This is a genomic window from Pseudanabaena sp. UWO311 (assembly GCF_006937785.1).
In the GTDB taxonomy this organism is placed as follows: Bacteria; Cyanobacteriota; Cyanobacteriia; order Pseudanabaenales; family Pseudanabaenaceae; genus Pseudanabaena.
The window spans coordinates 57,672-103,642 of record NZ_SJEE01000018.1; the positions used below are offsets into that span (position 1 = coordinate 57,672).

Annotated in this window: 38 protein-coding genes, 1 tRNA gene and 2 pseudogenes (1 of these 41 only partly in view); 13 read left to right on the forward strand and 28 right to left on the reverse strand. The window is 43.5% G+C overall.

The window, feature by feature from the left end; genetic code table 11:
• From PseudUWO311_RS14675 to crtH, 9 genes and pseudogenes are all read right to left on the reverse strand, one after another.
• Nucleotides 1–2,185, reverse strand: the 5' portion of a protein-coding gene (locus tag PseudUWO311_RS14675; RefSeq protein WP_142656001.1) for a DNA-directed RNA polymerase subunit beta'. Its footprint begins 1,793 nt before the window's first position; the window shows 2,185 of its 3,978 coding nt (coding positions 1–2,185); it begins with the start codon at nt 2,183–2,185; the stop codon falls past the left edge of the window.
• Nucleotides 2,186–2,273: 88 nt separating this feature from the next.
• Nucleotides 2,274–4,310: a DNA-directed RNA polymerase subunit gamma gene (rpoC1, locus tag PseudUWO311_RS14680; RefSeq protein WP_142656002.1), complete on the reverse strand. Its 2,037-nt coding sequence runs from the start codon at nt 4,308–4,310 to the stop codon at nt 2,274–2,276.
• Between the two features lie 122 nt (nt 4,311–4,432).
• A complete protein-coding gene (rpoB, locus tag PseudUWO311_RS14685) occupies nt 4,433–7,735 on the reverse strand; it encodes a DNA-directed RNA polymerase subunit beta (protein WP_142656003.1) in 3,303 nt (1,100 codons plus the stop codon).
• Between the two features lie 168 nt (nt 7,736–7,903).
• On the reverse strand, nt 7,904–8,992 hold the full coding sequence (gene gcvT / locus PseudUWO311_RS14690) for a glycine cleavage system aminomethyltransferase GcvT (RefSeq protein ID WP_142656004.1): 1,089 nt from the start codon (nt 8,990–8,992) through the stop codon (nt 7,904–7,906).
• Nucleotides 8,993–9,105: 113 nt separating this feature from the next.
• A pseudogene (locus tag PseudUWO311_RS24910) lies at nt 9,106–9,348 on the reverse strand (hypothetical protein); the annotation flags it as partial.
• Nucleotides 9,349–9,515: 167 nt separating this feature from the next.
• Nucleotides 9,516–9,875, reverse strand: coding sequence for a hypothetical protein (locus PseudUWO311_RS14700; protein ID WP_142656005.1), 360 nt, complete (start codon nt 9,873–9,875; stop codon nt 9,516–9,518).
• Nucleotides 9,876–10,044: 169 nt separating this feature from the next.
• On the reverse strand, nt 10,045–10,401 hold the full coding sequence (locus tag PseudUWO311_RS14705) for a DUF5615 family PIN-like protein (RefSeq protein ID WP_142656006.1): 357 nt from the start codon (nt 10,399–10,401) through the stop codon (nt 10,045–10,047).
• Nucleotides 10,402–10,404: 3 nt separating this feature from the next.
• Nucleotides 10,405–10,635, reverse strand: coding sequence for a DUF433 domain-containing protein (locus tag PseudUWO311_RS14710; protein WP_142656007.1), 231 nt, complete (start codon nt 10,633–10,635; stop codon nt 10,405–10,407).
• Between the two features lie 146 nt (nt 10,636–10,781).
• Nucleotides 10,782–12,296, reverse strand: a complete 1,515-nt coding sequence (gene crtH / locus PseudUWO311_RS14715; RefSeq protein ID WP_142656008.1) for a carotenoid isomerase — start codon at nt 12,294–12,296, stop codon at nt 10,782–10,784.
• Nucleotides 12,297–12,415: 119 nt separating this feature from the next.
• On the opposite strand from crtH, the gene PseudUWO311_RS14720 reads away from it, so the two are divergent.
• Nucleotides 12,416–13,381 carry an acetyl-CoA carboxylase carboxyltransferase subunit alpha gene (locus PseudUWO311_RS14720; RefSeq protein ID WP_142656009.1) on the forward strand — a complete coding sequence of 322 codons (966 nt, stop codon included), beginning with the start codon at nt 12,416–12,418 and terminating at the stop codon, nt 13,379–13,381.
• A gap of 237 nt (nt 13,382–13,618) precedes the next feature.
• Here the strand turns inward: PseudUWO311_RS14720 and PseudUWO311_RS14725 are convergent, their stop codons facing one another.
• The 3 genes from PseudUWO311_RS14725 to PseudUWO311_RS14735 form a co-directional block, all read right to left on the reverse strand.
• On the reverse strand, nt 13,619–16,561 hold the full coding sequence (locus tag PseudUWO311_RS14725; protein ID WP_190303507.1) for a CHAT domain-containing protein: 2,943 nt from the start codon (nt 16,559–16,561) through the stop codon (nt 13,619–13,621).
• 264 nt (nt 16,562–16,825) lie between these two features.
• Entirely contained in the window at nt 16,826–17,758 is a 933-nt protein-coding gene (locus PseudUWO311_RS14730; protein WP_142656011.1) for a trypsin-like serine peptidase, read from the reverse strand.
• 156 nt (nt 17,759–17,914) lie between these two features.
• Complete coding sequence (locus PseudUWO311_RS14735) at nt 17,915–20,443, reverse strand: CHAT domain-containing protein (RefSeq protein WP_142656012.1); 2,529 nt, start codon at nt 20,441–20,443, stop codon at nt 17,915–17,917.
• A 156-nt stretch (nt 20,444–20,599) separates the two neighbouring features.
• On the opposite strand from PseudUWO311_RS14735, the gene PseudUWO311_RS14740 reads away from it, so the two are divergent.
• Both PseudUWO311_RS14740 and PseudUWO311_RS14745 read left to right on the forward strand, forming a co-directional pair.
• On the forward strand, nt 20,600–21,490 hold the full coding sequence (locus PseudUWO311_RS14740; protein ID WP_142656013.1) for an Rpn family recombination-promoting nuclease/putative transposase: 891 nt from the start codon (nt 20,600–20,602) through the stop codon (nt 21,488–21,490).
• Between the two features lie 722 nt (nt 21,491–22,212).
• Complete coding sequence (locus tag PseudUWO311_RS14745) at nt 22,213–23,187, forward strand: alpha-ketoacid dehydrogenase subunit beta (protein WP_142656014.1); 975 nt, start codon at nt 22,213–22,215, stop codon at nt 23,185–23,187.
• A gap of 33 nt (nt 23,188–23,220) precedes the next feature.
• On the opposite strand, the gene PseudUWO311_RS14750 is transcribed toward PseudUWO311_RS14745, so the two are convergent.
• The 3 genes from PseudUWO311_RS14750 to PseudUWO311_RS14760 all read right to left on the reverse strand — a co-directional run bounded on the left by PseudUWO311_RS14750 (nt 23,221) and on the right by PseudUWO311_RS14760 (nt 25,531).
• Nucleotides 23,221–24,513, reverse strand: coding sequence for a Y-family DNA polymerase (locus PseudUWO311_RS14750; RefSeq protein ID WP_142656015.1), 1,293 nt, complete (start codon nt 24,511–24,513; stop codon nt 23,221–23,223).
• The gene (locus tag PseudUWO311_RS14755; RefSeq protein ID WP_223807587.1) at nt 24,452–25,150 is read right to left on the reverse strand and encodes a LexA family protein; all 699 of its coding nucleotides are present in this window, start codon (nt 25,148–25,150) and stop codon (nt 24,452–24,454) included. The genes PseudUWO311_RS14750 and PseudUWO311_RS14755 overlap by 62 nt, the downstream gene beginning before the upstream one ends.
• 135 nt (nt 25,151–25,285) lie before the next feature.
• A complete protein-coding gene (locus PseudUWO311_RS14760; protein ID WP_142656016.1) occupies nt 25,286–25,531 on the reverse strand; it encodes a hypothetical protein in 246 nt (81 codons plus the stop codon).
• A gap of 143 nt (nt 25,532–25,674) precedes the next feature.
• Between PseudUWO311_RS14760 and PseudUWO311_RS14765 the strand changes: the two genes are divergently transcribed.
• Complete coding sequence (locus tag PseudUWO311_RS14765; RefSeq protein ID WP_142656017.1) at nt 25,675–26,115, forward strand: NUDIX hydrolase; 441 nt, start codon at nt 25,675–25,677, stop codon at nt 26,113–26,115.
• Between the two features lie 50 nt (nt 26,116–26,165).
• Here the strand turns inward: PseudUWO311_RS14765 and PseudUWO311_RS14770 are convergent.
• The 6 genes from PseudUWO311_RS14770 to PseudUWO311_RS14795 all read right to left on the reverse strand — a co-directional run bounded on the left by PseudUWO311_RS14770 (nt 26,166) and on the right by PseudUWO311_RS14795 (nt 31,133).
• Nucleotides 26,166–26,239 (reverse strand) — tRNA-Pro (locus PseudUWO311_RS14770).
• 114 nt (nt 26,240–26,353) lie between these two features.
• Nucleotides 26,354–26,926, reverse strand: coding sequence for a TIGR04376 family protein (locus PseudUWO311_RS14775; RefSeq protein WP_142656018.1), 573 nt, complete (start codon nt 26,924–26,926; stop codon nt 26,354–26,356).
• Between the two features lie 128 nt (nt 26,927–27,054).
• The gene (locus tag PseudUWO311_RS14780) at nt 27,055–28,194 is read right to left on the reverse strand and encodes a hypothetical protein (RefSeq protein WP_142656019.1); all 1,140 of its coding nucleotides are present in this window, start codon (nt 28,192–28,194) and stop codon (nt 27,055–27,057) included.
• 282 nt (nt 28,195–28,476) lie between these two features.
• Nucleotides 28,477–29,439: a DUF1517 domain-containing protein gene (locus PseudUWO311_RS14785; protein ID WP_142656041.1), complete on the reverse strand. Its 963-nt coding sequence runs from the start codon at nt 29,437–29,439 to the stop codon at nt 28,477–28,479.
• A 107-nt stretch (nt 29,440–29,546) separates the two neighbouring features.
• Nucleotides 29,547–30,509, reverse strand: a complete 963-nt coding sequence (gene gshB, locus PseudUWO311_RS14790) for a glutathione synthase (RefSeq protein WP_142656020.1) — start codon at nt 30,507–30,509, stop codon at nt 29,547–29,549.
• 318 nt (nt 30,510–30,827) lie between these two features.
• Nucleotides 30,828–31,133 carry a hypothetical protein gene (locus PseudUWO311_RS14795; RefSeq protein WP_142656021.1) on the reverse strand — a complete coding sequence of 102 codons (306 nt, stop codon included), beginning with the start codon at nt 31,131–31,133 and terminating at the stop codon, nt 30,828–30,830.
• A 137-nt stretch (nt 31,134–31,270) separates the two neighbouring features.
• Between PseudUWO311_RS14795 and PseudUWO311_RS14800 the strand changes: the two genes are divergently transcribed.
• From PseudUWO311_RS14800 to PseudUWO311_RS14820, 4 genes are all read left to right on the forward strand, one after another.
• A complete protein-coding gene (locus PseudUWO311_RS14800) occupies nt 31,271–31,831 on the forward strand; it encodes an AAA family ATPase (RefSeq protein WP_142656022.1) in 561 nt (186 codons plus the stop codon).
• A gap of 281 nt (nt 31,832–32,112) precedes the next feature.
• A complete protein-coding gene (locus PseudUWO311_RS14805) occupies nt 32,113–32,712 on the forward strand; it encodes a Uma2 family endonuclease (RefSeq protein ID WP_142656023.1) in 600 nt (199 codons plus the stop codon).
• A 572-nt stretch (nt 32,713–33,284) separates the two neighbouring features.
• Nucleotides 33,285–34,184, forward strand: a complete 900-nt coding sequence (locus PseudUWO311_RS14815) for a hypothetical protein (protein ID WP_142656024.1) — start codon at nt 33,285–33,287, stop codon at nt 34,182–34,184.
• Nucleotides 34,184–35,062, forward strand: a complete 879-nt coding sequence (locus PseudUWO311_RS14820; protein ID WP_142656025.1) for a nucleotidyl transferase AbiEii/AbiGii toxin family protein — start codon at nt 34,184–34,186, stop codon at nt 35,060–35,062. The genes PseudUWO311_RS14815 and PseudUWO311_RS14820 overlap by 1 nt, the downstream gene beginning before the upstream one ends.
• A gap of 17 nt (nt 35,063–35,079) precedes the next feature.
• Here the strand turns inward: PseudUWO311_RS14820 and lepB (PseudUWO311_RS14825) are convergent, their stop codons facing one another.
• From lepB (PseudUWO311_RS14825) to PseudUWO311_RS14835, 3 genes are all read right to left on the reverse strand, one after another.
• A complete protein-coding gene (gene lepB / locus PseudUWO311_RS14825) occupies nt 35,080–35,658 on the reverse strand; it encodes a signal peptidase I (RefSeq protein ID WP_142656026.1) in 579 nt (192 codons plus the stop codon).
• A gap of 72 nt (nt 35,659–35,730) precedes the next feature.
• A complete protein-coding gene (gene lepB, locus PseudUWO311_RS14830; protein ID WP_142656027.1) occupies nt 35,731–36,435 on the reverse strand; it encodes a signal peptidase I in 705 nt (234 codons plus the stop codon).
• A gap of 70 nt (nt 36,436–36,505) precedes the next feature.
• Nucleotides 36,506–38,335 carry an aspartate kinase gene (locus PseudUWO311_RS14835; protein ID WP_142656028.1) on the reverse strand — a complete coding sequence of 610 codons (1,830 nt, stop codon included), beginning with the start codon at nt 38,333–38,335 and terminating at the stop codon, nt 36,506–36,508.
• A 336-nt stretch (nt 38,336–38,671) separates the two neighbouring features.
• Here PseudUWO311_RS14835 and gpmI point away from each other — a divergent pair, with 336 nt between their 5' ends.
• From gpmI to PseudUWO311_RS14850, 3 genes are all read left to right on the forward strand, one after another.
• Nucleotides 38,672–40,276, forward strand: a complete 1,605-nt coding sequence (gpmI, locus tag PseudUWO311_RS14840) for a 2,3-bisphosphoglycerate-independent phosphoglycerate mutase (RefSeq protein ID WP_142656029.1) — start codon at nt 38,672–38,674, stop codon at nt 40,274–40,276.
• Between the two features lie 159 nt (nt 40,277–40,435).
• Nucleotides 40,436–41,269 carry a dienelactone hydrolase family protein gene (locus PseudUWO311_RS14845; RefSeq protein WP_142656030.1) on the forward strand — a complete coding sequence of 278 codons (834 nt, stop codon included), beginning with the start codon at nt 40,436–40,438 and terminating at the stop codon, nt 41,267–41,269.
• A gap of 114 nt (nt 41,270–41,383) precedes the next feature.
• Complete coding sequence (locus PseudUWO311_RS14850; protein ID WP_142656031.1) at nt 41,384–42,100, forward strand: SDR family oxidoreductase; 717 nt, start codon at nt 41,384–41,386, stop codon at nt 42,098–42,100.
• Between the two features lie 51 nt (nt 42,101–42,151).
• Here the strand turns inward: PseudUWO311_RS14850 and PseudUWO311_RS14855 are convergent, their stop codons facing one another.
• The 3 genes from PseudUWO311_RS14855 to PseudUWO311_RS14865 all read right to left on the reverse strand — a co-directional run bounded on the left by PseudUWO311_RS14855 (nt 42,152) and on the right by PseudUWO311_RS14865 (nt 44,199).
• A complete protein-coding gene (locus PseudUWO311_RS14855; RefSeq protein ID WP_142656032.1) occupies nt 42,152–42,862 on the reverse strand; it encodes a phosphatase PAP2 family protein in 711 nt (236 codons plus the stop codon).
• Nucleotides 42,863–42,982: 120 nt separating this feature from the next.
• Nucleotides 42,983–43,174 carry a hypothetical protein gene (locus PseudUWO311_RS14860; protein ID WP_142656033.1) on the reverse strand — a complete coding sequence of 64 codons (192 nt, stop codon included), beginning with the start codon at nt 43,172–43,174 and terminating at the stop codon, nt 42,983–42,985.
• 143 nt (nt 43,175–43,317) lie between these two features.
• Nucleotides 43,318–44,199, reverse strand: a complete 882-nt coding sequence (locus PseudUWO311_RS14865; protein WP_142656034.1) for an undecaprenyl-diphosphate phosphatase — start codon at nt 44,197–44,199, stop codon at nt 43,318–43,320.
• A gap of 187 nt (nt 44,200–44,386) precedes the next feature.
• On the opposite strand from PseudUWO311_RS14865, the gene PseudUWO311_RS14870 reads away from it, so the two are divergent.
• On the forward strand, nt 44,387–44,764 hold the full coding sequence (locus PseudUWO311_RS14870; RefSeq protein WP_223807588.1) for a PepSY domain-containing protein: 378 nt from the start codon (nt 44,387–44,389) through the stop codon (nt 44,762–44,764).
• 278 nt (nt 44,765–45,042) lie between these two features.
• Nucleotides 45,043–45,255 (forward strand): annotated as a pseudogene (locus tag PseudUWO311_RS14875) (hypothetical protein); the annotation flags it as partial.
• Nucleotides 45,256–45,275: 20 nt separating this feature from the next.
• Here the strand turns inward: PseudUWO311_RS14875 and PseudUWO311_RS14880 are convergent.
• Nucleotides 45,276–45,971, reverse strand: a 696-nt coding sequence (locus PseudUWO311_RS14880) for a transposase (RefSeq protein ID WP_142656035.1), incomplete at its 5' end; no start/stop codon positions are given.

The following is a 45,971-nucleotide window of genomic DNA, read 5'->3' on the forward strand; positions in this document are numbered from 1 at the left end:
ATCCTGGCATAATTTCCGTTCCAGGATAAGCCAAAGACCCATTCTTTTGCATTGCCGTTTGCGGATCATCGACCAAGTGCAAGTCACCTGGCTTGATCACGATTTCGCGCAAAATATCGTTCTTTTGGAATACTTCGACCACACCAGCAGTTTGACTGAAGATATCCTTCACGACTTCAGTACCAGCTTCGATAAACTGATTTTCTTCGACCATCAACAGGGAAGCATCTTTATTAACCTCATGGGTTTCTTCAGGAACCCAAAGCAGCGTACCGCCTTTAACGACTTCATAACCCTGCTTGCCCTTACTGCGTTTAGCGACTTCTACACCAGCAAACTTGATAATACCGCCACTCTTAGTTTGGTAAGTATCATCAATCAGTTCAGCAACGACTTGATTATTAATCAGTTTTGAGCCTGGCGAAGCTTTCAGGGAGAAGCTTTGACCACCTTGAGTCTCAAGCACATAATGCTCACGACCTTGATAGCTTTCTTCTTTGACGATCGCCTGATCCAAGATTACCGAAGCTGTAATGATTTCCACTTCACGGTTATGGCGACTATCTTCTTCACTAAGACGCACAACGCCACCATGCTCTGTGATCAAGCGGGTCTCCGCAAGCACGTCACCCTCTTGGACTTGAGCTTCATTTTTGACAGTTGGTTCCGCAGTTGGCGGTAAATCATAAACTTCACCAGCCAATACCCAGACACGACCTTTTTCACCACGAGCGACGTAGCTAGTATTACCTTGACGATCTTTCTTCTCTTCGATCGCTAGATCTGAGAATAATACTTCGCCAGCTAAACCAGTATTGAGTGCTTTAGTCGCTTTTTCGGTGGTCTTACGTGAGGTTTTACCAGTTATTGACACCTCAGCCATCAACTGGTTTTGAGTTACCTTTTGCCCATCACGCACCAACAATGTTGAACCTTGGGTGATCGCATAGACTTTTTTGCCTTCAGCACTCTCCAAGGAGAAGTCACCATTTGATTCAACAATAAAAGCATCTTCACCATGACGAGTACGCATGGGGCGAACTTTCAGCTTTTTGTTGTATTTGATCGTGCCATCATGGGGAGCGCGTTGCTGATCCGCAACTTCCCCAGTAAACACACCACCCGTGTGGAATGTCCGCATGGTCAGCTGTGTACCAGGTTCACCAATGGACTGTGCCGCGATAATTCCCACGGCTTCGCCGATGTTTACTAGCTCTAAATGAGCTAGACTCCAGCCATAGCACATCTGACAAACTGCGCGAGTAGATTCGCAGGTAAATGCCGAACGTACACAAACTTCTTCGACACCAGCTTTGGCTACGGCTAAAGACAAGTCTTCAGAAATTTCTTGGTTGTGGAAAACAATCACTTCGCCTGTTTTCGGATCGACAATATCCTCGGCAGCGACTCGACCAAATAGGCGATCGGAAAGTTTGATCAGGGTCTTTTCCCCATCTTTCATTGCTTTCAGGCGAATGCCGCGAGTTGTGCCACAATCATTTTCACGCACGATGACATCTTGAGATACATCGACCAGACGGCGAGTAAGATATCCAGAGTCGGCAGTCCGTAACGCTGTATCTACTAGTCCTTTACGTGCACCGTACGACGAAATAATGTATTCAGTAACTGTGAGCCCTTCGCGGAAGTTCGTTTTAATCGGTAAATCGATGATTTCCCCTTGAGGATCAGCCATCAAACCGCGCATACCTACTAGCTGCCGCACCTGCGAAATGTTGCCCCGAGCACCAGAGAACGCCATCATATAGACAGAGTTAAGCGGATTATTGCTCTTGAAGTTTTTCACCACCTCATCTTTGAGGTTCTCGTTAGCCACGTTCCATGTATCAATTACTTTTTGGAAACGTTCTACCTCAGTGATTTCGCCCCTTGTATAACGGCTTTCTGTTTCTTCAATCTCCAGTTCGGCTGCCGCTAGCAAAGCTTTCTTACTAGCAGGAACCTGCAAATCCTCAATACTAATTGAGACACCAGCCTGAGTCGCATAGCGAAAGCCTAACGCTTTAAGTTGATCAGCAACGTTAGCAGCGCTAGTAGTCCCATAATTAGTAAAAGCCCAAGCAATTAACTTTTTCAGTTGTCCTTTGTCAATAGTGCGATTGATAAAGCGCTGAGGCTTCTTTTCTTCAGGCGAGTCCGTGTTGCTAGTCGTGAAATCTGCCATGGTATTAAGCTATTAAATAATCTTTAGAGTAATTAATCGAAATTCTATGGTTTATAGTCACGTCGCCAAGCGATGTGACTATAAACAGTTAGCTCGCTAGGGATGCATAGATTGCTTGATTGAAAATCACACGCCCAGGAGTGGTTTTAATGTATTGAGAAATCAAACCGCCTTCAGCATCTTCACGAATACGACGGAACTCAAATTCCTTTACTTTCGTACCATCTTCTAGAACTGTGACCTTGGGTTCTTCATCGTCTTTTTCTTCACCTTGTCCTTCAAGAATTCCTTCAAAACGCACCCAAACATTGGCGTGAATATCGATTTCGCCCTGTTCGTACGCCATCACAACATCATTGAAGTTGGAGAAGTAACGTCCTACACCCTTCTGTTTGTAAGGATTATCCGTTGTGAGATAGTAACAACCCAAAACCATATCTTGGCTAGGTGTAACGATCGGACGACCAGTTGCAGGTGAGAGAATGTTATTAGATGCAAGCATCAATAGACGTGCTTCCGCCTGTGCCTCAATCGACAAAGGAACGTGAACTGCCATTTGGTCACCATCGAAGTCAGCGTTAAAGGCTGGACATACAAGCGGATGCAATTGAATTGCTCGACCACTTACCAGCAAAGGTTCAAAAGCTTGAATACCTAATCTGTGCAGCGTCGGTGCGCGGTTCAACATGACTGGGTGTTCACGGATCACATCTTCAAGGACATCCCAAACGGCTGGATCATTGCGTTGAATCAATTTCTTCGCCGCTTTAATGTTGTTGACCAGTCCTGTTTTAATCAGGCGATGAATCACGAAGGGCTGGAATAGCTCGATCGCCATTTCCTTGGGCAGACCGCATTGATGAATCTTGAGGTTAGGACCTACCACAATAACGGAACGACCTGAATAGTCAACCCGTTTGCCGAGCAAGTTTTGACGGAAACGACCCTGCTTACCTTCGATGATGTCCGAGAGAGACTTGAGTGGGCGATTATTTGCACCAACCACCGTGCGTCCACGACGACCGTTATCGATCAACGCATCAACAGCCTCCTGCAACATCCGCTTTTCGTTACGGACGATAATTTCAGGCGCAAGAATTTCCTGTAATCTCGCTAGGCGATTATTACGGTTAATTACTCGACGATAGAGATCATTTAAGTCGCTTGTAGCAAAGCGTCCACCATCAAGTTGTACCATCGGACGCAAGTCTGGAGGAATGACTGGAATGACATCCAATACCATCCAGTCTGGTCTAGAACCAGTTGCCACAAAGTTATCAACCACGCGCAGACGCTTAATTAATTTGGCGCGTTTTTGACCTTTAGAGTTTTCGATGTCGGTGCGGAGCCGCTCTGCTTCTTTCTCAAGATTGATATTTTGTAATAACTGCTTAATTGCTTCAGCACCAATACCTACTTCAATTCCGTCTAGTACAGGATCTTCGGCATAAATCTGATCTTCAAGATCAATCCATTGATCCTCTGACAGTAACTGCTTATAAGAGAGATTGTAGGCAGTAGCAATCACTTCTCCCACCTCAACAATTTTTCCTTCTGTCGTAGTTGGAGTGTGCTTGGGGTGTAGTGGATAAGCCACCTCAACACCGTCTACTCCTCGCACCCGAATTTCGCGGCTATTAACGACAGTAACTTCGCCATCAACCTCGGACTGAATTCCAGGATTAAGGACAACGTAGGCATTGAAGTAAACAATTTGCTCAACATCACGTAGAGGGATATCCAGCAAAGTAGCCATATAACTAGGGATACCCTTGAGATACCACACATGGGTAACTGAGGCAGCTAGCTTAATAAAGCCCATGCGATGACGACGTACCCGTGATTCTGTCACTTCTACACCGCAGCGTTCGCAGACAATACCGCGATGGCGCACGCGTTTATACTTACCGCAATGACATTCCCAATCCTTTGCAGGACCAAAAATCCGTTCACAGAATAAGCCATCCATTTCTGGCTTTAATGTGCGGTAGTTAATAGTTTCAGGTTTTGTGACTTCGCCAACCAAACTGCCATTTGGTAGAACTCGTTCGCCCCATTTACGAATGCGATCAGGTGATGCCAAGCCAATCTTGACATAGTCAAATCGCTGTTCCACTTTCGCCATACGTTACAACGTCCTTAGTAAATTGACTATTTATAAATTCTTCAACTGATTATCAATAAATTCGTAATTCGTAATTCGTAATTATCAATTACGAATTACGAATTACGAGTTATCTGATTTAGCTAGTCATCATCTTCATCAAAGTTGATATCGCCTCGATAGACTGACTCATAAGTAGGACGATTTGGTGTACGGCGTGAGCCAGTGTCTACCATCAAATCCACTTCAGTATCTTGGTTACTGCCGTCCTCGGACAGCTTGTGGACTGAGACATCCAAACATAGAGACTGAAGCTCTCGCACTAATACCTTGAATGATTCTGGCGTACCAGGTCGAGGAATTGCGTGACCTTTAACGATCGCATTGAGTGCTTCGTTACGTCCCGTCATATCGTCAGACTTGACCGTGAGCAGTTCTTGGAGAATATAGGCTGCACCAAAGGCTTCCAACGCCCATACTTCCATTTCTCCAAAACGCTGACCACCCTGTTGAGCTTTACCGCCGAGGGGCTGCTGTGTAACCAGAGAGTAAGGACCAGTCGAACGTGCGTGAATCTTGTCATCAACAAGGTGAACTAGTTTCAGCATGTAAGCCTTACCAACAGTCACAGGCTGATCAAATGGCTCACCAGTACGTCCGTCATAAACGACCAATTTCCCTGGAAATTCATCATTAAAGATCCAGTCTTTGCCAGTGTGCTTGCGGGCATGTTCTAGCTGACCATTCACCAGCTCTCTTGAAGCTTCTTCGCCGTACATTTCATCAAATGGCACGATTTTGAAACGGGCATTCAAGTTTTCCGCAGCCCAACCGAGCAAGCATTCAAACACCTGTCCGACGTTCATACGTGAAGGTACGCCCAGAGGGTTCAACACGATGTCGAGGGGAGTGCCATCGGGCAAGAAAGGCATATCTTCCTTCGGCAAAATGCGCGAAATAATGCCCTTGTTACCGTGACGACCTGCCATCTTGTCACCAACTTGAATCTTGCGTTTTTGAGCGACATAGACGCGGACGACCATGTTTGCCCCTGGGGGTAACTCATCGCCTTGTTCGCGAGTAAATACGCGCACATCTACAACACGACCCTTCTCACCGTTAGGTACGCGCAAAGAGTTATCTCTAACATCACGAGCTTTTTCGCCAAAGATCGCTCTGAGAAGTTTTTCTTCAGGTGGCTGATCGGATTCACCCTTAGGTGTGACCTTACCGACAAGGATTTCTCCAGAACTTACCCAAGCACCGATGCGGATAATGCCCTGCTCATCAAGGTTGCGAAGCGAATCTTCACCGACGTTAGGAATTTCGCGAGTAATTTCTTCGGGGCCAAGCTTGGTTTGTCTTGCTTCAATTTCATATTTTTCAACGTGAATCGAAGTGTAAACGTCATCAATTACCAAACGCTCATTGATTAGAATTGCGTCTTCGTAGTTGTAGCCTTCCCAAGGCATATAAGCAACGAGAATGTTCTGTCCAAGAGCGATTTCGCCGCCTTCGGTTGCTGAACCATCGGCAAGAACTTGTCCTGAAACCACAGTATCGCCAACCCAGACCAGAGGACGCTGATTTAAGCAGGTGTCTTGGTTCGATCGCTGATACTTTTGCAGACGGTAGCTGCTTTCTAGTCCAGTATCATCAGCCTTGACGCGAATCTCATCGGCAGATACATAGGAGACTTCACCTGTGACTCGCGAGACAATCACCATCCCTGAGTCACGAGCGGCTTGAGCTTCTAGCCCAGTACCAACAAGAGGACGCTCAGGACGCAATAGTGGGACGGCTTGACGCTGCATGTTCGAGCCCATCAGGGCTCGGTTAGCGTCATCATGCTCAAGGAATGGAATCAGCGATGTTGCCACCGAGATAATCTGTACGGGCGAGACCGCGACATAATCGATTTCTTCGGGACTTGCCGTACCCCATTCTTGGCGATAGCGAATTGGCACGATTTCAAGGAAGATATAGCCTTCGTCGTTGGTAGCTACGTCACCAGGGGCGACACGGAATTCATCTTCTTCATCAGCCGTCATATAGACAGGCTCTTGATTTTTTAGAACTTTGCCGTTTTCGACCGCGTAGTAAGGAGTCTCAATGAATCCATACTGGTTAACTCGAGCGTGGGTTGCCAAAGAACCGATCAACCCTGCGTTAGGACCTTCAGGAGTTTCAATGGGGCAGATGCGACCGTAATGGCTTGGGTGAATATCCCGCACCGCAAAGCCTGCACGTTCACGAGTTAGACCACCAGGGCCAAGAGCGCTAAGACGGCGTTTGTGAGTTAACTCAGCAAGAGGATTGGTTTGGTCCATGAACTGAGACAGTTGGCTGGAACCAAAGAATTCTTTGATTGCGGCTACTAGCGGCTTGGGATTAACCAACGAGGCTGGCGTGAGAGCGTCAACATCAGACACAGTCATCCGTTCGCGAATGATCCGCTCTAGACGATTTAAGCCAACACGAACTTGGTTTTGTAGCAATTCACCAACTGACCTAACGCGACGGTTGCCCAAGTGGTCAATGTCATCGATTTCACCGATGTCAAACTTGAGGTTGATCAGATAGTTGATTGCTGTGAGAATATCTTTCTCAGTCAATACCCGCATGGTGTCTGGGGTATTTAAGCGCAATTTTTTGTTGAGCTTGTAACGTCCAACCTTTCCGAGGTCATAACGTTTGGGGTCGAAGAATCGCGATCGCAATAGTTCACGACCACCAGACTCTGTAGGTGGTTCACCTGGGCGCAGCTTACGATAAAGTTCTTTGAGTGCTTCGTCTTCGTCAAACTGACCTTCTTTGTCAATTGTTTTCTGGAAGTACTCACGGTGAGTAAGAGCATCAAGAATTTCGGCATCACTCAAGCCAATCGCTTTGAGTAGTACCTGCGCAGAAAGTTTACGAGTTTTGTCAATACGAACCCATACAAGATCATTCTTGTCGGTTTCAAACTTCAGCCATGCTCCTCGGTTAGGAATAAGGCTGGCGTTGTAGGTGCGACGACCATTCTTGTCAATTTCTTGCTTGTAATAAACCCCAGGGCTACGCACAATCTGATTGACGATGACTCGCTCAGCACCATTGATAATAAATGTTCCACGATCTGTCATTAGAGGCAGATCGCCGATAAAAACTTCTTGCTCCTTTATTTCTCCTGTTTCTTTGTTAATAAGCCTCGTGGGAACGTACATCTGTACGGCATAGGTGGCATCCCGACGTTTGGACTCATCAACACTGTATTTGGGTCGCTTGAGTTTATAATCTTTGGCAATGAAATGGAGTTCCATTTTGCCCGTATAATCTGTAATCGGTGAGAAACTCTCAAGCTCTTCAATAAGTCCTTCTTCTAGGAACCATCGAAAACTCTCCCGCTGGATTTCTACAAGATCTGGTAGAACGAAGGCAGGAGTAACAAGAGTAGGCTTATTCATGCACTAAGTGACTGCAGTTTTAGTGGGCGGAGTATATGTCTAGGTTTAACTCAAGACATAAGCACATTATCCTAACGCAGCTACGATCTAATTGTCAAGCTCTTTTTCCCGACAACCCAATTTCAAGATTTATCACGCCAGCGATAAATCTTGAAATTGACAGAAAAATCACAAAAAGTTGCGTTTAACGACTTTAGCAGGAAATTCTTTGTCGCGGATTTGGACTTGGAGAATTTGCTCCATTTTTGCTAGTTCAGGTGGGACATAGCCAAAGGCGATCGCCTTGCCCAAAGTTGGGGACATTGTGCCACTGGTGACAAGCCCGACAGTTTCGCCTTCATAACGAATTGGGTAATCATGGCGGGCAATATTGCGTCCTTCTAATTCTAAGCCGATTAATTTGCGGGTGACTCCATTTTTTTTCTGCTCTTCTAAAACCTCACGCCCAATAAAATCACCTTTCTCTTTGAGATGCACGATCCACTGAAGATCGGCTTCCAGAGGTGTGATCGTGTCATTCATATCCTGTCCATAGAGATGCATTCCTGCTTCCAGACGCAAGGTGTCACGGCAACCTAAGCCACAAGGTACAACACCAAGATCGAGTAATTTTTGCCAAAGCGCTTTACCCGTTTCGATATCAGTCATGATTTCGCAGCCATCTTCCCCTGTATAGCCCGTCCGCGCAATAAAACTGGGTGTTCCCAAAATATCGGTGTGAGTATGCCCAAATCGCAAACGCGGTAATTTCAATAAATCCGCTGTCACGAGATCTTGAATAGTGGTGATCGCAGTTTTACCTTGTACAGCAATCAAGATTTGCGATGCTGAGTTATCAATCAAGCGATCGCCTAAATGTTCTTGTAACCATGCTTTGTCTTTATCGGTAGTCGAGGCATTGACGATTACTGACCAATTTTCGAGATCGCCATCGAACTCATGACGATAAAAAATCACATCGTCAATAATTCCTGCTTGCTCGTTGAGTAAAACTGTATATAGCGCTTGCCCCACCTTTAATCGCCCTAAGTTCGATGGCACAAGTTTGTTCAAAGCTTCGAGAACGCCTTCACCTGCGATCGCAAATTTGCCCATATGCGACACATCAAACATCCCTACCTGCGATCGCACTGCCTTATGTTCAGCGACCAGCCCTTTATATTGCACGGGCATCTCCCAACCGCCAAATTCCACTAGCCGCGCACCAGCAGCAACATGGAGGTCATAAAGAGGAGTGCGTTTGAGAGTGGTCGTCATGATTGTCATTAAAAAATTATTACTACTACAATTATGCAATCTTAGTTGTATTGTCCAGATGACAAAAAAGTGAGGATTTTGGTTAGGCTCATGAGACTTTAGTCGAGGAAATATTAGACTTGTTTCTTATGGCATACCTCAAAGGAAAGTTGCGATCGATAAAAGCAAACATCAAATTGCATAAAAAAGTTGACCTGTCCTAAAATTAGAGGCACATTAGGCGCTTTTGTCCATGCAAATACTAACCTTGCTGGTTCAAAATCAGAGACTTTCGCATTCAAAACAATTACACGCGCTTCAAATTGAGCAAGATTGCCTGTCAGTTGTAATGGTGTTGTTTGTTCTTCCCAAAAGTACTTTATTCGGCTGCTATCAATTTCTTAACTTTACGATCACTATTACTTTGAATCGTGATTTCTAGGCGATCGCACCAACAATCTATCTTTTAAAGGCGATCGCTATTTCTGTGAGCCGTGATTTCTATGCGATCGTATTAACAAATTATCTTCTAAAGGCGATCGCTCTACCATTCTCTCCACTCCTCAGTGACATCGCCATCCTGCTTCAAGCCTGACCGCTTCGCTGCAAACAAAATATACTCGCACAAGTCCTCACGCTGATCTGTCTCGATAAGGCAGCCATCCACACTACTGTTTAGGGCGTTCAAATCTAACACTGCTTGCTTCACACAATCAAGTATCGCTATCTCTGCCACGGACATGCCAAGTTTACCCAAACGCATCATGAATTGCTGCAAAATCTTGTCGCACTTCTTGATTTCTTCCTCGGTGTAGCTTTCATCCCCATCGGCGATATAACCTCTCATGCCTTCGATGAGTCTCGCCTTGATCGCCTCCAATTTCTGAGTGTCCGATTTATTCATCCAATTAATTTATTCATGAGGTGTGCGATGCCGCCTAACGGCTTAGTTGTGCCGATGTAGATAAACTTTAGTTTTATAGATTGCTTCTGAATAGTCGGCTCCAACGCAGTGTTAGGCGGAATAGTACCTCACCGACCCTCGTCATAATCGCATCTGTAACACTATCACCTTAATTCTTAAGAACTCTCATTCTAATTTTATCATCTTCAATAACGCTAAAATGCCCATACCAGTCATCGCGCATGGCGATCACTCTTGCAACTTTTTCAGCTACCACGGTTCCAGATGGTGCTTTAATCCGAAATAAGATAATGCCAGTTGTAGCGGGCAATTTTGACCGAAAAGCTAATTCTCCAAAATCTTTATCAAAGGTTAAGAGAATACGTTTTTCTGCTTGGGCACGACTCAAAACTTCTGGATCAGAGATTCCAGGAGAGTCAACCCTAATCCAAGCAACGTCATGTCCATCTTTTCGCAACGCTTCAACAGCATCAAAGGGGAAATTTTCATTGGCAAGGAAATTCATGAGCTAAGCTGCAATAGCATAAACTTTTTCTACTTTGAGAGAAGCACTGGCGTAATAGAGACAGGCTTGAATATCCACAACGGTAATGCCTGAATAATTACGCAAAATCTCGTCAGTACTCCAGCCTTGAGCAAGAAGATCAATTATAAATTCAACTGCAAGTCTTGTTCCTTTAATGACAGGCTTACCAACTAGAATATTTGGGTTTAGGGTAATCCGAGATTGCCAATCCATAGTTAAATTAAGGGTGAAATTTACGAGCTATTGGTTGAATATAGTTATCGTTACTAGTTAGTATACCCTCTCTTCCGTATAGTTACAATCTTGCAATCAGATATTGGAATTTCAAAAACAAGAGATAAAATTTATTCCTCATAATTTTATACAAGCCCTAATGATGATGCAACCAAATGACCGCAAGCAAAACCCGAAAAGGCGACAGCATTTAAACCTTGCCCTGGGAAGGTGCTATCGCCAACACAATATAAATCGGGAATAGAAGTACGATTAAAAGGCATTCCCAAAAGACCTAGAGGCTTACCCGCAGGAATTGGTCCATAGGTTCCATCCGCACGACCGAGGAAGCGGCGATGGCTGCGGGGTGTACCAACTTCTTGATAGTCGAGACAATCTTCTAGTTTCGGGAAAATTGCTAACAGGCGATCGCATAGCTTTCTCGCCGCTTCGTTTTTCTTCGCTTCATATTCCGAAGCAGATAAACCTTCCCATTCACTCATCCAGCTAGGCGTAAAGGTATGCACAATATGATAGCCTTCAGGCGCAAGGGAGCGATCGAGGAGCGTGGGAATCGACACAAAAATCGTACCTTGCTCTTTTTGCATATCGTTCCAATCTTCCAACAAAATATGATGACAAGCTGCATCATCAGGAATTGCGGAAGCTTCGACACCGAGATGTAAACTCAGAAAGCTAGGGGATTTTTGATAACGCGATTGCCAACCTTTTTCACCACTGGGCAGAGGTTCATCCTTGAGTAAGTTCCCAAAAGTATCCCAGCGTGTGGCATTGGAAACGACTTTCTTAGCATAGAGAACTTCCCCATTCGCCAGTTTGACACCGATCGCACCTTTACCAGATTTTGCTTTAGGAATAATCTGGGTCACTCTTGCCCCATAACGAATTTCACCACCTGCCTTGTCTAAACCTTCCGCCAGCTTTTCAGCAATCTTACCCACGCCACCAACGGGGTAGTTAATGCCCCCGTAATGGCGATCGCTAAAGACCATTCCTGCATTAATTGCTGGCGTGCGATCGGCGGGAACCACTGACCAGCAATAACATTCCATATCGATGAATTGTAGCAACTCTGGATCGCGAATATATTTCTTGGCGATATCCCCTGCATTTTGGGGCAGATAAGCCGCTAATCCTAAACAAGCCAAGGGATTCTGAAAAAACACCCGCATCAAGTAGCGCCATTCTTCGAGGGACAGCAACTCGATCGCATTTAAGCAATTAAAAATCTTCCAACATTCATCATAAAACTTGCGAATCCCCTCACGCTCATGGGGAAAGCGATCGCCTAATTCTTGTAGAAATTTTTCATAGTCGCGATGCACCTCAATTTCCAGATTATTCGGCAAATGGTAATGGATCTGCACTGGATCGGGAATCGTCTCCATCTTCATATTCACCGCCGCCAGCGCACGGGTGAGGAGATTTGTCGTACCGCGATCGCCAAAACCAAAAATCATCGACGCGCCCACATCAAAACGATAGCCATTGCGCTCAAAATAGCCCCCACTCCCCCCCGCAATCAAGTAGCTCTCAAGGACAATTACACTTGCCCCCTTCGCCGCCAATTGCGTCGCCGTGACCAATCCGCCCAGCCCTGAGCCAATTACAATTACATCCGCATCGAGTGTTTGCGCCATTACATTTCTTAGTCAAAACCTATTCCTACTATAACGCCATCGTGACGAACCCAAGTCACCATAACTAGCCCTTTGTCTGCTAATCTGAGAATTGGTATCTACTATACAAAAATTGCATCATGGCCGATCGCCAAATCCTGCTTGACTTTGAAAAGCCCATTGTTGAACTAGAAAACCGTATCGCCCAAATCCGCGAACTCGCGAATGACAACGATGTGGATATGTTTGAGCAGATCCAACTTTTAGAGCAACGAGCCGAGCTTTTGCGGCGTGAGATTTTTTCTGGACTAGGCGCAATGCAGCGAATGCAGATCGCAAGGCATCCCCGTCGTCCTAGCACACTTGACTATGTGCAAGCGATTACTGATGAGTGGATGGAGCTACATGGCGATCGCAGAGGCAATGATGACCCTGCATTAGTGGGTGGTATCGCTAGAATAAATGACCGCCCTGTAGTAATTTTGGGGCATCAAAAGGGGCGCGACACCAAGGACAACATGACCCGCAACTTTGGTATGGCTTCTCCTGGGGGATATCGCAAGGCGGCGCGACTGATGGATCATGCTGATCGGTTTAAATTGCCGATTATTACTCTGATTGATACGCCTGGGGCATATCCTGGGGTGTCGGCAGAAGAGCAAGGACAAGGCGAAGCGATCGCGGCAAATTTACGGCAAATGTTTGGATTAAGCGTGCCAATTATTTGCACGGTCATTGGTGAAGGCGGATCGGGCGGAGCCTTAGGGATCGGCATTGGCGATCACATCATGATGTTTGAAAACTCGGTTTATACAGTAGCGACTCCTGAGGCTTGTGCGGCGATCCTCTGGCGCGATGCAGCAAAGGCGGGCAAAGCTGCTGAAGCTTTAAAAATCACTGCTCCTGACTTGAAGCGTTTGGGAATCGTTGATTATGTAATTGATGAGCCTCTGGGTGGGGCACATCGTTTACCATTACAAGCTGCGGAAAATCTGAAAGCCGCGATCGTGGAGAATCTCGATCGCTTAAGTAAATTACCAGTGGAAGATTTACAAGAAATGCGTTATCAAAAATTCCGCAAGATCGGCGTTTTTCTGGAATCGTAAAGCTTGAGGCAATTGCTTAAATAATCTCGACAAAAAGCGACTGCTTGCTATTTCCCAAAATCCACTACTAGCGATCTCATTTCCCAATCTTTTAAATAATCTTTATTCCGAACTCACATATAGCGGTTTTCAAATGAGCCTAGACTCAATTGAAAACCAAAACCCCAAATTCAATAATGTTTTTGAGTTTTCAGTTTGCCTACGGCAAACTGAAAGTGGCTATATTTCCTTTTTCCTTTACAATCCATTACCGATCACAAAAAATGCTGACCAGTATTTGGGATGATTGAACTTAGATGATTTAATTAGAGAAATTTGTGCTCTATTTAGAGACTCAGTGGGTGAGACATCAGCTTTTTTGAGCTCTTTATAAAAAGCTTCCATTAGAGCTTGCGTACCTGCATCATCCACCGACCAAAGCGAAGCGATCGCATTTTTTGCGCCCACTTTCTGAACTTGATAACCAAAGCCCAAAATCTCCACGCCAGTACCCAGCTTACCCACACCAGTCTGGCAGGCGCTAAGTACGATCAATTCCACATTGGGGATCTGCCAATCGGTCAGTTCACTCAAGCGGATTTTGTCGCCATTGCCAAAAATGATGAAGGAGTTATCAGGTGTACCAGTATTAAACTCGGCATGAGTCGCAAAGTGCAGAATATTATGATTTTTGAATTTATCTTCGGCGGCTTGGCGACTGAAAGCATCCTCTAGCAACGTTACGGAATTGGGAAAATAACTTGCGATCGCTTCCACTTCTTTGAGGGTTGCAGGTAAACTCTGCTGTCCAAACCTTTTCTCACCTGTTTTGCCGCCAAAGGCTCCAGCGAGAATATTGGGCTGAATATTGGGCTTGAGTGAGAAGTCAGATAGAGTATAGGCAATCAGGTTACTAACCCGATATTTTTCGCTGAGCCATTGTTTGCCATCATAGAGCGCAGCGAGGGGAATATAGCGCAGGATGCCATCGGGAGCATAGAGAATGGTTTTTGCTTGAGATTGTACTAAGTCTGCTTCGATGGGTTTAATCAACAAGTTATACAGAGAAGTGGCAGGCTCGCGATAGTCTTCAGAGCCTTCATCAATGAGAGCCGCCCTAAATTCTGTCACCAATTTTTCCAGATTATCTTTGGAGATGTTAACAGTACGACTAATCGGAAGGCTGTTGGGTGAGAAGAGAATCATTTCGAGGCGATCGCTTAAAATTAATGGATAGAGTAATACGGTTCCCCGTGGAATTTTTTGGAGATAGTCGGGTACTTTGTTGATTTCTGATTTGGGAAGTTGTTGAATCTGATTGGCAAGTTGACTATTGATTTCCTTGCTATTGTTAAAGCTAGCCGCTAACAGCTTATCGCTAATCGCTTTCTCTGGCTCTAAAAGCCGGACACCTTGCGCCGATCTGTCGCTTCCTTTAATGTTTTTGAAATAGTCTTCGAGTTCTTGGACTTTGAGAAGATCGAGAATTTGCAGTGCTTCCATGATTCGACCTTGATTGAGGAGTAAACTAGCCAATCTCTTATAGCTGCTAGAGACAGTTTCCAAATAAGATCTTTGCTCCTCCTTGTTGAGTTTGCGAATATCTTTGCGGATCGCTTCGCGTACATTGATCGATTTTTTATAAAAGAGAATTGCGAGTTCGGGTTGACTGATTTGAGCAAACGTAGCACCCAGATTGTTGAGCGATATCCCTTCGCCATCGCGATTTTTGATTTCCTGCGAGATCGCTAAGAATTGCATATGGTAATCGATCGCTTTTTCATATTTGCCGAGAAAATAGTAAGCGATTCCCAGATTCCCTATCGACTGTCCCTCACCGAGGCGGTCTCTGATTTCTTGCGCGATCGTTAATCTTTGCAGTTGGAACTCGATTGCTTTGTCATATTTGCCAAGGTTTTTGTATATGTTTCCAAGATTCCCTAGCGACTGTCCCTCACCAAGACGGTCTTTGATCTCCCGCGCTATCGCTAATCTTTGTAGTTGAAGCTCAACCGCTTTGTCATATTTGCCGAGAGAATCGTAAGCGATTCCCAGATTTCCCAGCGAAAGTCCCTCTCCGAGACGATCTTTGATTTCCCGCGCGATTGCTAAGGATTGCAGATGGAACTCGATCGCTTTTTCATATTTGCCGAGGGAATTGTAAGCGTTTCCCAGATTTCCCAACGACTGCCCCTCACCGAGACGGTCTTTGATTTCCCGCGCGATTACTAAGGATTGCACTTGGAACTCGATCGCTTTTTCATATTTGCCGAGAGCATAGTAAGCATTTCCTAGATTTCCTAGTGACTGTCCCTCACCAAGACGAGCTTTGATTTCCCGCGCTATTGCCAAGCTTTGTAGATGGAACTCGATCGCTTTTTCATATTTGCCGAGGCGATGGTATGCGTTTCCTAGATTTCCCAGCGCTTGCTCCTCGCTGAGACGGTCTTTGATTTCCCGCGCGATTGCCAAGGATTGCACTTGGAACTCGATCGCTTTTTCATATTTGCCGAGGGAAGAGTAAGCGTTTCCCAGATTTCCCAACGACTGCCCCTCACCGAGACGGTCTTTGATTTCCAGCGCGATTACTAAGGATTGCACTTGGAACTCGATCGCTTTTTCATACTTGCCGAGGGCTTCGTAAGCACTTCCTAGATTTCCCAGCGCCTGTTCCTCGCTGAGACGGTTTTTGATTTCCCGCGCGATTGCTAAGCTTTGCTGATGATACTCAATCGCTTTGTCATATTTGCCGAGGGAGTAGTATGCGTTTCCCAGATTTCCCAGCGAAATTCCCTCACCGATACGGCTTTTGGTTTCCCGTGCGATCGCTAAGCTTTGCAGTTGGAAGTCGATCGCTTTGTCATATTTGCCCAGAGAATAGTAGGCTACACCCAGATTCCCCAACACTTTCCCCTCACTGAGTCTGTCTTTGCGTTCGCGTGCGATCGCTAATCTTTGCACATGGTAATCAATTGCTCTATCATATTCTCCTAAATAATAGTGTCCAAGAGCCAATCCGTTATACGCACGACCTTCACATTCACGATCTTTAAGTTCTCGACAAACGCCAAGAGCCTTGAGATCGAACTGAATTGCATTTAGGTATTGACTGGCGCGTATCGCTTTAATTCCTAAATTCAACAATCGATCCGCTTCTGTTTTGAAGTCTTGTGTTGTTTGAGATTGGATGCTTTCACTCATAACCATTTGCGCTTGACCACAAGATAAAAAGATCAACATCGCAACCCCAAAAAACTTATTCATCACCAAAATCCTCGCATTTACGTTGAAATCCGCGATCTCATACCAGACAGGATAAATCTATATTCCGAGAAATAGGCATTCATTACAAAAAATACAACCAAATATTCACCAATCCCTCGTATGGGAGAAGCATTACCACCACTATTCAGGCATATCAGCCCAATCAACAAACGATATCGAATTACTGCGGTAACTCGATGCTTACCTAAGCTTGCTTAACGCGGATTCAATCCGACCAATCCGCACTGCATAGTTTTCCACCCCACGACCATTGCGATCCTTGCGTCCTATGGCATGAAGCCCAATGATTTGATAAACTCCATCGATCTTACTAATCAACGCTGAGCCAGAAGCCCCTGGATTAGTATCACAGTCATGCACGAGCATTCCACCATTCTCACCCAACACACTGCACTTTAAATGCACCCCTGCCGTGAAGCCCTTACCCGCAGAAAGCTCATTATAGACTTTAGGATCAGGGTAATCTCCTGCGTAGCCAGTTACGGATATACGATTCTTGTATTTCTGTAACAAAGCTACTGGAACCGTGCGCCATTTGATAAAACCATACTTCTCACCCAAAGGCTTATTCAATTCTAAAATCGCCCAATCATCTGCTGATTGCCAATTAGGTTTACTCGTCCCTGTCAAGACATTTCGTACTGAAGCCACATCATTTTTTGACCGCAATCGTCCATTAATTAAATTCGGTAAAAAGAAGATATTGGGGAATAGCTTTCCACTTTCATCGTATACGCAGTGAGCATTAGTGATCGCTAGGGACTTGCCTATTAAAGTTCCTGTACAAGAATATTCCTTCTTATCTTTGCTAACCATCACGATCTTGCCAACCGTTGACCAAGGATATTCGCGACTCATCATTGGCAGGCGTTGATCTTCGCCAATAATCGCTCGATTGCTTCCCATCGGTGATTCTGACTCTTGCAACTTTTTGGGGATAAAGCCATCAAGACTTGTTCCTAAGTCCTTGATGCTATCGATTAGCTGTGGAGTAACTTCTGTTTTGGGTTGAAAATCTAAAAGTGACTGGGCTTTAGCAGGTGCAATTGTGCTAGACATGCAAGCGATCGCTAAGCTCAACCCACCTAAAATGCTCCAAGTTCTATATTTCATTGCTTTACAAATCCTTTTAGCTAAATTTTACTATTACCCAGTCTAAGACTACTTACAAGAAAATAAATCAACGTTACAAATTTTGAAACAACAAGTTAAGTACCTTGAATTCCAAGGAACAAGGCATCCGCGTGGCGGTGCTTTGTTCCTTGGAATTTATAGTCCATTCCCGATCGCAAAAAATGCCGACCAATAATTAGGATGGTTGTATTTCTGTGATTTGATCAGAGCAACTTGCGCTCTATGCAAAGCCTCAGTGGAAGTGACATCGCCTTTTTTGAGTTCATTATAAAAAGCTTCCATTAAGGCTTGAGTACCTTCATCATTGACAGACCAAAGCGAGGCGATCGCATTTTTTGCACCTGCTTTCTGGATTTGATAACCAAAACCCAATATTTCTACCCCATCACCAAGCTTGCCAACTCCAGTCTGACAGGCACTCAGAACAATCAAATCTATATTCGGAATTTGCCAATCAGTGATCTCATTTAATCGGATTTTGTCACCGTTGCCGAAAATGATGAAGGAGTTGTCAGGTGTACCCGTATTAAACTCAGCATGGGTAGCAAGATGGAGAATATTGTGATTTTTGAATTTTGATTCGATCGCTTGACGACTAAAACCATCTTCGGTGAGAGTTACTGAGTTTTGGAATGAATTTGCGATCGCTTGCACTTCTCTTAGTGTGGCTGGCAATCCAATTTGTCCAAACTTCTTTTCGTTAGCCTTACCTCCAAATGCTCCTGCAAGAATATTGGGTTGTATCTTCAGATTTGGTGAAAAGTCGAAGAGGCTGTAGGCGATCAGATTATTAATGCGATATTTTTCTGCTAGCCATTGTTTGCCGTCATAGAGTGCGGCAAGGGGAATATAGCGGAGTTGTCCATCTGGAGCATAGAGGATTGTGGTGGTTTTTGCTTGGGTGAGTTCGGCTTCGACGGGTTTAATCAGTATGTTGTAGAGTTTTGCCGCAGGCTCTTTGACATCTTCAGAGCCAGTATCAATGAGTGCAGATCTAAAATCAGTCACAAGGGTTTCTAGTTCTTTTTGCGAGATTTTGACGGTGCGGTTGATGGGGACAGTGTTGGGTGAGAAGAGGATGATTTCGAGGCGATCGCTTAAAATCAAGGGATAAAGTAAAGCTGTACCTTGAGGGATTTTTTGGAGATAGTCGGGAACTTTGTTTATTTCTGATTTGGGAAGTTGTTGGATTTTGTTAGCAAGTTGGCTATTGATTTCAGGACTATTCTCAAAGCTAGCCGCTAACAGCTTATCGCTAATCGCTTTCTCTTGATCTAAAAGTCTGACACCTTGCGCCGATCTGTCACTGCCTTTGATATTTTTGAGATAGTCTTCGAGTTCTTGGACTTTGAGGAGATCGAGGACTTGAAGGGCTTCCACGATCCTATCTTTCTGAATCAGGAGGTTGGCGAGGCGTTTATAGCTGTTAGAGACAGTTTCTAAATAAGATTTTTGGATATCTTTATCGAGTTTGCGAATGTCTTTGCGAATCGCTTCGCGGACGTTGATCGATTGTTTGTAAAAGAGAATCGCTAGTTCGGGGCGTTTGGCTTTGGATAATACATTTCCTAGATTTGCGAGAGTTAAACCTTCGCTTCCGCGATTGCCTATTTCTCTGGCAATGCTCAATGCTTGCTGATAGGAAATCATCGCTTCGCGATCTCGATTTAGGTTCCCGTAGGCAACGGCTAAATTATTAAGCGCCTTTCCCTCACCGCGACGGTATTTGACTTCCCGCGCGATCGCTAAGCTTTGCAGATGGAACTCAATCGCTTTGTCATATTTGCCGAGGGCATCGTAAGCGATTCCCAGCTTTCCCAGTGAATTTCCCTCACCGAGACGGTCTTTGATTTCCCGCGCGATCGCTAAGCTTTGCAGAAAGAACTCGATCGCTTTGTCATATTTGCCGAGAGCTTGGTATGCGTTCCCCAGATTTCCCAGCGCCTTTCCCTCACCGAGACGGTCTTTGATTTCCCGCGCGATTTCTAAGCTTTTCAGATAAAACTCGATCACTTTGTCATATTTGCCGAGGGAATTGTAAGCGTTTCCCAGATTTCCCAGCGAATTTTCCTCGCCGAGACGGTCTTTGATTTCCCGCGCGATCGCTAAGCTTTGCAGTTGGAACTCGATCGCTTTGTCATATTTGCCGAGAGAATTGTAAGCGGTTCCAAGATTTCCCAGCACTGCGCCCTCAACGAGACGGTCTTTGATTTCCCGCGCGATTTCTAAGCTTTTCAGATAAAACTCGATCGCTTTGTCATATTTTCCGAGGTCTTGGTAAGCGTTTCCCAGATTGCTTAATGATTTTCCTTCGCCTTCGCGATCTTGAATTTTGCGTCTGAGTTCTAAACTTTGTAATTGATAAGCGATCGCCTTGTCCTGTTGACCGAGATAACCGTATACAAGACCTATAGCTCCAACTGCGCTTGCCTCTCCTTTGCGCTCTTTGATAGCACGATAGATAGTTAATGCTCGTTCAAATGACTGCAATGCTGATTCAAATTGACTAGTCTCAGCTTGCTGAATCCCTTGCTGTAATATCCGATCTGCCTCTATTTTGCGGTCTTGAGTTGTTTGCGCTTGGATACTTTCACTAATCACTATCTGCACTTGTCCACAAGCCAAAAAAGTCAACATCGCAATACCGATCTCCTTATTCATCATCCACATCCTCGCATTTACATCAAAACCCGCAGGTTCCTTCCAGCCAGCATAAAGCGATATTCCCCAAAACAGCTACTCGTTACAAAAAACATAACAAACCCCAACTCGCAACCAACTACGAAGTGATATATTCTTTGGAAATGATCAAACCCCGCAATGATCGATAACGTCTGTAAATTCCTTGCCGAAAGCTACTCCACCGACTTTGCCAGTTGGCTACTAGGAGAAGCCATAATCCTCACTAAACTCGAACCATCAGAACTATCGGTCGAACCAATCCGTGCTGATTCAGTGATATTTCTGGAATCCTCACAAATTATCCTGCACATCGAATTTCAGACCGAGCCAAATAAAAACATTCCCTTTCGCATGGCTGACTATCGACTGAGACTATATCGCAAATTTCCTGAAAAGCAAGTTCGGCAGGTAGTTATCTATCTCAATCCCAGCCAATCGCCATTAGTCCGTGAAACCACATTTAATATTGGTTCACTAAACCATCAATTTGAAATAATCAGACTTTGGGAACAGCCCACCGCCATATTTCAACAATATCAAGGATTATTACCCTTCGCAACGTTATCGAAAACTAGTGCCCCCGAAGACACGCTAAGACAGATAGCAAAGCAAATTGAAAATATCCAAGATAAACAAGTACAAAGCAACGTCGCCGCATCGACCGCTATAATATCGGGTATAGCCCTAAGCAAAGAAATCATCAAAAGATTACTCAGGAGCGACATCATGAAAGAATCAGTAATTTATCAGGAAATACTGCTTGAAGGTTTAGCTGAAGGTAAGGCTAAAGGTTTAGCTGAAGGTAAGGCTAAAGGTTTAGCTGAAGGTAAGGCTAAAGGTTTAGCTGAAGGTAAGGCTAAAGGTTTAGCTGAAGGTGAAGCTAAAGGCTTAGCTAAAGCAACTAATCAAATTGCGATCAATATGCTGCGCTCTAACATTTCTGTAGATGTGGTTGCTCAAGTGACTGGACTAACTGCTAAACAGGTACAAAAACTTTCTGCGAAAAAGTCCCAGAAGCCGAAAAAGTAATAGCGATCGCCTTATTCATCACCCACATCCTCACATCTACATCAAAACCCGCAGTCGCCTACCAGCCAGCATAAAGCGATATTCCAAGAAACAGGTATTCGTTACAAAAACGCATAACCAAATATTCACCAATCCCTCCGTAGGGGCGCAGCATTACCGCCCCTATTTAGGCACACCACAACTTCCAAACGGTAATGCTGCGCCCAAACCTCACAACGTAGCCACAATTTATCGGCAAGAGCTAAGAGGGTTAAGCATTTGCGGATCGAGATTTTTTGTGATGAGTTTGAATATTGTGGCGCAAATGCTTAACCCCTAAAGATCGGCGGTATTTTTGGCGATTGCTTATAAGCGATCGCACTCATCAGGTTCCCCATTAGTCACTTTCGCCAACACCTTCTCAAACCCATCCCAACTCACCTGCATTGACTTCTCCGCTAGATACCTAGTTAACCAAAACGCAAGCTAAGACGACAACGCGATCGCCACTAATCCATCTATAAGGATAGGCGGCGCATCGCGCCGCCTATCCTTACCTATTTAGCACTACCCAATCTTGTCCAACGTTAAATCTTAATCTAACTTGTTATTGTGGGTAATGTTGCTAGGCATTTTTGAGAATGAATCTAGAGACAACAAGCAAGATTGTGTCGAGACGCACCCCAAAAGATATAATCGCCTAAGACTTGTTTACATAATCATAGACACAATCACAGATTTATATGGCAGAGGTTACTTTTTTTAACGCCCTCAGAGCAGCGATCGATGAGGAAATGGAGCGCGATCCAGCCGTTTATGTTTTAGGCGAAGACGTGGGGCATTATGGCGGCTCCTACAAAGTAACCAAAGACCTTTACAAGAAATACGGGGACTTACGCCTACTCGACACCCCGATCGCAGAAAACAGCTTTACAGGTATGGCGATCGGCTCAGCAATGACAGGCTTACGCCCGATCATCGAAGGCATGAACATGGGCTTCTTGCTACTCGCCTTTAACCAAATCTCCAATAATGCAGGGATGTTGCGCTACACCTCAGGCGGTAATTTCAAAATCCCCATCGTCATTCGTGGACCTGGTGGCGTTGGTCGCAACCTCGGAGCCGAACATTCGCAACGCCTCGAAACCTATTTTCAAGCTGTGCCTGGGATTAAGATGGTGGCTTGCTCCACGCCTTACAACGCCAAAGGCTTGCTGAAGTCAGCAATTCGTAACGATAACCCGATCCTTTTCTTTGAGCATGTGTTGCTGTACAACCTCAAGGAAGATATCCCTGACGAAGAATATTTGTTGCCTCTCGACAAGGCAGAAATCGTGCGCGAAGGTAATGATGTGACGATCCTCACCTATTCACGGATGCGCTATCACGTACTCAAAGCAGTCGAGACTTTAGTTGATAGAGGATACGATCCTGAAGTGATTGACTTGATTTCACTCAAGCCTTTGGACATGGAAACCATTGTCACCTCGTTACGCAAAACCCATCGCATTGTGATTGTTGAGGAAGGAATGCGCTGCGCCAGCATTGGTTCAGAGATCATTGCTTCGATTAATGACAGCTATTTTGATGAGCTTGACGCGCCGATTGTGCGTCTTGCCGCGCTTGATGTACCAACTCCCTACAATGGCGGATTAGAAAATCTGACAATTCCTCAACCTGAGGATGTAATTGCCGCAGTTGAGAAATTGTTAGCATAAAAAAAAGAGGCGGTGCTAAGCACCGCCTCTTTTTTATGAAACTTCGAGTAGATCTTGCCAACAGGTTGTGTATTTTGGCGATCGCTGTTCAGATTTGGTTTTCCAAACTTGCATCACGCCAGTTGAGGCAAATCGTAAGGTATCCCGACCATATATTTCATTAATCGCATCCATTACGCTCATCAGATTGCGCGATCGCTGCTTCTCCTCATCATTACTAACATCAAAAAGATTGCCTTGGACTTGCTTTTCAGACACAAGCCCTGTCATGATCACACCAGCTTTTTTAAAATTTTGTCCTTTGCGATAGATACTTTCAGTTAGCTGAGCCGCAACACGGGATAGTTCAATCGTGTAGTTAGTTGATAAATCCAATTCTGCTGTGGCGCTATTTGAGTAGAAATTATCTCGAAAAGGACTAGTTCTTGCAAAAACGGTGATCACACTGGCGGCTTGTTTTTGCCGTCGCAGTTTCTCGGCGGCTCGATGCGTAAAAGAAGCGATCGCTTCTTTTAGTTCAGGCAGCGTATCTATGGACTGTGGAAAAGACCGAGAGACGCAGGTTCCTTTTTTGGGATTGTCAAGTAACTCCATCGCTAAACAAGATTCACCTCTTAGCTCTAATTGCAATTTAACACCAACGATACCCATCTTTTTCCGAATCAAGCTTTCATCAGCATTTTTTAATTGTAATGCTGTATTAATCCCTCTTTCTCTTAGCCAGCTAGCATATTTGAGTCCAATACCCCAAATATCATCAACATCCACTTGAGATAGAATTTCATCAATAGATGGATAAACACTGAGATCGAAAACACCTGAGCTAGATTTTTTAGCAATCAGATTGGCTAACTTTGCTAAGGTTTTGGTCGGGGCAATTCCTACTGAAACTGGAATTCCCACCCATTGCAGCACTCTTTGACGGATTTCATTGCCATATTCCGTCAAGTCACGATAGCGAAATCCTGATAAATCGATAAAGGCTTCATCAATTGAGTAGATTTCTACATCGGGGGCAAAATAAGCCAATGTAGACATGACTCTACCTGACAAATCGCCATAAAGACTGTAGTTAGAAGAGTAGACCTGAACATCGTAGCGCTTGATGAGTTCGTAGATTCGGAAGACAGGTATGCCCATCTTGATACCGAGATCTTTGACTTCCTGCGATCGCGCCACTACACAACCATCATTATTTGATAGCACTACCACAGGTTTTCCCTTGAGTGCGGGATTAAATAAACGTTCACAGGAAACGTAAAAGTTATTGCAATCGACCAGAGCGAATCTTTTTTCGGCTTTTCGGTCTAACACTGTGGATAACATTAGTGACAACTCCCCAAATATGCAGGTCAGAATGCTCGTTAATAAAAATCGTCTTATAGCCACTATTCTCAGGAACTAGTGCCACTTCTCCTTTCTGATAATGCAAGCGTTTGACAGTTATTTCTCCCTGTACTACAGCGATTACGATATCGCCGTGGGTGGCTTCAAGAGAGCGATCGACAATCAGTAGGTCACCATCATGAATATGTGCTCCAGTCATCGAATTCCCTGAAGTTCGCACAAAGAATGTCGCCGCAGGATGAGTCACTAAGTAACTATTAAGATCGAGCTTATGTTCCACATAGTCTTCCGCAGGAGAAGGGAAACCCGCAGGGACAGAACAATTTTGCAACGGCAATTCTAATTTAGTGCTCATATCGGGAAGATGAATATCTCTAACACTTTCGGCAAGATTACTAACCTGTTCTTTTGTCCATGTGCCAATATTCACTACGACCTGATTGGTCGGCAGTTGCATATTTGGCGAGAATTGATGGCGCTTACTATCTCTGAATTGCCTAAATCTACTTTGATGCGGATCGTCACTTTCCATAAGCTTATTTTTGATTAAAGTACGATATTCAAATAATCTAACACGATCGCCTCTACATAGCAAGAACAAAAAAGTAGCGACCATTTTTCATATTGCCTCTGCTTTTTCTCTTGCTATAGCCAATTAAAAAGACAAAAGAGAGTTGCGCTGCAACTCTCTTTTGTCTTTTTAATTTTGTCCTAACAAAAAGGGTTATAGCCCTTTTTTGATGTTGCCTGACTAAGCAGCTTGAAGAATCATTTGATCTGGTACTAATATCCAAACTCGAAATTGATCTTCATCAGGTGTGATGACTACAGCAACACCTAGATCTATATCTTTTTTAGTAGCCGCGATCGCATCGTCTAAAATGTCATAGGCTTTATCAGCAACAAAAGTTTTTCCTAAAAAGATAATCCCTTTCTTTTTGCCAGCGATGGTCATAACTTCAATGGAGCGAGTTTCATTCAGGGAATTGAGAATCATAATTGGTGGAATGTCAAAAGGGTTTTCTATAGCATTGAGTATCGCTTTTTATAAATATTAGGACTGCGATCGCAAGTTCTTGTTCCTGTGATCTTAATTGTGATAATTTGCGATCGGCATCACAAATACTAAAATTTAGACCCATGGATAAGCCTCAATGCATCAGACCGATTTCCATTTGCTTATTCCGCAAAGACAACAAAATTTTAGTATCGGAATGCTTTGACTCGATCAAGCAGGACTATTTTTGCCGTCCATTAGGTGGAGGAATCGAGTTTGGAGAAAGTAGCCAAGAAGCGATGTTGCGTGAAATTAATGAGGAGATATCTATCGAAGTAGAGAAGCTGCGCCTGATTAAGGTAATCGAGAATATATTTGTCTACGAAGGTAAACAAGGACATGAAGTTGTGTTTGTCTATGACGCTGAATTTGTAGATAAATCTTGGTATGAAAAAGAAGAGCTAACTTGTTACGAAGATTCTATAAAAACAAAATTTACGGCAAGATGGCTGTCATTGGCAGAAATAAAAACCCAGCATATAAGACTAGTTCCAGATGGTTTAGCAGGTGTAGTAGATATATAAAAAAAGCAGAGATATTGCAAGACAATATCTCTGCTTTTTTTATTACGAAATCGGAATGTTGGGATTTGAACCCAAGACCCCCACTACCCCAAAGTGGTGCGCTACCAAGCTGCGCTACATCCCGTTGCATTTTTGACGCTTTCCTATTATAGCATGATGGTTTGCAAATTTTACTAGCGCGTAAAAAATATAGCGATCGCAACAAGTGCGCCGTAAAGAACCTCGCTTATTGTGGATTTTATTTGCCCATATTGCGTTTAAGGCGTTCGAGTTCTTCATCCATTTCCCAACGCCGAAAAGTTTCTTCTAACTTATCGTTAGGATCTCGAAAGGGCGGAGTATAAAGATTGTCCCAATTTAATGGAGTACTAGTTGGTGATTTAGCTTTGGCAGTTTTAGCAGCTTCAGCGACTTTAGCTTGTACTTCTTTGCGCCGCTCTTGGATCTGCACCTGTAGCGTTTGGCTATCAGTGGCGCGTTTTTTGACAAGCTCCATCTGCGCCCAGATTTGGTTGCCTTGACGCAAGAGCGCAGCTTCCCGTTCTTTAGCGGCACTAGCTAAGTCAGGACGATCAAAGGATTCTGCTTTAACGGTGCGATCGTGCCAAACGCGAATTTCTTCAGCGATTTCCAGAATCCGATCTTGGAGTTGTTTCTCCTCCAGTTTCGAGCTAACGATTAGTTTCGCTATTTCTTCTTCTTGTTGCCGCAATTTATCTTCGAGGATTTGCAACTCAATCTGTGGGTTATTACGAATAAACTCCTCTAAGCGGGTCTCTAAAAAGCGAGATATATCCTCTATTAACCCCATATACTTTCCTCAGATGTGTTAGGCGCTTTCCAGAGAAATTGTAACCCAATATCAACATTGGCATAGCCAAAACCAAACGAGAATTGCGGCGCTTCGCGCCGCAATTCTCGTTTGGTTTTAGGACTATATTAGAATTTTTGCCCAACAAATATAGTTTTCGTTTCCTTACCGCGCTTGAGAATGATCTCTTGCTGGCTAACACGGGATAAAACCCATCCAGTATTGTTGATCGCTTTGCCTAGCCCAATCGACTGTACAGAGCCATTGATATCAATCATTGCCGTAGAGCGATCGCCTAAGTCAAGTACACCGATCAATGTATAGGATGGCGCAGGTGCAGCAGTGACTTGAGGAGATACTGCATTTGGTCTTGCCGTTGTCGCAGAGTTAGACACATCAATCGAGTTATTGGATGTGACGGGGGGTAATGCAAGAGGAGATGGGGAGTTACCACTATTGCTTAAAGCAGGTGGTTGATACACAGGCACATACATTGGCTGCTGCAACCCATTCACAAAAGGATTATTTGTCCCCACAGGTAATTGCATATTGCCAACTAGGGGTGCTGCCATGAGGGGCATATTGCCGCCAATGGTGTTATTGGCATTAGCTGCGATCGCGCGATTTTTGTCTACTACTTCCGACAACATCCGCTTTACTTCTTCGCCAAAAGCCTTATTAGTGCCATTGTCTTTAGATGAGACCTGAGCAACATTAACTGATTGCCTACCCAACCAAATTCCATGATTAATTGTCCACATTACTGCTGCGATTAGTGCGGAGCTACAAGCAAAGACCAGCAAGAGGCGATCAAGCAGATTATATTTCGGGACTAATGGCTCAGGTGGTGTCGGTGGTAGGTTACTGGTCGGCTCTGGATTCCGCATGATGTAGGGTTGAATCCAGAGCACATCTTGCTTAGATATGGGGGGTAAAGCAATATCAGCAACATTAAGTTTGGTAATACTGACAGTATCTTTTGATGTTGACAGCTCTTTTTCGGAGGTGTCAAGTTTAGGAATTGCCACTATGTCTGAGCTTGAGGCTTGTACAGAAGCATAGGGAGATGATGTTTTGCTTTGCTTGGTTTGTGAATTTTTTTGTCTAAGCGATCGCTGCTTAGCATAATCAACATGGAGTGTGGATTCGACATCTCCAAACAGATCGTCCATTAAGTTATCAACGTTGTCTGTATAAGCATCAACGTCTTGAGTTACATAAGGCTGCTCTGAGCTATTTGTATATTTATTATCTGTACTCTGCATCATATGTCGATCCTATTCACTCTATTAACCATGCGCACTTAGCCATACCCGAATTTATAATCAAATTGTGAATTTTTTAGCGCTATCTTAGCCAAATCACAATACTTTAAACTTGTCTCAGAATAAATAAGAAAAAATAATACTGGTAAGTGATACCACAAATTGTCTCTTAGCGCCATAACTTTGCACCAGATTTTGTAAATCTTTAAAACCCAAAAAAAGAAAAGGGGCGCTTTGCGCCCCTTTTCTTTTTTACTAGAGATGGACGCTTTGCGTCCAATCGGTCTAAATTCTGACAAGATCAGGATATATCGTCAGCACCTCATCAGTTGTGAGCGTATAGTCATCGGACTGTGGCTCCCACAGCACCTCTACTGCCAACAGGTTATCCGCAGGCACAGAACCGATCGCAGATAAAGCAGACTGCAAATCTGCGGTAGAACGTAAAGGAGGCAATTTGCTCAGGCTATCACCCGCAACTGCAAGTAAAAGCGTAACCACAATATATTCGCTTGGAGCTTCGAGGTCGAGGCTAACTGTACTAGGTAATGTTGCCGCAGTTTTACCTTGCAGTACCCGACCGCCGACGTTACTCAATACTTCCTCATTGAGTTTGCTACGCTCGGACATTACCAAGCTATTAAACTTTTGTTCAGCAAGGGCAAACTTAGTATTTTCATTAGCACTGCTGACATAGACCCAATATTCTGGATGACGCATCAAGGAGATGGCAGTTTCGCGAGTAACAGTAGCTAAACCTTCGACGGAGGAGGTGTCCGACTCCAGAGCTAGACGAGTTAACTCTTGTTGCAGCGATCGCGCTGAGGAGAGTAGACCAACTTGGATTTTGGCAACAGTAACTTTGCTAGCCATGCCAGTAATGCCTTCGCCATCTCCCCGACCACGAAATGCTTGCATGATCGCGCCTGCAACAATCACCAACAACAGGATCGTAAACAGTCCGCCGCCACCGCCGCCAAAAAACATCGGCAGAAAGAAAAATCCACCGCCGCCACTATTGTTGTAGTAGCCATTGCTGCTGCCGCTATATGCCGAATTGGATGGAGCCGAACGGGTTGGTGCTGAGAAAGAGCTTCCACCGATTCTGCCGCCTGAGCGTTTGGCAAAAGCTTCGTGAGCACCACCAAATACGATCATCGCGACCAAGGAAACTGCGGCAAGCGATCGCGTCCAGACTTTGACGTGAGCTTTAACTTTTTGCATAAATTCTGAGCTAAAAAACTTCATAGATAAAAGGGACATTTCTCAAAGAATTGCTATAGATGTTCTACATCAATTCTAACCTAATCCAAAAAGACAAATCGCCCGCTACGCGGGCGATTTGTCTTTTTGGATTATTTGAGGTTTGCTAGCCAATCCATCACCCGATCGCCTAAACATACACCATCAAGACGATCAATTTCGCGGACACCTGTGGGGCTAGTGACGTTGACTTCGGTGAGGTAGCCGCCGATGACATCAATACCAACAAACATTAAGCCATCACGCCTTAGAATTGGTGCGAGGTGGTTGCATATTTCCCGCTCGCGATCGGTAATATTGACCTGAACTGCACTGCCACCCGCTGCCATATTGCCGCGAAACTCTCCTGACTGGGGAACACGATTGACTGCACCAATTGGTTCGCCATCCAGCAAAATAATCCGCTTATCGCCCTTTTGTGCGTCGGGCAGATATTCCTGCACCATCACAGGAGTTTTGCCAATATTCGTACTGATTTCGATCATCGAATTCATATTGCGATCGCCTACTTCCAAAAACAAAATCCCCTCGCCACCTTTTCCGCCCAAAGGCTTCATGACTGCCTTGCCCTCAGTCGCCACAAATTCGCGAATTGTCCCTTTATCAGCAGTCACAATTGTTTTGGGAATTGCCTTGGTAAATTGCAGAGCATACATCTTCTCATTAGCAGCACGGATACCTTGAGGTGAGTTGAGAACTTTAGTTTTGCCAGTATCAACGTAATCAAGAATATAAGTTGCATAGAGATATTCCGTTGTTACAGGTGGATCGGGACGCATCCACACAAAATGCATATCTTCTAAAGGTTGAAATTTCCCTTCTGCGACCTCATACCAAGGACTTGGAACTTGCCATTTACCATCTACCAGTGGCACAGGATAGATCTTGGTGGATTGCAAAAAAGCCCATGCTTTGCCATCTTTGACACTGAGCGTATTCATATTTGTAATAAATACCTCATGCCCCTTGCGACAAGCTGCTTCCATCAGCGCTACGCTAGTGTCATGGGCAGGATCGAGTTTAGCGATCGGATCGATAATAAAGGCAAGTTTCATAGATTCAGTTGATTTTTAGAGCTTTTAACACTCAATCTATCAGTTTTCAAAATTTTTCTACTATTAGGACTTACGTAAATAACCCAAGAACTCAAGTTCTTGGCTAAAAGCTCAAGTCCACTGAAGTGGACTACAAAATAATATTAAGTAACCCGTTTCAACGGGTTTGAGCTTTTAGCCCGCACTTGAGTGCAGGGCTACTGTGTAAGACCTGTAATACCAAAGCCAGCAATTCTCAAGATTAAGACCTAAGGATCCTTAATTTATGTGTAGAGGCAATTCATGAATTGCCTCTACACATAAATTAAGGATTTCCCGTTATTCATCAATGGCAATTGTGGAAACTAATCGCAATAATTTGGGGATTTCATCTGTCTCAGGGGCAAATTCTAACTGAGTTTCGCGGGTGGGCAAATATCCTGACTCCGCAAAAGAGATTAACATTCTCTGCAATGCAATCCATACTTCCGATTCAAATTCCCAGTCATAGCGCGAGTTAGCTCGACCTGCGATCGATCGCAAAGCCCAAAAGTAGCTATTACGGACGATTGAGCCCTGTTTGTTATACTTTGGCACATCCTCTCGATGAATAAATAGAACTTCGTTATCGATCTTGACTCGCATTTTGACTCTTGCTAAATTTTGGTAATGATTTGGTCAGTTTTCACGCCAATAACTTATCAATGCTTTGCGCATAAAGTTTAAATTGTGATTTACACAATATATCAATCCCTAATCCTGTTGATACAATATTAAACTTTATGCAGAAAAACTTTCCGCACTGCGGCCAGAGGATCGCGATCGTAGGGACAACTGGTTCAGGAAAAACTACTCTAGCCCGACAGCTTTCTCAGAAGCTCAATATTCCTCATATCGAGTTAGATGCGTTACATTGGGAGCCAAATTGGACAGAAGCATCGGATCAGGTGTTTCATGCTCGTATATCAGAAGCGTTAATAGGCAATTGCTGGGTTGTCGATGGAAATTACAGCAAAGTGCGAGATGTTATTTGGAACCGAGCAGACACAGTTGTATTTCTGGATTATTCTTTCTGGCTAGTGATGGGCAGATTATTACGACGAACATTTGGGAGAGCTATAAACCAGACAGAATTATGGAATGGCAATCGCGAAAACATCCATAAATCATTTTTTAATCATGACTCTATTTTGATATGGATGCTCAAAACCTATCAAAAAAATCGGATAAAATATCCTGCTCTATTTCAGAAATCAGAGTATAAGCATTTATCAGTCATACATTTACAATCTACCAAAGCAACAGAAGCATGGTTATTAAGCTTATTGAATCAAACCCAATAATCACTAGTAAAAGGATTGATTTGCAATCTTTTTACTAACTCGCATTTGAGAAACAATGTAACGAGTTCTGTTGAAGCAAAGAAGGTCGTGTTTTAAACTTTTTGGATTGGGAAAATCCATGAAAATCGCAAAAATAAGCGGGCTATTTTTCCTAGCTTTCGAGTTTTAGTTATTTTCCAACAGGTGCAAAAAGTTACCACGCATTTCACGAGATTGGCGATCGCGCTACCTTAACTATTATTTGCTAAAATCAACATAACCAAGCTGTTAGCAGAAATATCATGCAAGCAACTGTAACTGAAGCAGAACAAGAACTTGAACCTCAAATTCATCTTTGGTCGATCGCAGATTATCACCAAATGATCGAGGCAGGAGTTTTAGACGAGGACGATCGCGTAGAGCTGTTGGAAGGGAAAATTATTTGCATGAGTCCGCAACGACCATTTCATGCTGCAAGTGTGCAACGTAGTAGTAGATTACTGTTCAAATTGCTAGGTGATCGCGCTGAAGTTCGCACACAGTTACCCGTGACGTTAGGAAATGATTCTGAGCCAGAGCCAGATATTGCTGTTGTCAGATTTGAGAATCATGAATATTCCTTTAGGCATCCTGAAGCACCTGATATTTATCTATTGATAGAAGTTGCTGATTGGACTATCTCCAAAGATCGTAAGCAAAAAGCGCGTATTTATGGCAAAAATCAAGTTTTAGAATATTGGATTCTCGATATACAAAAGCGACAAGTTTACGTTTTCCGCCAGCCAGAGGATGGAACCTATCGTGAAGAATTGACTTTGAGTAGCAATGATAGTCTTGCTATGCAAGCTTTTCCTGATGTTGCGATCGCTTTAGATGCATTGTTTCCTATTCAACAAAGCTAATTGCTATTTGTTTAAGCGATCGCTTTCGTTCAAATAAATTAGGATATGTTACATTTTGTGAGAGTGTTTTACAGAATCTGCGATCGCTCTGTATATGTCCTCTAAACGGAGGACTGAGAACTGAATTGTAATTTCTGCGGGGGTAGCGCTATTGTGGTATGCAGCAAGGATGCTATCGAATGTTACTCAACTTGAACCGATACGGATACCGCCAGCTTCATCCCAACGAAAAGATGGGGAGGTTACTTAAAATTTGGCTGGGGCGCTTATTGGTGACTTATTGCACCTGAGTTGAACTGTATTAAAACATTGTATCAACACAGCAATTCTCATTATGACTTTTAGTTTGTCTAGGCTTTCAAATTTTGGAAGAATGTATAAGCTTTTCAAGGATAGCTATTACAGATATTCCCAGTAAGCTGAGCTAAATCAAGGCAAAATTTCCATAATGAGAATTGCTATAGCCGCCCAGATCCTCTTGACAAAGCTACACTACAATGTTAGGATTACATCCTAAGGATGTAATCCTAACATTGTAGTGTAGCTTTCAGTTTTTTGAGTACCAGCTATTTATGAAAGTTGAGAAAGCCATCACATTATCACTTGGTAGTTTAGATAAGCCCGTCATCTCTAGATATCAGTTTGGATTAACTGTAAACAAAATATACCGAAGCAAGGTTTATGGTGGTGAAACTGTAAATCTCCACAAGGACTTTGCGGAAAAAGCAGACATTGCTGAACACTTAAATCTATTAATAGATCAAGGAGTTTTGTTTCCTCATAAGAATCTATCCAAAATTTTTACTCTTCTTGGTCGATCTGATGGCGATCCTGAGGATATAGCCTGTGCAGTTGACCCTTTTTGCTATATCTCTCATCTAAGTGCCATGTCGTATCATGGTTTAACAGATCGAATACCAAAAAAACTATTTATATCTTCCCCTCCGACTGATACTTGGCGATCTTTAGCAAAAGAGAAAATGCAGAAAGATCTGGGCGATGATTTTGAAAATTATTGTGAGCATGGGTTGCCAAAACTAGTTAGACCGAACATGAATAAGATCGAGAAGACAGATCTTCATTGTCTGAGTTCTAAGCATTTGGGAGCATATAAGAATGTTAGGGGGAGACCTCTTAGAGTTTCGACTATAGGAAGAACATTCCTTGATATGTTAAGAAATCCTGAACTATGTGGGGGTATCAATCATATATTAGATGTATTTGATGAATATGGAGAGAAATATCTCAGGTTGATAACTGACGATATTGATAAAAATGGAGAGCCTATCGATAAGGTTAGGGCAGGCTATATTTTGAATGAGCGTTTAGGTATTAATAATGAGGTTATTAATGGTTGGTCTTCATTTGCTCAAAGGGGTGGATCGAGAAAGCTTGATTCAAGCTCAGAATACTTTCCAAAATGGTCAGATAAATGGAAAATTTCTTTGAATATTTTCAGGAATAGTGATTGATGAGTAAAATCGAGGAATATGACATCAAAGAATGGGTTGAAGAAGCATCAACTACAAGTAATAAGGCGTTTCGTCAGGCTGTACATACTATCTTGTCGGCAATTGCTTCAGATAGTAACTTAAAAGCAAACATGATTTTGAAAGGAGGCATTTTATTAGCGATCAGATATAAAAGTCATCGCTTTACAACAGATATCGACTTTTCTACTGAGAAACCACGCGGTGGAGAGATTACTGAAGATGGCGTTCGTGAATCCTTGAATAGTAGCCTAGCCCAGATGGTTGAGGAATTAGATTATGGTTTAGATTGTCGTGTACAAAGTAGTAAGTTACAGCCAAAAGACCCTAAAGCTACATATCCATCAATTAAGATGACAGTAGGATATGCATATAAAGGAACATCTCAGCATAAGCGATTATTATCTTTGAAATCACTGAATATCGTATCAATTGATTATAGTTTGAATGAAGCAACTCCTAATATTGAGGATTTAAAGCTAAATTTTAAAGAAGGCATTTTGACTTATTCATTAACAGACTTAATAGCCGAAAAATATCGCTCATTATTACAGCAAGTTTCTAGAAATAGAAGTCGTAGACAAGATGTTTATGACTTAAACTTACTAATCGAAAGATTAGGAGATATTGACAGTTTTGAAAGAAGCAAAATCTTGGATTCCTTAATTATTAAATCGAAAGCAAGAGAGATCGCGCCAGATATAAATTCATTTGAAGACCCAGAGTTAAAATCCAGAGCTCAAAAAGACTATCACACACTTGAAGACGAGATAGAGGGTGAACTTCCAGACTTTGATGAGTTGTTTCAAAAAGTCGCTGATTTTTATAGATCATTGCCATGGTCTAAATTAGTGGATTAGAAGGGGGTTTTTAGGTGTTATTTACTTGTTGTAATTGCGCCTAAGCGATCGCCAAAAGGAAAAAATCTAATAGTTGCTTTGCCAATCACATTTTCCTTGGGCAGAAATCCCCAAATGTGCGAATCATTGCTGTGATTGCGATTGTCGCCCATCATCCAATAATGACCTTTGGGAACAGTGACAGGACGCATCATATATTTGGGTGCTTCCGCAATATATGGCTCGTTGAGAGGTTCATCATTGCGATAGACTTTGCCACCACGTACAGCAATGCGATCGCCTTCGATGCCAATCAAGCGCTTGATATAGGCTTTAGTATTGTCTTCAATCGCAGGAGACTTAGGCGGATAGAAAATCAAAATATCGCCACGTTGAGGTTCTTGCCATTGCTGTGAGATCTTATCTACTAAAATGCGATCGCCTACTTGTAAAGTTGGCTCCATCGAGCCAGAGGGAATGAAGCGTGGCTCGACAATAAAAGTGCGGAGAAATAAGGCGATCGCAAGGGCAATGACAAAAATCCGAATGGTTTCGCCATGTTGTTGCCACCAAGGCTTAATGGGAGCTTGCGGATCTAACTTAATTTCTGTGGACATGTATCAATTTCTGTGAGGGGACAAATCTTTCTCCCCCTCTCCCAAAGGAAGAAGGAGATGGAGGGTGAGGGTCTAATATTTAGGAACGTTTAAATTACCAGCACGATTGTCAAATGGCCAGTAACGAAACATCGCTCGACCAACTAGATTCTCTTCGGGCATAAATCCCCATGCATGGGAATCCAAACTGTTATTGCGATTATCGCCCATCACCCAATATTTTCCATTTGGCACAGTGAAATATGGATGTTCTTTGCCAGACTGGACATTATCTGGACGAAAGCAGTTGGGACAGAGAGCATCGTCTTGAGTTGGCAAAGTGTAGTTTGGCGGTGCAGCAATGTAAGGCTCATTGAGAGGCGCATCATTGATAAAGACTTTGCCATCATGAATACTGATGCGATCGCCTGGCACACCAATCACTCGTTTGATATATACCTTAGAAGCATCAGGGACAATAGGATTAATCGGTGGATTAAATACGATAATTTCACCGCGCTCAGGTTTGCGCCAACGGATTGAAAGCTTATCAATAATTAGGCGATCGTCAATTAATAAAGTTGGCTCCATCGAGCTTGAAGGAATATAACGTGGCTCGGCAACAAATACCCGCACCCCAACTGCCAACAAAATTGCCACTGTGACAGTAGGTAGATTATCAAGTAAGAAATTTTTGACTGGATGTTCTTGTTTCGGAACAGGCGGTACTTGCTTAGGATCGGTAGGAGGATTGACTGGTGAATCATCAGAGCGATCGCTAGAATTATCAGATGACATATAAATGCTCGCGGAATATGTACTTATCTTAAAGCCTGTTTAGCAAGTGTGACGTGAAGAGCCACGCTTGCTACTTTTTCAAGGCACTGGGAACTTCAATTGCATGATCGCCAGACAGGTTAAACTCTTGATGAATAACTTTCAGTGCTTGTTCCGCTTGATGATCACGAACCACACAGCTAACCTTAATCTCGGATGTGGCGATCATCTCAATATTAATGTTTGCATCCGCAAGAGCGCTAAACATGCGGGCGGCAATTCCCGACTGATGGATCATATTTGCACCGACAATACTGACTTTGCTAATGTCACCATCGCAGGAAACTTCACCATAGCCGAGAACTTTAGCATATTCTTTCAGTGCTGTTTCTGCTTTAGCAAGATCGGCGATCGCTACAGTAAAAGCAATCTCATTAACATCGCGATCAGACTGTGACTGCACAATCATATCCAAGCTAATGTTTTGTTCAACAAGTTGCTCAAGGATTTTCGCTGCCATGCCTGGGCGGTCGGGTACTTGCTGTACTGCAATTCTGGCACGATTACGATCTAAAGCTACCCCACGCACAGGAGAAATATCTGAGCTATTTTCAGAAGTAATTTCACAGGCTTGATGCGATCGCACTGGTACATTAAAGGCTGTTTGGATCGCCGCGATCGCACTTTCCCCATCGGTTGCCGCAATCACACAACTAATTTTTATTTCAGAAGTGGAAATCATTTGAATATTGATACCCGCTTCAGCGAGAGATGTGAACATTTGGGCAGCAACCCCAGGTCGTCCGATCATGCCCACTCCGATAATGCTGATTTTGGCAACATTGGAATCGACGGTAACTAAACTTGCCCCGATTTCCAGACCACGGGTGACCACTTCCGCCAACAGCAATTGATTTTGAGGAATCGTAAAAGCAATGTCATTTACCCCTTCGGTTTCTTGCACCGCTTGAATAATCAAGTCAACGTTGATTCCTTGAGCGGCTAAAGATTTAAAAAGTTGCGAAGCGATTCCTGGGCGATCGGGAATTTGCAAGAGCGCAATTTTGACCTGATCGTAATCAATGGAGACCGTCTCGACAAACCGATTCACTTCTAAGGATTTGAGATTGCCCGTACCGATGCGTGGCGAAGTGATCACTGTACCTGCATCATCGAGCCAACTCGATCGCACACACATTTTTACGCCAAAATTACGGGCGATTTCTACTGATCGCGGATGCAAAACCTTTGCGCCTAGACTAGCTAGCTCCAGCATTTCATCGCAAGTAATTTCTGTTAACATCTGCGCCTTGGGCACAATGCGCGGGTCAGTCGTCAAAATCCCTGGAACATCAGTATATATTTCGCAAATGTCAGCTTCGATCGCCGCCGCGATCGCAACCGCTGAGGTGTCTGAGCCGCCGCGTCCGAGGGTCGTAATTTCAGTACTAGGCAAGCCCGTTGCTGGATCAATTGCTACGCCTTGAAACCCTGCAATCACCACAACTTTGCCGAGAGCAAGCGCGGCTTTGATTTGATCTGGTTCCACATATAAAATTCTGGCGCGGGTATGGTTCGGCTCGGTGACTACCCTCACTTGCGAGCCATTCATGGCGATCGCAGGTTGACCGACCTCCTGAAGTGCCATGCTTAACAAAGCGATCGTCACCTGTTCGCCTGTAGCTAAGAGCAGATCCATCTCACGCTCTTTCGCAGCAATTTCGATGAGGGTTGGGGTGTGATTAGTTGACACAGATTGCGCAAGGGCAATTAGACCATCGGTGGTTTTGCCCATTGCCGAAACTATGACCACAACTTGATTGCCTGCATCAACTGTCCGCTTAATGCGATCGCGGACTGCTTTAATGCGATCGGCATCGGCTACGGAGGAGCCACCATATTTCTGAACTATTAGCGCCATTCGTGAGGGAAATTTTTGAACCGATGAAAGAATTTATTGTGATGTTTTACTAACTAACCTAAGTCACAGCAAAGCACTACAGAGTAATCATCATACATTCCTTAGCGATCGGCAAAATAAATGAGCAATTTTGGGGTTAGCAGTGCCGTGCGCACTGCTAACCCCAAAATTGGTTTTGAAATAAAGCACGGCAATTTTGGGAATAATTAAAAGTTTTTTACGATACATTGCGATCGCGCAAATTGCCAAGTATTGTTAAGATAATCCGTAAATTTGCTCCAATGGTATGATTGCCTAGTGAGGAGTGAACATGTACTTAACAAGGAACTGTCTTTTATGCAAACGGGGTCTGTTTCTCCACTGGTTCTGATCATCTTAGACGGCTGGGGACATAGGGAAGAAACCGAGGGCAATGCGATCGCCGCAGCAAATACTCCCGTCATGGATAGTCTGTGGAGTACCTACCCAAAAACTCTCCTCCAAGCCTCTGGCAAAGATGTTGGCTTACCAAAAGGTCAAATGGGCAACTCCGAAGTTGGACATTTAAACATTGGCGCTGGTCGAGTTGTGCCTCAGGAATTAGTGAGAATTTCTGATGCTGTCGATGATGGCTCGTTGTTGTCAAATTCTGTACTAGTCCAAGTTTGTGAAAAGGTCAGGGCTAACCATAGCAAATTGCATCTTATCGGGCTTTGCTCTGATGGCGGCGTGCATTCACATATCGATCATCTATTGGGATTACTAGATTTAGCCAAATCTCAACAAATTGACGATGTCTGTATTCATGTGATTACTGATGGACGAGACACTTTGCCCCATTCAGGGATCAACTTTATAAAGCTTTTACAAGCACATATTAAAAAAATTGGTGTCGGACGCATTGTCACGATCAGTGGACGTTATTTTGTGATGGATCGCGACAAGCGTTGGGATCGCGTTCAAAAAGCCTATGAAGTCCTGACTAATGATCGCATCACCACTGAGCTAACTGAACCAACGGATTTGTTGGAATCTGCCTACAAAGAAAAAGTTACTGACGAATTTTTGCCCCCAACTCGAATTGCACAAGGTGCGATCGCTTCTGGGGACGGTGTAATATGCTTTAATTTCCGTCCAGATCGCTCTCGTGAGATTACCCAAGCTATTGTTGCGAAAAACTTTGCAGGTTTTGAACGCGATTATATCGAGGATATCGCCTATGCCACATTTACGCAGTACGATAGCGCTCTACCTGTTCCTGTTGCCTTTTTACCCCAAAACTTAACGAATTTGCTGGGGCCAGTCGTGGCAAAGCATGGACTAAAACAATTACGCCTAGCCGAAACTGAGAAATATGCCCATGTCACCTATTTCTTTGATGGTGGTTTGGAAGAAGCCAGTGAAGGTGATGATCGCGTTTTGGTCAATAGTCCAAGGGTCTCTACCTACGACCAAGAACCTGCCATGTCTGCGGCTGAGGTGACACGCATCGCCTCAGAGGCGATCGCTAAACGCATTTATTCGCTGATCGTAATTAACTACGCTAACCCAGACATGGTTGGGCACACTGGCAACTTTGAAGCTACGGTCAAGGCTCTTGAACATGTAGATAAATGTTTGGGCAAACTATTAGCGAGTATCGCTAATGCAGGAGGTACGGCTTTGATCACCGCCGATCATGGCAATGCTGAATATATGTGGGATGAGCATGGCAATCCTTGGACTGCCCACTCTAGCAATCCTGTACCATTTATTTTGATAGAGGGTGAAGGATGCAAGATCTATGGTCATGGTGCTGATGTCAAGCTCAAGCCTTCAGGTGGTCGTCTAGCGGATATCGCACCTACGATTTTAGAAATTTTGCAAGTCCCAAAACCAGAAGAAATGACAGGCATTTCTTTGCTGGAAACTGCAATTTATGAGCTACAGAGCGTCAAAACTCCAGTCAAAATTGGTAAATAGATCAATGGTCTGAATCGCGGATTAGACGGATTTATTAATGACAAGGATTGTTTAAAAAAGGAAAGATGGCGCTTGCGCCATCTTTCCTTTTTAGGTTGCAGAATATAGATAGCGTTAGAGAAAACTTATCGCCATCTATAATTCTGAAGGTTAACTTAAATGCCAAAACTAACCAGACGCAAGTTCATTGCGATTAGTAGTCTAACGGCTGGCTTTGCGATCGCTGTACAGCCAATTTCTGCCAAAACAATTACTACCGATCTCAAGGGGATCATCGCAGGTGAAGTCAAAATCCCTGTCAAAGACGGCATAATTCCCGCCTATCGGGCTAGACCGACTTTTGGCAAAGATTTCCCTGTCATCTTAGTTGTCCAAGAGATTTTTGGAGTTCATGCTTATATTCAAGATGTTTGTCGTCGCTTAGCCAAATTAGGTTATTTAGCGATCGCCCCTGAAATGTTTTATCGACAGGGCGATGTGTCAAAACTAACGGATATTGCTGAGATTCGGAAAGTGGTTAGTAAAGTACCTGATGCACAGGTAATGTCTGACCTTGATGCAACTGTGGCATGGGCGATGAAATCTGCGAAGGGAGATCCAAACAAACTGGGAATTACTGGTTTTTGTTGGGGTGGACGAATTACTTGGCTTTATGCTGCTCATAACCCTAAAGTCAAGGCTGGTGTCGCATGGTATGGCAGACTTGTGGGCGAATCAACCGCACTCACGCCCAAACATCCAGTTGACATCTCCAAGAGCTTACAAGTACCAATATTAGGACTCTATGGTGGCAAAGATACGGGTATTCCTTTAGATACGGTTGAGCAAATGCGCGATCGCCTCAAAGGTTGCAGTACCAAATCCGAAATTGTTATTTATCCTGACGCACCTCACGCTTTTCACGCCGATTATCGTCCTTCCTATAGACAGACCGAGGCCGAGGATGGCTGGAAGCGTTTACAGGCTTGGTTTCAGGAAAATGGAGTTGCCTAACCAAAAACTGAAATAGAGCTTTGCAAGAAAAAAGAGCGCGTTGCGCTCTTTTTTCTTGCAAAGCTCTATCATGTAAAGGAGTGTAAAGTATTGTAAACAAATCGTATTTTTAAGATGCAAAGTAAAGTTGTTGTCGTTGTCGGTGCAACAGGCGGAATTGGTGCGGCACTTGTACCAAAACTAGCTGAAGCAGGAGCGAAGTTAGTTCTTGTAGCTAGAGATGTTGATAAGTTAGAAGAGCTAGTCAACAATCTGGAAGATGACTATGATAGCGAGGCGATCGCTATTCCCACAGACATCACTAAATATGAGCAAGTCGAAGCGATGGTGCAGAAGGCGATCGCCCAGTTTGGACAGATTGATGTCTTAGTGAATGCCGCAGGTGCGGGTGTGATGAAGCAATTCCTTCGCATTGAACCGCAAGAACTTGACCAGATGCTGGATCTCAATCTCAAGGGGAATTTCTATACCAGTCAAGTGGTTGCTAATGTAATGAAGGATCGCAAGATTGGTCATATCTGTAATGTAATTGGCATTCTTGGCAAACATCCCATGGCTATGGCATCAGCTTATTGTGCTTCAAAATTTGGGGCGATCGGATTTAGCAAATGTATGGCAGATGAACTTCGCCGTTTAGGTATTAAGGTGACTCTATTTTATTTTGGGGGAATTGATTCGCCATTCTGGGATAACGTTAGCCTGAAGGTCGATCGCAGCAAAATGTTAACGACTGAAACAGCGGCAAATGCAATCATGTTTGCGCTCTCCGCCGATCCACAAGCCGTACCGATGGAAATCAATATTCAACCCGAAAGCCATTTATTCTTTTAATTTATTTCCAAGTAGAGGTGTGCTTTGTGCAGCACCTCTACTTGATTTAGTTTAGTCATTATGACGATCGCTATAAATTCCAGCATTGTTTATCAAACTACGATTTAGGAGAAAGATACAAGTAACTAACCACAAAAATCCAACCAAGTAACCTGCAATTACATCAGTCAACCAGTGAACCCCCAAATATAGGCGACTTACTCCAATCAACAAAATTAATCCTGTCATTACGACATAAATTAGTCGAGAAGATCGAGGGAACTCTTTTGCTAGTAAATATGCTAAAAATCCATACACTACTGTTCCTCCAAGGGCATGACCACTTGGGAAACTAGAAGATGTTTCTACAATTATTTGATGCCATAGTTGGGGTCGTGGTTTAGCAAAAAAGAGTTTCAACCCAACATTAAGAGCTAGCCCTCCGACACAGGCGATCGCAAATACTTTTATTTGTGAATGATTGCGCTTTCTCCAAAGCCAGAATGTAGTGCCAAAGAAGATTGCAGCCACCATTGGTGGATCTGCTAAACCTGTAATATTGAGCATTATTGAATCTAAAATTGGGGTTGATGATTGATGAATCCAAAGTAAAATATTAGTGTCAAAGCTAAAGGCTTCTTTCTCCCAGACCTCTTGACACAACCACCCCAAGACCATTAATAGTGCAAGACAACCAACAAAACTAACTACACCAATACTAGAGCCGCGAAAACTGCTCCAAGAGTTTAAGCGATTAATCCATACCTTAACTAATTGCTGCATAGAAAATATTTAGACTGATTATTTGATAAGTAAAAATGACTGGAAAGTAATATTTCCCAAAATCTATAATTCAGAGAAATGCTGTAAATTTCGTTTCCCTTAGCACAAATTAGGAACTTTTTATAAAGATTGATCAAAACTAACGCTGACTACTTCGGGAAATCGAAACACATCTATAAAAAATTGCTTGGCATTTGCTTCCTTCTCAAAGAGAAACGATTGATATAAGCCATGTTTACTCGCTTGGCTCTTATAGCAGTTGCCCATTAGAGTCTCTGCTAGTTGATCAATTTCAGTGTTTGATGTTTCCATATGTACTGAAATATTTCTACGCACTAACCTGTTTCGACTGCACATAGTTAAATTCACCCGTTTTAATAAGATCTTTTTACAAGAAATCCTGATTCTCCGATAGACTGCAAGACATTGATTGGCTCATGAGTTTCATATACATCTCAGCGAAGAAAACCCATTGCTGAACCAATCAATAAAAATAATCCCATTACTAGGCGATACCAAACAAAGAACCAAGTACTTCGCTTCTCTAAATATCGTAGCAGTCCAAAAATCGCTACAAATGCGGAAATACTAGCAGAGGTCAAACCTGCACCAAGAATTAACCAACCATTTAGATCTAACCCAGCTTTGGTTAGAGAATGTAACTCTACGGCTCCTGCCAGAATAATTGCAGGTAATCCCAACAGGAATGAGAATCGAGCCGCAGTTTCTCTTTCCATATTCAGAAATAATCCTGCCGTTAAAGTAGAACCAGAACGAGATACCCCAGGGATTAAGGCAAAAGCTTGAGCAATTCCTACCCATAGTCCATCTAAAAGTGTGAGTTTCTCAAAAGTCCTTTCTCTTTTACCTCGCAACTCAGCGATCGCCAGCAATAAAGACATACCAATAGATGCAACACCAATGACAGCAAGGCTACGCAAAGGAGAATTAGGAGCGTTTAAGGTCTTTTTTAGTAAGATTCCTGCAATCCCAATGGGAATAGTGCCAATTAGTAATCCTAATGTTAGGCGAAAAAATTTAGATTGATAATCTTGATGAGCGATCGCTCTTATCGAACTACCAACTAAGCTTTTAATATCTTGCCAAAAATAAGCTAAAACTGCACCTAAACTAGCAAGCTGCATAGCTGCGGAAAATACGGAACCAGGGTCTTGCCATCCGAGTAAACTGGGGACAATGCGGAGGTGAGCAGTGCTACTAATGGGTAATAGTTCGGTAATTCCTTGGACAATTCCCAAGAAAATTACTTTAAGATAACCTAATTGCACGAATCCAAGGTCTACAGTCTCAGAAGAAGCGATCGCAATTAAAAACATAATCGAGTATTTGATGATCAGAGAACACTATAAACACAAACAATCAAGAACTTAGAAAGAATTCCTACGTTTATTAATTTATAGCGATCGCTGGTCGCCAAGCTTAGTAAATACACAACCTTTCCAACTTCTTGATTATTGATCTCTATAGTTGGAAACGTAAATCAATAAATCAAGGTTACTTGTGATGAAAACTTCGACAAAAGCGTTTCTAGCTGCGACACTAGTCGGATTAGTCGGTGTTGGTGGTTTGGCAAAAGCTGCTCGTGCTATCCCCATGCAAGCATCTCAACCATCAGCTATTGAAGTTGCTGATCGCGAAACTGGTGAAGCCAAAGACGATCAAATGGATGCAAATCAGTCTGCCAAACTCAGCGCTTTGGCAAAAATCACGCCTCAGCAAGCGCAACAAGCCGCAGAAGCTACTGTTGCTGGCAAGGCAAATTCTGTGAAGTTGGAGAATGAAAATGGTAGTCTTGTCTATTCTGTCGTGATCGCTCAGAAGGAAGTTAAAGTCGATGCTGGTAACGGTCGTGTCCTGTATACCGACAGTCTGAACAATTAGGGAAGTGAAAATAATCACGTTCGCAGTAGCATTCAAGTTTCTGAAACTGGAATGGGCGATGGTGATGGCGAAACCAATGATGATATGGCTAAGTAGCAAGTTAGGTTGACACTCTACAAATCTAGTCCAGATTGTTGAATGTCACAATAATTTGAAACAGTTAGATTGTTAATTAATGTTCTCCCAAATCTGATGGAGGAGCATTAATTAATTTTTATGGATAACAAATTGGAAGCCAAAGGAAAATTTTTACTTTCCCATTATTAAATATTATGATTATGCAAAAAGTGTTAAATAGAGTTCCAGAGGTTACAGTTGCTTTCTGGATTATTAAGATTTTGGCGACTACGGTAGGAGAAACTGCGGCAGACTATTTAAAGGCAGAACTGAAGTTTGGCTTAGTCAATACATCCTACATTATGAGTGGTCTATTGCTGATGTTGCTTTGGAATCAGTTTCGGCTTAAACGCTATGTACCAGTGAGTTATTGGGCTGATTGACTGACAAAAGACTAGGAAGCCCAGTCGAGAGTAGAAGCATAGAATGAAATACGGAACAATTTCTGAAGATATTTTCGACGAGAAGCGATAGCAGGGTCAGAGTCAAGATAAGAAGTAAAAGAGTAGGAAGGCAAGAAAGCCCAGTTTTTCGTGATCGCGGAGTGAATCCAGTTCCAGCCAATCTTGAGATAACTAAGCCCACGAAACCAATGAGGATCAACCAAACGACGATAGCCAGAATCGGCAACAGCTAATCCTTGAGCAGTTAAGAATAAAGTGGTCAACGCAAGCACCAAACAGAGTCGAGAAATGGCAGGAGCCGAGCGTAAGCGGGAAGATTCCAAATCAAAGCCATTAGATTTATCATCCAAGAAATTCTCCTCAATATCGAATCTAAGCCCATACTCGCGAAAAGTTTGGACTGTAGTGGGTTCAGTACTGAGAATATACCAATACTCTTGACTGGTAGATTCCCAAGCAGCCGCGATATGCACATCAGTAAGGGACTTGGACTTAGTTTTGTGGACTTTAACATTGTGAATCAACTTGGCTTCGCCGAGACCGAGGTGCAATTGGTTGACAGTCTGCCAACCATTCTTGGGATGGTGTATCCAGAAATTACCCTTAATCCGTATCCGACATTGCCATTTTAATTCCCGCACATAGCGTACTAATTCTGGATTGGCAAATCCTCGGTCGGCTAATAA

Bases quoted from the DNA above. Each gene is read 5' to 3' on its own strand.
- gshB (WP_142656020.1), bottom strand. From the start codon at position 30,509: ATGAAACTTGCCTTTATTATCGATCCGATCGCTAAACTCGATCCTGCC.
- PseudUWO311_RS14855 (WP_142656032.1), bottom strand. From the start codon at position 42,862: ATGCAGCAATTAGTTAAGGTATGGATTAATCGCTTAAACTCTTGGAGC.
- PseudUWO311_RS14765 (WP_142656017.1), top strand. From the start codon at position 25,675: ATGGATAAGCCTCAATGCATCAGACCGATTTCCATTTGCTTATTCCGC.
- PseudUWO311_RS14850 (WP_142656031.1), top strand. From the start codon at position 41,384: ATGCAAAGTAAAGTTGTTGTCGTTGTCGGTGCAACAGGCGGAATTGGT.
- crtH (WP_142656008.1), bottom strand. From the start codon at position 12,296: ATGGCGCAAACACTCGATGCGGATGTAATTGTAATTGGCTCAGGGCTG.
- PseudUWO311_RS14710 (WP_142656007.1), bottom strand. From the start codon at position 10,635: ATGGATTGGCAATCTCGGATTACCCTAAACCCAAATATTCTAGTTGGT.
- PseudUWO311_RS14795 (WP_142656021.1), bottom strand. From the start codon at position 31,133: ATGCGAGTCAAGATCGATAACGAAGTTCTATTTATTCATCGAGAGGAT.
- PseudUWO311_RS14750 (WP_142656015.1), bottom strand. From the start codon at position 24,513: ATGTTATCCACAGTGTTAGACCGAAAAGCCGAAAAAAGATTCGCTCTG.
- PseudUWO311_RS14735 (WP_142656012.1), bottom strand. From the start codon at position 20,443: ATGATGAATAAGGAGATCGGTATTGCGATGTTGACTTTTTTGGCTTGT.
- gcvT (WP_142656004.1), bottom strand. From the start codon at position 8,992: ATGACGACCACTCTCAAACGCACTCCTCTTTATGACCTCCATGTTGCT.
- PseudUWO311_RS14785 (WP_142656041.1), bottom strand. From the start codon at position 29,439: ATGAAGTTTTTTAGCTCAGAATTTATGCAAAAAGTTAAAGCTCACGTC.
- PseudUWO311_RS14775 (WP_142656018.1), bottom strand. From the start codon at position 26,926: ATGGGGTTAATAGAGGATATATCTCGCTTTTTAGAGACCCGCTTAGAG.
- PseudUWO311_RS14865 (WP_142656034.1), bottom strand. From the start codon at position 44,199: ATGTTTTTAATTGCGATCGCTTCTTCTGAGACTGTAGACCTTGGATTC.
- PseudUWO311_RS14700 (WP_142656005.1), bottom strand. From the start codon at position 9,875: ATGAATAAATCGGACACTCAGAAATTGGAGGCGATCAAGGCGAGACTC.
- rpoC1 (WP_142656002.1), bottom strand. From the start codon at position 4,310: ATGGCGAAAGTGGAACAGCGATTTGACTATGTCAAGATTGGCTTGGCA.
- lepB (WP_142656027.1), bottom strand. From the start codon at position 36,435: ATGTCATCTGATAATTCTAGCGATCGCTCTGATGATTCACCAGTCAAT.
- PseudUWO311_RS14780 (WP_142656019.1), bottom strand. From the start codon at position 28,194: ATGATGCAGAGTACAGATAATAAATATACAAATAGCTCAGAGCAGCCT.
- PseudUWO311_RS14755 (WP_223807587.1), bottom strand. From the start codon at position 25,150: ATGGTCGCTACTTTTTTGTTCTTGCTATGTAGAGGCGATCGTGTTAGA.
- PseudUWO311_RS14740 (WP_142656013.1), top strand. From the start codon at position 20,600: ATGATCGATAACGTCTGTAAATTCCTTGCCGAAAGCTACTCCACCGAC.
- PseudUWO311_RS14720 (WP_142656009.1), top strand. From the start codon at position 12,416: ATGGCCGATCGCCAAATCCTGCTTGACTTTGAAAAGCCCATTGTTGAA.
- PseudUWO311_RS14845 (WP_142656030.1), top strand. From the start codon at position 40,436: ATGCCAAAACTAACCAGACGCAAGTTCATTGCGATTAGTAGTCTAACG.
- gpmI (WP_142656029.1), top strand. From the start codon at position 38,672: ATGCAAACGGGGTCTGTTTCTCCACTGGTTCTGATCATCTTAGACGGC.
- PseudUWO311_RS14725 (WP_190303507.1), bottom strand. From the start codon at position 16,561: ATGAGTGAAAGCATCCAATCTCAAACAACACAAGACTTCAAAACAGAA.
- PseudUWO311_RS14805 (WP_142656023.1), top strand. From the start codon at position 32,113: ATGCAAGCAACTGTAACTGAAGCAGAACAAGAACTTGAACCTCAAATT.
- PseudUWO311_RS14705 (WP_142656006.1), bottom strand. From the start codon at position 10,401: ATGAATTTCCTTGCCAATGAAAATTTCCCCTTTGATGCTGTTGAAGCG.
- PseudUWO311_RS14860 (WP_142656033.1), bottom strand. From the start codon at position 43,174: ATGGAAACATCAAACACTGAAATTGATCAACTAGCAGAGACTCTAATG.
- PseudUWO311_RS14835 (WP_142656028.1), bottom strand. From the start codon at position 38,335: ATGGCGCTAATAGTTCAGAAATATGGTGGCTCCTCCGTAGCCGATGCC.
- lepB (WP_142656026.1), bottom strand. From the start codon at position 35,658: ATGTCCACAGAAATTAAGTTAGATCCGCAAGCTCCCATTAAGCCTTGG.
- PseudUWO311_RS14870 (WP_223807588.1), top strand. From the start codon at position 44,387: ATGAAAACTTCGACAAAAGCGTTTCTAGCTGCGACACTAGTCGGATTA.
- PseudUWO311_RS14745 (WP_142656014.1), top strand. From the start codon at position 22,213: ATGGCAGAGGTTACTTTTTTTAACGCCCTCAGAGCAGCGATCGATGAG.
- PseudUWO311_RS14820 (WP_142656025.1), top strand. From the start codon at position 34,184: ATGAGTAAAATCGAGGAATATGACATCAAAGAATGGGTTGAAGAAGCA.
- PseudUWO311_RS14760 (WP_142656016.1), bottom strand. From the start codon at position 25,531: ATGATTCTCAATTCCCTGAATGAAACTCGCTCCATTGAAGTTATGACC.
- PseudUWO311_RS14730 (WP_142656011.1), bottom strand. From the start codon at position 17,758: ATGAAATATAGAACTTGGAGCATTTTAGGTGGGTTGAGCTTAGCGATC.
- rpoB (WP_142656003.1), bottom strand. From the start codon at position 7,735: ATGAATAAGCCTACTCTTGTTACTCCTGCCTTCGTTCTACCAGATCTT.
- PseudUWO311_RS14800 (WP_142656022.1), top strand. From the start codon at position 31,271: ATGCAGAAAAACTTTCCGCACTGCGGCCAGAGGATCGCGATCGTAGGG.
- PseudUWO311_RS14815 (WP_142656024.1), top strand. From the start codon at position 33,285: ATGAAAGTTGAGAAAGCCATCACATTATCACTTGGTAGTTTAGATAAG.